This window comes from Cyclobacterium sp. L-R, from assembly GCF_056859355.1.
Genome location: NZ_JBSXOH010000092.1, coordinates 1 through 57,671 on the forward strand (window position 1 = coordinate 1; position 57,671 = coordinate 57,671).

The window sequence follows — 57,671 nt, forward strand, 5'->3', positions numbered from 1 at the left end:
GAGTGCAAAGATAAAAGGAATATTTAACTTTGCAAAAACTTATTTTAATTTATTTTTTGAGAAACTTTTTGATGCCTTTTTCTCTTCTCTTTACCCGCTTTTGGGATGACAAAGGTGCACGTTATTTTTTAAATAACCATGCATTCCGCAAAGAAAAACCACATAATATCACAAATCAACTGATAATCAACCATAAAAACTTTTTGGAACTCAATATTTAAATCCAGGAATAACTCTGTCTCGATTTTTGCCCAATTTATAATTCCTGAAAGTATAACGCATGGACAATTCATGTGCCCCTCCACTGTTCCTCCAGGCCAGCTTAGAAACAGTAAAATCAAAACTGTAACCAATCTGCAAATCATTCGGCAATGAAAACCCCATTAATGCGACAATGGCTTCATTATTCGGTAAACTACGCTTAGTAGGCAATCCCCTATACCATACACCCAATATAAGAGGTGCATAGAAAAACTCTGAGCCCACATCCAATTGATCAAACAAACCCTGTCTCTTATAATTAAAAGCAAGAGATAGGGTTCGCTCTTGTAAGGTATTGTTAATAACATCTCCAATATTATTGCTAAATAAATCAAAGGTGACTCCACCATGAATAGAATAACGTATAGGTAGCCTCTGATCCTCCAATTGAAGGAATGAAATATGGGGACGTGTCAAATGATGGGCAGACACACCTAGCCAGAACTTCTTGTCATAATAATACAATCCTGTATTGATGTCTTCATGACTCCTCTGACTCACATCTTCTACCCAATTGACACCATTCCCTACCACTACCCCTCTATCAATGTCTATTTGCGCTCCTAGTATGATGCTTTCGACATTTACATTCCTATGAACAAAACTGGCCTGAACTCCCGAGTGAAGATAACTTTCCTCCCCCAGTTTGATGCGGTAAGCATAGGTCAAACCAATTTCCATGTTCTGTATTTGAGAAAAAGAATCACGAACACCATTGGCGATGACACCTACCCCACTGTTCTTATGGTCTATGAAATGATCAAAATAAGCAGAAAAAGAATTAAAGCTTCGATCTAAACCTGGCCATTGGTTTCTGTAATTGACACCTACCCTGGTCCATTCCGTACTTCCAGTAAACGCCGGATTCAAAAATATAGGCGCCGCATAAAATTGAGAAAACTGCATGTCTTGGGCCTGAACCAATTCTGCCGCTATACTAAAAAAAGAAACAATCAAAATTATTATTTTCCTCATTATCTTATTAAAAGAAACTTACCTGACCTGGTAACCAACTCTCCTTTGTTGGTTTCAAAATCACCTCTATATACATAAGTACCCGGAGGAAGTGGTTTTCCATTGATGGTTCCATCCCATCCAGGGCCATTGATAGCCGTAGTTTGAAACACAAACTCCCCCCAAGTATTGAATATTTTAAGATCCATTGCTGCTATCCCTTTCATTTTGGGCATGAAAAAATTATCTTCTTCACGTGAAGGTGTAAAGCCCGTCGGAAACATGACCCTATAAGTTCTTCGAATAGAAATAGGTAGTTGGTAAGTTGCTGCGCAATCGGGCCCAGTCTCAACGGTTAAGGATACAATGAATTCCCCTTTTTCATTATATACATGTACAGGTGATCTTTGTGAACTAGTATTACCATCCCCAAAGTCCCAATTCCATTTCTGTGGGTTTCCTTTGGAATGATCTATGAACCTAATTTGATCCGTAGAAAGAATGCCATCCTCAGCCTCCTCCTTATTCCCCGTAGCATTTAGCACATAATCCGCCATTGCTTCCAATGCCTCCTCAGGCAACCTTAGCCTAAAAGTAAGTGGTTCAGACCAGCATTCCAGAGATTTAGGTTTAACCCTAATTAGGTATAAGCCATCATCTGTCAAGTCAAGTACTTCCTCATTGAGAAACAAGGAACCTGACTCATCTTCGAATTGATAGTCATAAAACTCAGCGTCGTAATCTGTTATGTATTCCCTTGGATCGGGAAATATCTCCGGATGACAACCAAACAGGCTGTTTGGCACTACCAAATCAGGAAATGAAGGATAGGCAATTCCAATACTTTCAGAAACCAATGGGCAGCCCTCACGAGTAATGACACTAGCATGGTAAACTCCCGGGCTGTAAACCGTTATTGACGATTCAGAAAAGTTTTGCAATCGTTCACCGTCTTTGTACCATTCGTATTGTTGGATCTCCTCGAGAGAATGAACACTTAAATTTACAGATTCTCCTGGACAGGCATCCATATTAACAAGTGGAAGGTCATTGATCATAATACTTATTGGTTCCGGTTTATCCAAAACCTTGAGCACAACGGGACTTCCTTCAGATGATTTACCATAATTATCCGTAATGGTAAAATAGGCCTGCACCTCTTCACCTGCAAAACCCGGATTGGGGATAAATGAAAACTTCGAACCATCTCCTGAATATCGGAAAACTCCCTCCTTCAAAGCAAGCCTTGTTTCATCATCGCTACAAGTCCCTGAAAGACAAGGATCCTTTTCCATCTCCTCAATTTGCTCAAGTGACTCATAAAACCTCATGCAGCTTATTCTTGAATCTTGATTGGGTAAATTGTATTGCTCTTTAGGTATTTCAAGATGGTTCTCCTGCCCTTCACAAACCAAAAATCCTTCAACAACGCTGGTTGTCGGTTTTTTCAAGTTATCTTCATCTGCCACTTCCACCAATAAGTTTCTGATTTCGTGTATATTGGTTTCTCCTCCTGTAGATGCTGCAAAACCTATTTTTAAAGTTTTAGGAGAGGGGTAGGGATAATCTTTATTGTCTATAAGTGTAATTTGCCTTGGATTGCCATCTGAACTCGTGAAAATCATTTCTACATCCAAATAAAAACCTGTTCCTCCATTCTTTGGTCGAAGCTTAATGATCACTTTACGGTAACCATTTTTATCAGGGTCTGTCACCCTCCTTGTATTTGGCCCACCAGAGCTAATTGGAACCCGTTGGTCTTCCGGTAAACCATATGCACCACCTTCATTGGTCTTCACACCAGTGATATAATGGTAACCATTGAAACCTTTCCCTGGTCCCCTTATCACTATGGCATTGGGATGCAGCTTGCTTTCTTCTTGCGGAAACCCTCCAGTTTTACCCTCGGAGTTATTCCCGAAATTACCAAAGCTGTCAAACCCTACCCCCATATAAGCATTGGTCAAACCTCCAACCTTTGCATTCATTGCATAGCCCAAAGAACCTCCAAACGCACCTGGAGAAAAAGAAGTAGTAGAACCATCGAAAAGAAAAACGGTCAATCCATCCGCTCCGGTCCCTCCATAACTAAAATATTCAAAAGATGCTTTAACGCCAAAACTAGAAGAGAAAGGAATATCTATATAAACATAACCACTCTGATCACCTACTGCATCTGTCAGCCTAAGAACACCATCGCTAATTTTAGCATGACCACCTAAAACGGTCTCTTTCCTCTCAATTGCTTGTTGGAAGGATTCACAATAGGGAAATCCCTGCTGCGAAAATAAGTCTTGAGGGAAAGTTAGGAAGATTAAAAAACAAACAAGAACCTTGTAAACAGTTGACAACAACCCCCTTTTACAGAAAAAGAACAAAGTCCTATAGCCAACACTACTCTTGTTTATATACATAAGCACTTCTTCCATGTCCTTATTCTCCTATTGCTAGTAAAAACTTTAAGCCAAAATAGGCAATAAACCTTAAAATTCGAGGAGGAATCACTTCTCCTTTAATGTTGGTAAAAACCAATTGCAAAAGCCAGGTTTGCTTTTCTCCCGACACCAGTCTTACAATTGAATCCTGAAACAGCAATAGCTAGGTTATCTTAGGTATTGATAAATTCATCATCGGTCAACCCTGAAGATTCAATGCAAATCAGAATGAAGATAGGCCCACCTCTTCAAACAACTTACTTCTTTTTTGATTACAGCTCTCAGCAGCTACCCTAATCATTAATCCCGCTTATAAGGACTCTTCTCAAGATTTTCCATCAAGGATTAGGGAGTTAAGATACTCAATTAAAAAATAAATAAAAAAGGCTTCTTCCTGATAATTAGGAAGAAGCCTCGAAATATTTTTTTTTGAAAATTAAACTATTATTTTAGAATTGTTTGCTTTCTATCCGGTCCTACAGACACCATTTTGATAGGTACCTGAAGTTCTTTTTCAAGGAAAATAACGTAAGCTTTAAGTTCTTCAGGAAAATCTTCATATTTAGTGATCCCTTCCAAACTGCAATTCCAACCTTTCATTGTTTCATAAACGGGTTGAATTCCCTCTGTAGTCCCATTGAGATACTGTTGGTCAGAAGTGTTTCCATCTCCCAATTTGTACTCAGTACAGATTTTAATGTTTTCAAATCCATTCAGCACATCTCCTTTCATCATGAAGAGCTGGGTAACTCCATTGACCATGATAGAGTATTTAAGAGCTGGAAGATCTATCCATCCACATCTTCTAGCCCTACCTGTAGTAGAACCGAATTCGTTACCATCTTTACGCATTTGCTCTCCGTCCTCATCAAAAAGCTCGGTTGGGAAAGGTCCACTGCCTACTCGTGTACAATAAGCTTTGAATATCCCGAACACTTCTCCAATGGAGGAAGGAGGTACACCCAGTCCAGTACAGGCACCAGCGGCCATAGTACTACTACTTGTAACAAACGGATAACTACCGAAATCTATATCCAAAAGAGAACCTTGCGCACCTTCAGCAAGCACCTTTTTTCCAGATTTAATGGCAGCATTCACTTCAAATTCCGTTTCGATAAGTCTTAGGGATTTGAAAAAGGTCACCGCTTCAAAGAAATCTGCCTCCAAAGTTGGCAGGTCCTGTAAACCGAAATCATAATAATCTAGTATTGTTTTATGGCGCTGTACCAAATCATGGTATTTCTCCTTAAAGTCAGGAGACAACATGTCCCCTACTCTTAAAGCAACCCTTCCAATTTTATCCTGGTAAGTAGGTCCGATTCCTTTTAAGGTGGAGCCAATCTTTTTATCTCCTTTGGATTTCTCATAAGCCGCATCCAATAATTTATGGGTAGGCAATATGATGGTGGCTTTCTTTGAAATTGCCATATTTTTACTGAAATCAATATTAAACTTTTCCAAGTTTTTGATTTCTTTCCTCAATACAACTGGGTCAAGGACTACACCATTGCCAATTATATTTTGGATGTTCTCCCTAAAGATCCCACTCGGGATTTGGTGCAAAACATGTTTGATCCCATCAAACTCTAAGGTATGACCAGCATTAGGGCCCCCTTGAAATCTGGCTACCATTTCATAGTTTGGCGCTAGATAGTCCACTACTTTTCCCTTGCCTTCGTCACCCCATTGGAGACCTAAAAGAACGTCCATTTTCATTTTATTTTTAAATAAGTATTACAGCCTTCTGTCAAAATTCGACGTGAAGATTGTCATGTTTATAAAAATTTACAACTTCCAAGCTAAATTTTATTCTACAAATAAAGCTTAAAGTTTATTTAAATTGTTTCAACACCTCTTCTAAAGTGTCAAAAACGTTAAAAATATTATTGAGTTTTGTGATAATTAGTAGCTTTTTGACATGTTCTGACGGTGATGCAAGGTAAACTTCTCCTCCGGCATTTCTCATTTTTGTAAGTACTGTTATCAAAACGCCAATTCCGCTTGAACTAATGTACCTGACCTCACTTAGATCAATAATACAATTTTTCACTCCATCCTGCAAGCCATCAGAAACCAGGCCAACCAATCGAGGGCCTGAGTCATCACCGATCAAATCTCCTTTGATCTTTAGTAGCAAAGAATTGTTTTCTATTTTCGAATGAAATTCTGCTTTCATGGATTATAATTTATTTTTAATTTTTTCCGCAGGTGGGTTAGTTTTATACTCACAATTATCATCAGTACAATTGCCATAGAGCAAAAGTGAATGATGGATGATATTGAAATTTAGAATTTCCCCAACGGTGTTTTGAATATTTTGGATACGGGGATCGCAAAACTCCTTAACTTGATGGCATTCGGTGCAAATTAGGTGGTCATGTTGCTTATACCCGTAAGACTTTTCATATTGCGCAAGGTTCTTACCGAATTGATGTTTGGTTACAAGGTCGCATTCTACCAACAAATCGAGGGTATTGTAAACAGTAGCCCTACTCACCCGGTAGTTTTTGTTTTTCATACTAATGTATAGCCCTTCTACATCGAAATGCCCGCCTCTGCTATAAATCTCCTCTAAAATCGCATACCTCTCCGGTGTCTTCCTAAGTTTTTTATTCTCCAAATAGGCGGTGAATATTTTCTTTACCTTTTCGTAAAGACTTTCAGTTGAAGCCATACTTTCATTTTTTTTACAAATATACTGTTCTTATTTAAAAATGGATGATTTAACTCTGCTAATCAAACCGAGACACTTTAAGAACGCCTTGAACCTTTGATAAATTGTCGATTAGTTTCTCAAGATGGTTGGTACTATCTACATACAATTTTATACTTCCCTCAAAAATCCCCCTATCGGAATCAACTGTAATAGAGCGCATATTCACCTTTAATTCGTTAGAGATAACCTTGGTAAGATCACTTATCAAGCCTACCCTATCTGTCCCAATAATCTTCAAACCTGCCAAAAATGCAATTTGCTGTTGGCTGGTCCATCGGGCCTTGATCACTCTGTTCCCATGATTGGACATAAGTTCAAGGGCATTGGGACAAGCTGTCCTATGGATTTTAATCCCTTCATTGACCGTAACAAAACCAAAAACCGCGTCTCCAGGGATAGGATTACAGCATTTTGCCAATACATAATCCACTACATCCATGTCTTCGCCGATCAATAACTGATCATGCTCTGGCCCCTTTAAGTTTTTAATCTCCTTGGTGAACGATTTTTCGTCTGTAAAATTTAATTGAGGTCCTTTTTTAGATTTCTTCTGCTGCTTAAAATCTTTAAAACTTTTTATTGAAGTAGCATCTATAATATCTTTGCCGACTTTATAATAAAACTCTGAAGTGGTTTTTGTTTCAAAAAAGGCCCTTAACTGTTCCACTATCTCTGAGGAAAAGTCAAGCTTCATTTGTTTCAGCTTTCTTTGAACAATTTCCTTTCCATCCATCATAAAGCCCTTTTTTTCTTCCTTAAGGGCGTCTTTTATTTTGGATTTGGCTCTAGAAGTAACGACAGATTTTAGCCAATCTTCATTGGGTCTTTGTTTATTGGAAGTTAGAATTTCAACCTGATCCCCATTTTTTAGTTTGTGACCAATTGAAACCAGTTTTTGGTTTACCTTGGCCCCTATACATTTGGCTCCAACTTCAGTATGTATTTCAAAGGCAAAATCCAGAGCAGTAGCACCAAATGGCAACACTTTCAGGTCTCCTTTTGGGGTAAATACGAAAACTTCATCATGAAATAAGTTCCCTCTGAAATCATCCATAAACTCAATAGCAGAACCATCATTGTTCTCCAACAAGGTCCGCACCTGAGTAATCCATTCATCAAGGCTTCCAGCTGCTTTTTCAGGGGCGTTTTCCTTCTCCTTGTACTTCCAATGAGCTGCATACCCCCTTTCGGCTATGTCATCCATTCGCTGAGTTCGGATTTGAACTTCCACCCATTGTCCTGTTTGGCTCATGGCAGTGGTATGCAATGATTCGTATCCGTTTGCCCTAGGAGTACTAATCCAATCTCTGAGTCTGTTTGGATTTGGTCTGTAAAAGTCTGTCACTATGGAATACACCTGCCAACAAGCCGCTTTTTCATTTTCATAAGTTGTATCGATGATTATTCTGATGGCAAACAAATCAAACACCTCCTCAAAGGGGATGTTTTGGGACTTCATTTTATTGTAAATGGAGTAAACAGACTTGGGCCTCCCTTTAATTACAAATTTAAAGCCTTGCTCTTCCAACTCTTTCTCTATGGGTGTTATAAAGGTTTTTATAAACTTATTTCGAGAAACTCTGGTATCACTGATCTTTTTTGTAATAAAATCATAAGCTTCTTTGTCCATAAACTTAAGATGCAGATCCTCGAGTTCGGACTTAATAGAATACAAGCCCAGGCGATGAGCCAATGGTGCATACAGGTATTTGGTTTCAGAACCGATCTTCAATTGCTTGTGGCGAGGCATTGAATCAAGTGTACGCATATTGTTTAGCCGGTCAGCTAATTTGATAAGGATCACTCGTACATCGTCAGAAAGCGTAAGAAGCATCTTTCTAAAGTTCTCTGCCTGTTGTGAAGAGCCATAATCGAAAACACCAGCAATTTTGGTAAGCCCATCTATAATTTGGGCAACCTTCACACCAAATTCCCTTTCTATATCTTCCAACTCCATGTCTGTATCCTCTACAACATCATGAAGCAGGGCAGCAACAATACTGGTCGTACCCAGACCTATTTCTTCAACACAAATTAGAGCAACCTCCAATGGGTGATAGATATATGGTTCTCCAGATTTGCGCCTCATTTCTTTATGGGCTTCACTAGCTACATTGAAAGCTTTTTTGATCAACTTGGCATCGCCCGATTTAAGCAATGGCTTAGCCAATCTCAAAAGTTTCCTGTAACGTTTGAGAATTTCTTTTCGCTCTTCTTCTATATCAACTTTGATCATACGATACAAGTTATAAAATATTTCCAGACTACGGAATCAAAATCTTAAGTAAAATTTTAATTTTTTTTTGGCAAAAGTATTGAAACTTTAAAATTGATTATTACCTTTGCACCACATTAAAAACAAGCCTTCAAGTAGACTTGAATGTAAAGATAGACAGGGATGATGGAAATTATTTTCCCGTTTATTACATAAGGTAATATTAGTAGACAATTTATTTATTTATTTGCGGATGTGGCGAAATTGGTAGACGCACTAGACTTAGGATCTAGCGCCGCGAGGCATGGGGGTTCGAGTCCCTCCATCCGCACACCCATTAAATCCCTCGATCTTGATAACTGCCTTTTGGTAAATCAGGATGGAGGGTTTTTGTTATAGGTAAACATTAAATTCAGATCCCTTGGAAATTACATTAGACAAACATGCTGCCAATGAAGCCTCAGTAAAGATTAAACTTGGGGAAGCAGATTATCAACAAACTGTTGATGCCAAAATAAAAGACTACGCTAAAAAAGCCAATATCAAAGGATTCAGACCTGGTAAGGCTCCTTTTACAATGGTTAAAAACCTTTATGGCACATCAGTATTGGTAGAAGAAATAAATACCATTTTGTCCAAATCCTTAAATGATTTTTTAAAAGAACAGGATTTTGAAGTATTGGGTGATCCTATACCCTCTGAAGAAGACAGTCAGAACATTGACTGGAAAAAGCAAAAAGATTTCGAATTTGGTTACAAAATTGGTTTTGTAGAAAATATTGACCTTAACCTTGACCAAAAAATAGATGCTAAGGTGTATGAAATAGCACTTTCTGATAAGGAAGTAAATGAAGCTATTGAAAACATCAAGAAGCAATACGGTAAAATGACCAATCCTGAGGTAAGTGAAGAAAATGATTTTCTTTACGGAGATCTTAAAGCGGTTGATGGTTCTTATGAAGAAAACCTATCTATCCCTTTAAGTAGCTTGGATGGCAGAACAGTTAAAAAATTCTTGGGAGTTAAAAAAGAAGACACTATTTCTTTCGACCCTTCTAAAGCAATTAAAGGAGATATTGCTGAAGCATTAAATATTAGCAAGGAAGCTGCTGAAAACCTTAAAGGTGAATTTACTTTCACTGTTCAAAACATCAATAGAACTGAGGAAGCACAATTAGATCAAGAACTATTCGATAAAGTTTTTGGTCCTGATCAGGTTTCAACTGAAGAAGAATTTCTTGAGAAGGTAAAAACCATCTTAAGTGAAAACTATCAAAAAGAAATTAAGGTGTTCAATGAAGAACAGATCAAAGATGGCCTTATTTCTAACCATAAACTTGACCTTCCTGAAGCATTCCTGAAAGAATGGTTGATCCGTGCCAATGATGGCAAGGTAAGCAATGAGGATGTGGAGAAAGAATTCCCTGCTTATGCCAAGCAATTGACATGGTCTTTGATTTCTAATAAAATATCAAAAGACAACGATATAAAAGCTGAGCACGAAGATGTCATTGAAAAGACAAAAGAAATGATTCGTGAGCAGTTGGCCTCATCCGGAATGGGCGCACAACTTGAGGACAATATGGATATGTTTTTGCAAAATTACCTTCAGGGGAATGAAGGTAAAAACTATATGCAAATGATGACTTCGGTTCAAAATGAAAAGGTCCTTGATTTTGTCAAAAGCAAGATCGATTTAAAAGAAGAAAAGATCGGAGTAGAAAAGTTTAAAGAACTACTCGAAAACTAATTCTAAAAATTTTTTGTTAATAAAAAGTCCTTATCTAAGGGCTTTTTTTATTTTTGTAACATTAACAAAGAGAAAAGTAGAAATGAATAAAGAGGAATTCAGAAAATTCGCAGTCAAAGGCCAGGGCATTAGTGGCAATACCTTTGACCAATATATCCATTCTGTGGAAAATATGACACGTGCAGTCATTGAAGAACGTCCTACTAATTTCCGGGAAATTGATGTCTTTTCCAGATTAATAATGGATAGAATTATTTTTCTAGGGACAGGAGTAGATGACCACATAGCCAATATCATCACTGCTCAATTGTTATTTTTGGAGTCTGTGGATGCCAAAAAGGACATCTTATTGTATGTCAACAGCCCAGGAGGTTCTGTATATGCAGGTTTGGGGATCTATGACACCATGCAGTACATTAACCCTGAAGTAGGAACAATCTGTACAGGACTTGCTGCTTCTATGGGAGCTGTATTGCTTGCAGGTGGGGCCGCTGGAAAACGTGCTGCTTTGCCTCACGCAAGGATCATGATACATCAGCCTTCAGGAGGAATGCAAGGTCAGTCCAAGGACATGGAAATTTCAGTAAGACAAATTCTGGAATTAAGAAAGGAGCTTTATGAAATACTTGCCGAACACAGTGGCAAAAGCATAGAGCAAATTGAAATCGACTCTGACAGAGATTATTGGATGAGAGCATCAGCAGCCAAAGAATACGGCTTGATTGATGAAGTATTGACGAAAAAAGTAAAATAAAATCTGAATGGCGCAAGTAACATGTTCATTTTGTGGAAGGAATAAGAAGGACGTAGACCTTATGGTATCCGGTATTTCTGCGCATATCTGTAACTTTTGTATAGAACAAGCTTTCCAAATACTGGGAGAAGAGGACAAGACGAAAAAGGAAGGTAAAAAACCTAAGTTCAAATTAAAAAAACCTAAAGAACTTACGGCCTACTTGGATCAATATGTAATCGGACAACAGGAGGCTAAAAAGGTTTTAACTGTAGCTGTATACAATCATTACAAAAGACTAGGACAAAAACAGGACGAGGATGATGTAAGGATTGAAAAGTCCAATATCATCATGGTAGGTGACACCGGAACAGGAAAAACTTACCTGGCTAAAACCTTAGCTAAAACACTGGAGGTTCCCTTTTGCATTGCAGATGCTACAGTATTGACTGAGGCAGGATATGTGGGAGAAGATGTAGAAAGTATTCTTACACGATTGCTACAAGCCGCTGATTATAATGTGGAAGCTGCAGAACGAGGTATAGTATACATCGATGAACTTGATAAAATAGCCAGAAAATCAGACAATCCATCTATCACTAGGGATGTTAGTGGTGAGGGCGTACAACAAGCCATGCTTAAATTGCTTGAAGGTACCATAGTGAATGTTCCACCTCAGGGAGGAAGAAAGCATCCCGACCAAAAGATGATCTCTGTAAATACAGAAAATATATTATTCATTTGTGGGGGAGCATTTGATGGGATTGCAAGACATATCGCAGGAAGGTTAAATACGCAGCCTTTGGGCTTCAGTAAAAAGACGAATGCGGATGAGATTGACCGATCCAATCTATTGCAATATGTTACCGCTCAGGATTTAAAAGCATTTGGCCTTATTCCCGAACTAATTGGTAGATTGCCAGTGCTGACTCACCTAGATCCTTTGGATAAAGCTTCTTTGAAACTAATCCTTACCGAACCAAAGAATGCATTGACTAGACAATACGTCAAACTCTTGGCAATGGAAAATGTTGACCTAACGTTTGAAGAGTCAGGCATTGATTTTATCGTGGACAAAGCGGTTGAATTCAATTTGGGTGCCAGAGGGCTAAGATCTATTTGTGAGGCCATCATCACTGATGCCATGTATGAATTCCCTTCTGAGGAAGGAAAACATACACTAGTCATAAATGAAGAATATGCTCGAACTCAATTCGAGAAATCAAAATTCAAAAAGCTCCAAGTAGCTTAATTAGATAAACTATCAAAAATAAGCCTTGCAGTTTCCTGCGAGGCTTTTTTATTGCTCAAAAGGCCTCGCAATTCTCCATAACCCTCCAATACTTTTGTGCGCTTGGGACCTTCTTCAAAAATCCCCCTAAGTTCTTCCTCTACGAACTCGGATTGGTACTCCCCCTGAATCAATTCCTTCACCACTTCCCTGTTAACGATAAGGTTAACCAGCGAGGCAAAGGAAACTTTGATTAACTGCATGCCTATGGCATAAGATATCTGGCTTGTCTTGTATACCACTACTTGAGGCACATTAAACAATGCTGTTTCAAGCGTGGCTGTTCCAGAAGTCACCACCGCCGCCTTTGCATGTAACAATATGTCATAGGTTTTATCGTACACCACCTGAATTCCTGCATCTTCGGCCATTTGATAAACATCCGCAGATAGATTACGTACACCAGCTATTACCCAATCTACATTATCGAAGCTACTTTTTAAACCTATCATGGTATGTAACATCTTATTAACCTCCTGCTTCCTACTTCCAGGAAGAAGTGCAATCAAAGGTCTGGTTCCAAGTTGGTGCTGACTCAAAAAATCCTTATCTGGTTTAAATTTATTGATTTCGTCTAATAATGGGTTACCCACATAATCTACCTCCCAGTCAAACTTCTTAAAGAATTCAGGTTCAAAAGGAAGAATGGTGTACAGCTTATCCACGTTTTTCTTTAACCGATAAGCCCGATTTTGGTTCCAGGCCCAGAATTTAGGAGAAATGTAATAATGAACTTTAATGCCTTTTTGAGTAGCAAAAGTGGCCATTTTCATATTGAAACCTGCAAAATCCACCAAAATTAAAGCATCTGGCTGAAAAGCAACCATATCTTGTTTGACGGCGCTTAAATACCTAAACACCCTCCTAAAGTGCATCAATACCTCCACAAACCCCATTAGGGCCATCTCTTTATAATGGGCAAAAAGTGTACAGCCAGCATCCTCCATATACTCCCCTCCCATTCCACGAAACTGAGCATTATCATCTTTGTCTTTCAAAGCAAGTAGAAGATTGGATGCATGCAAATCCCCTGATCTCTCTCCAGCAATAATGTAGTATTTCAATGGCAGGTAGTTTATAAAAGTTAGAAGAAATTATTCTCCGTAATATTCAACAAAATTTCTTGGTGTTTCATACAAAGTCAATTTATAGAGTCCTCCATCCTTTACAATCTTATCAACCTTAGGCTGCAGGATTTTCCAGAATTCCATGACCAAATTTTCACAACTAGCCATTTTCCCTGTCATGAAAGGGACATCTACATTTAGATTTTTATGGTCCACTTTATCAATAACCTCATTTCGAATAAGGGTACTTAATTGCTTTAAATCCACCACAAAGCCCGTATCTTCGTCTGGCCTCCCTTTGATCGTGACAATCAGTTCAAAGTTATGCCCATGCCAATTTTCATTGGAACATGGTCCAAACACAGCTTTATTTTTTTCTTCAGACCATTTCGGATTCCATAATTTATGGGCTGCATTAAAATGCTCCTTCCGACAAACGTGTACCATTTTTTCTATTAAATTAAGGCTACAAAGTTACATAAAAAAGACACAAAAATCACTGCTTTGCTATTTGGATACCCATTTCTTCTGTCCTTTGTGGCATGATCACATCCAAACAAGCTATTTTTATTTTTTGGCTTTTGGGTAAAATCTCGCCTAAACGCTAAAAAGTAACTACTATTAAAATAGACCTGAGAGGTTAATCACAAGCTTTTATTACAATAGTATTCAACTTGAGCAGCCCCAAACAATACCATCCCCTACTTAACAAGTTCTCCTCCTTTATTTTCCCTTAAATCAAAAAGAATTAAGGCTAAGAAAGATAGTAAGATAACAACCTATGGAGATCCCGCTCCCCTACAATGGGCTGAGAAAGGTTCTTTCCCGAAAAAAATGTCTCTCTCCTATTTCCGAAAAATTGTCCAAAAGCTATAAGAACTGAAATAACACTTTCACGATTCCAACTTCCACGTTTACGAAAAAGATTTTCTAAAGAGTCATATATATACGGTATTTGATTTAAAATCATTAAACCACCTGAATTTGAATCTACACAAATTAAAATATAACAAATGTTTTGACCTAAACCTATTAAGCCATGAAATGCAAAACCCTCCAATCCGAATTTCTACTTTTCCTACCCCGTAAAGCTATTCCCAACTTCACAATCGTTCCTGACATAGAAATTAAACCGGATACAATCTCAAGCTATCGGCTAAGCCTAAGTTCAATAATTCAACCCGAAATATGCAATAGACCTTCTATTACGTGATGGAATCACTTTAAAATCAGTCACTTCGTTGCTATTTTCGACTTCACCATAGCGGTGCTATGACTCAGTCTCCAAATAGCCTGATTTTATTGTGATTACACCACTCATAACGAATCCTATTACTTAATCCGGGTTCAAAGAACCAATGAGCTAGAATAATAAATGGAAAAGCACATTTGCTTTCAGGTTTAAAAGATCTTAGAACTCCCTGGCACCATGTAAGCATTTGCTTTATTTCAGAACCAAATTACACCAACTCCCTAACAAATTACTCCCCCTACAAGAACGGAGATTGGTAAGGATTGATGCAGCTATAAACCACTTCAAAAAAATCAATATGTGTAATAAAAGAACAATAATACTCAGCACGATAACCTACCTTCTCCTGACATTTACCAGTTCAGCACAGGATACATTATCATATGCTACTCAGAACCCCCTTTCCATAGGTTTACATCTAGGTTACTCTATGAACTTCTCTGGAGGCGAAGCTAAAAAAGGATTAGATAACATGATCTCAACTTTCGAAGAAACCGGCTCGGATAACTTTCTTATAAAGGGAGACTTGCCCTACCAATTAAGCCCAGTTGTGGGTTTATTTGCTAATTACAAGTGGAATAAAAAAGTCTCATTTGGTACAGGGGTAAACCTGACAAGAAGAGGGTATACCATGAATCTAGATGCTGAGGAAAAGGACCCAGAATATCAATTTGATCAATTTTCTGAATACACAGAAAAATATCAGGTCACGACAATTGAAGTCCCCCTTTCGGTATATTTCAAGCCCAATAAGCTCTTTTCATTGGGTGTGGGCATCCAGGCGGGTACTGCATTGGCCATTAGTTCAAAGGTGACATCTACCATTAATCAACGGGTAGTTATCAATGGAGAATCCAGTGATGAGTTCCCTCCACATACCAGGGAAATGGAGGACACCCTAGACGACATTGTTAGCACTGCCTACTTTGGCTATTTCGCTTCTGCAGGTATTTCCTTAAGAAAGAATACGGAGATAATGCTTTCTCTTTTAAAAAGTGGAAGTTATGCTGATACGACCTATGGTAAGCTTTCAGATACTTCTGTGGTTGTTTCATTGCGGTTTGGCCTTCTTAGCTTTTAACCGGCAATATGCAATAGTCCTACTGTTACCTGATGAAACCAATTTAATCCCGAAGACATGAAATTTCAATCAACAATACTAATCCTAGCAATATTGAGCCTGGCAATTCTGTCCTGTGCCCCTGAAGAAGAAAATGAGGCAGATACCCGAAAATTGGTCAACCAGCCCATAGACCCCAGCTCACAACCAAATGAACTTAATAAAGAATTAATCATATATGGAGATCTTGTACCAGGGAATATGCCTTCAGCATCTAACCCTGATCAAATAAAGATTACGGTATCTATCTCCTCCGCACTTATAACGAATGACAACTTCCTATTTTTACCTTTTGCCTTTGATTCGAATAACCAATTGAAGGGAATCTATATAGAGGTAGAAGGTGCTCAGGAACACTGGGATGCCCCAGTAGAGTTAGTCGATCCTTCTGATAACAGCTTTGCAGTAGCCATCGGCATTCCTAATTTTATTCAAAAAGGAGATTTTGTAGTTTCCTATAGCATCTATGATCAGAACAACAATATTAGCGAGAAAAAATCCATCAATGTGTCCATCGTGGATTCTGAAAATAGGTGTGGAAGTGGTCAATCATTCCCTAGGGTAACTGGTGAAGATGGAATAACGGTAAAAACCTATGACATGGGAGATTACCCAGGTACCGTAAATATTTCATATTATATGTACAATCAAAAAGACAGAATGGATATTCGTTATGGAGGAGAATGGGTAGCTAGTACCAGCCCTGTTTTGTTGCAAGATGGACAAGCCCCTCCTTTCAAAACCTGCAATGAAGCTTCTCCAAATGATGGTTTTGTTAGTTATGGAGGAAGTTTTTCAATTCCTTACGATCCACAGATAAGTCGACAAATAAGTATATATGTATCAGGCTGTCTTGAAGGGGGAACAGTATGGTATTTTGATGTCAACTGCCCTACTGGCAACAATCCAAATCCCCCAGGAGCAATGGTCTGTGACAATGGCCAAATTCAGGATTCATTTGACCCTGGTAGTGAAAATTACCATATCTACCCAAAAGAAGGCGAAGAGCTGAATACAATAATCTGTGACCCGAGCGTGGACCCCAATTGTAGTGTCAACGAGGTATTCGACGCCATGCTAAAACAGTCCAATTTTATTTCGCCTACTGCCGACACTTCACCTGTGGAAGATTGCAAGTTGACATGGGTAGAAATTTTAACCCCTTTCAACCCAGTGATTTCAAAAATCAACTATTTTGAAAATTCAGTTACCAACTATACCCTTGCAAATCAAAAGGATAAATTTGGAATAGAAAGATCCCACTTATTGCATCCAGGTAAAGTAACGAGGACAGTAGAATTGATTGATGGAAAAGTAGTAGTATCAACACAAGGAGAAGGCACAGGTTGGGCTGCATCCATTAATACTTTCTTCTCCAAAACGGTGTGGACAAATGTAGATAAAGATTTACAAGAATATTGGAATCAGTGATAAGCCTAACAGTCTAAAAAAAGCTCCTTTATTATTCTTTGATATCTACCACCAAAGCATAAGAAGGGGCTTCTTTAATTGTTTTTGAGATAGCGCAATTCTGATCCTTCTGAATGGTAAAAAATTATTCCTTCAACACTTTAAAGGAATGTAACTCACCACCTGTGTGTACTTGAAGCAAATAAAGCCCTGACGGGAAATTAAAATCCATTAGGTATTCAATACTTTGTTCATTTTTAATGAAAGCATCAAGCACTTTATTGCTACCTCGAACATCATACAAACTCACATTTACTTCCCCTTTATAATCGTTGTTGATAAAGAGAGAAAGCTTATTTGAAACAGGGTTAGGCCCTATGCTATATCCTGCCCGGCTATGAGGTGTCAGGTCTTCAGAACCAGAAACCACAACTACATCAGAAATCCTATTGCACTGTTCATCTATGACTGCCACTTGATAAGTACCTCCATCATCTACAATATAAGACCTGGAGTTGGCTCCTTCAATCGGTCTGCCATTTCTATACCATTGGTAATTTGCAGCCGGCAATTGAGAGCTCAGTTGGGATCCATTTACGACAATATTCGGACGATTTAGGGTATTTGATGCTACAGATATATTCCTTTGAAAGGATTTGGTTCCAGAGGGGCCGGAAGCTTCTAAGGTAACCATATAAGTTCTTGAGAAATTGAACACATAGGTTGGATTCTCAATGACCGAAGAACCAAGGCCTGCAAAATTCCAATTATAGGAATTAATATTACCCTCACTTAAGTTAATGAATTCGGTAATTCCTCCAGCGCAATTAAACCGAGCCTCAAAATTCACAAAAATTACATCTTCGCAATTGATGTTACTCCAGTTGGCAGCGTTGACCACTTTAGATTGTACATCCAAGTTAATTACTGCATCACCCAAAAGATCTACATTTTCAACGCTCAAGCCTTCAAAGCAGTATTTATTATAAACATTATGGTTGATAAATGCCTTACCAACAGACCTGATAATAGCTGATCCTCCAGGATCATTCTCATAGCCAATAAGTTCAAAAACATCTACTGTTCCTCCATCGGCTAACACCAATTCTGAATCCGCTCCCAACAGTAGGCTTTTAACTGAAAGCTGTTGAGCTAGAACACTGGTTTGTCCAGAAAGACTCATGGTTTCAAAAATACCAGATGCCTGTATGGCTAAATTCCTTCCATTATTGGTAAGTGAAATCCCTTCAAGCTTCTGAAGATCCTGGTATACCCCATTTGCCCCAGAAAAAACCAAATCCAGACTGTTACCTACACTTGCATTTTTTTCAATAATAAATTGATTATTAAACACTATGGTATTCAGCTTTCCGTTCAGTTTAGCTTCGGATGAAAGGATAAAGTCATCCATAATAATCCTGTCGGTTTGAACTTCAACTTCGGCGGCATTTATACTAAATTTATCCAAAGGAGGCATGGATAACACTTGCCAACGACCACTATTAAACTGAATATCTACCCCCGTAAAACTTACCTGTCCAAAATCAAGAATACTTTCTTTTTGCACCTCTCCTTCCAAAAGTAGGGTACCATTTTTTATTTCCATGTTTTGATTTCCAGAACGAAAACCATTTTTTACGATCAAGTTTTGTTGGTTTAAATCCAAAACTAGATTCTCTTCACCAAAAACATTCAAGCTAAACACATTGGCCGTTTCATTCAGCCGGATAGCTTGCCCGGGATTTGGAGAATCGATTACCACTCTTGTCCCTGCATCAGGAATTCTTCCAGCACTTTGCCCATTGGACTCAAGGGACCAATTTCCGGGATTTTCCCAATCCTCATTCCCTCCAATCCAATACAAAGTACTGGTTTGTCCATCAGTGACACCTGCAGAAAAAATCATACTAAAGTCTTGTTGCCCATTGACAAGGTTACCTTTGTGATTAACTTGTAAGGTGTATTTCTGCGGGCTTGGATTTTCAATCACAATCTGTTCTATATTGTCTCTAAAATTATCGCCATTTCTTGTGGCCACAGCTCCGGAGCCTTGTGCGGGATTCAATGACCAAGGGTAATATACCATTCCACTTTCATCCACAATTCTCATGTCAAGGTCATTTACCAGCATTAGATTTCCGGGATTTAGCTGCACTGGCGCAGGGGAGCCTGCTGGATCTGTCCATGCGATGGTAACCTTAATCGGATCGACGCCATTTGAAATAAATTCAATTTGATAATCCCCTTTGTCTTCCAATTGTAATTCTCTGATTACTTTTGAGCTACCATCTTCATTGATGACAATATCGGCAGCAGCCTTGGCATCTAATAAACCCCAACCATACATATAATCAGGCCCGGGATCAATCCCTGCTTCCTTTGTAGTGTGAATGGCAAGCGCCTTCAAGGTGGCTGAACGCATGTATCTGCTAGAATTTCTCTGATGATACAATTCCTGTAAAAGCATCAAGGTTCCCGTAACATTTGGGGAGGCCATAGAAGTCCCACTCAGGGTGGCATAACTGTCACCATTTCCATTGTTAGAAACAGCAGAACTAAAAACATTTACTCCCATGCCCACAAAGTCAGGTTTAATACGCCCATCATCAACTGGCCCCCAACTAGAGAAACTACTCATAAAAACATCAGAAGGGGCACTATAGTCCTGAAGTAAACTGACGGCACCCACGGTAATATTGTTTTTGGCCACTCCCTCAGGACCTATGGTATCCTCAGGCCCATCAGAGGGCTTGGAGCCATCTCCTACATCTGAACGGTCATTTCCTGCAGCCCAAACAATAGTATAATAAGGCTTGGCAAAAGTCAACTCATCTATCTGTCTTGATTTGGAAGAATAATACCCGAAACGATAATCTTCTTGACTACTTACTCCCTCATTTCCGGCCCAACTCCAATTCTGATTACTGTCTCTATACCAACCAATAAGGTTTCCATATGAATGGTTAGATACCAAGTGCCCGCCGGGATTAAGCTCAGGATCATAGCTGTTTTGGGTCATTTTAGATATATCAGCATCCCAATTGAATGCCCAACCTGTGGCCTCCGTTGCCATGCCTTTGGCATTTGCATTGTTTCCTGCAGCCAAAATGGTCCCTGTGACGTGGGTCGCATGATTACTTATTTCCTCAGTGGAGCCATCCAATTGGCTTACTCTATTCCCGAACTCATTGTGATTGGATTTAGGTCGAGTTTGATCATAAATACCTACGATCATGTCACGACCGGTGAGCCCCAAATTCAAGCTTCCTCCCTCTTGTAATGCATCAGTTTCAGTGGCTTTGGCAGCTTTCAAATTTAAAGTAGTAAAATATACCGGATGAGAGGTCTCATCTAAGTATTGGAAAGTAGCGGATTGATTATTGGCCAAATTGATCCTAAGTGGAATCCCCATGCTCGTTGAAATGCGCCTCTTTTCTTCGTTGGTAAGACTGTGCTTGCCCACACTTTCCTGTAATTTTTGAAAAACACCGGATCTAACCTTTTGCATTCCCTCATCAGAGAATACTGGATTTTGTCCATAGGACTCCCATATTAACAAAAGAAAAATGACTAAAACGATACTCTTTCTCATCCGATTTGTTTTGTTTTATCGGTCACAAGGTTTTACAAAACCTCAATTCCTTTACTGTTTTAAACAGTATTTCATCATTTTTTTCCCATCCTTCAAGCTTGCACAATAACGGGCTAAACCTAGGTAAATTCTTATGGCCAAGCCTAGGGCAAAGCGATTTGTTCTGCCCTAGAGGTCTGTTCTATTCTTCTCTTATCCTTTGCCTGTTTTTCTTACAAAGAATTTCAAATATAAATTCCATCAAAATCAATTTCCAGAAGGCGTTAAGGTGGTAATGCCACTCAGCTCGGCCACCTCATTTTCCCAACTAATCCTAATTATTCCATCGGCATTTACCGTACCGGAGCCTGTAAATACTGCTCTTTCAAAAACATTATCCGCTTGTTCTGTCATGGTTATTTTACCACACAATTCAGAAAAAACTGCAGGATTGTCATTCTCTCCGTATAATTCAGAATAAACACCTCCCGTAATGTCTGAAATCCTATAGGTAAATGGCTCTAACTCTGTAATGGTTACTTGATAATTTACTGTTCCGAAAGAACCTACTGTAACCGAAGTATAAATTCCGGCAAGTTCAGAAGGGCATGAAAGTCTAATTTCAATAGTCAATTGGTGGTAATTGGTGCTGATTTTGGTTTCTCCGGCATCAATTATGGTCAACACAAGATCCGGCAATTCATCACTTGCCAAATTTCCAGTAAGAATTTCTATAGGAACATCTACAAAACTACTATTGGCAGGTATGGTAACTTTATTTGTCTCCATATTGTAATGCACACCTTCGATTGCAGTAGAAAGGGGATCCACACCCAATTCAACTTCAATAGGGGTATTGACCTGAGCACCCACCAGGTTAATGCGAACTTTCTCTTGATCCACTTGATTGTCACTAGACTTGGTGACAATTTTCTGAATGGTATTATTGGGTAAAGAGGCCTCATCAAATTCCACTTCCATTCCCTCCCATAGGATATTGAAGCCTGAGTCTTCCATGCAAGAAATATTTCCTGCCATCAAACTTAAGAACAACACCCAACCAAACACCTTATACTGTCTATGTTTTTTCATTAGTAGCCGGGGTTTTGTTCCAGTTTTTCATTCAATGTAATTTCATCCAAGGGTATATTCGACAAAATACGGTAATCTGTATAAGGCACATCCAGAAATCCTTCAGGTTTGCTAATGTTCTTGCCGTTTCTTTTCAAATCAAACCAACGGTGTCCTTCAAGTGCAAACTCTAACCTTCTTTCCAATAAAATGCGGTTGAGCAATGCCTCACCAGATAAAAGGTTGTCAATCGCCCCCAGCCCTCGTCTGGAACGCAGTGCATTTAAATCTGCACGTGCTCCCGAAGGGTTGCTTTCATACCTTGCCTCTGCCCTAATTAAATAGAGCTCTGAGGCTCTTAAAATAGGAAGGTTTTCTAAAAAATCTCCTTTATAACCAGTCCATTTCCTACTTGCATAAACATCTCCTTCGACACCCTCCCTAGTGGTGGCCGCCCAGCAGTTTTTTCGTACATCTCCCTCTTCATAGGCTGCCATTAAATCATCTGATGCTCCAATGATAAATTGTGCAGCAGGTTCATTGTCAGCAACTAGGGAGTTCAATGAATTATTGACCCCATTTCCATCTGACCAGTCTACAATTCTTAACTCTAGTTCAAACAAGGACTCGGGGTGCGGAGCTCTAGAAAAACCTTGTACGTATTGGTCAGCGTCCAATAAACCTTCACCATTGGTAAGTAGGCCCATAATTTCCATCGCATAGGATGCAGCCTCCTCTGCTTCTGCCATTTTGCCCCAATATAAATAAAGTCGTGCGAGCAGGGTTAATGCTGCACCTGTATTGGCATAATACACCCCATCAGAACCGATTGGTGCATACCCCACCAAAGGAATGGCCGCCAAAAGGTCGCTTTCTATTTGTTCGTAAACTTCTTCTACCGTAGACCTTGAAAGGTACTCATTGGCTTCTGAGGCGACTAAAGTTGGGGTTAATCTCATTATTGGCCCCAAATTGAACCCATTTACCTCTTTACCCGGCTCGTAACCATAAACCCTGCATAGGTCAAAGTAAAAAAGTGCACGCATAAAATAGGCTTCTCCTTTAATGAAAGATTTTTCATCTTCCTCTCCAGAGACTTCTTCATCATCAATTCCCTCAATAATTAGGTTGGCATCATTTATCCCTCCAAAGACATCCAACCCCCAAATATCAATATGTTCCCGATCGCTGTTGGCCTCTTCACCTTGATACCTTCCGGTATTGGCTATTGTTTTTAAATTGTCCGCTAATATTTCAGGCGCGATCATCATTGTCTGTCCATAATAACCGAAACTGGTAGCTCTATTGTACATGGAATTGGCAACAGACTGGTAACCGGATACGTCATTTAATGCAACTTCCGGAGTAAGACTTTGCCTAGGGTTGGTAGTCAAATCAGTACAGGCAACCAAAAGAAATGCAACACCCGAATAAACTATTTTATTTATCATCCTATCTATCATCTCAATTTCAAAAGGTTAAGTTGATACCTGCCGTCATTTGTTTAGAGCTAGGATAAGTTCCATAGGTTGTCCCCAGTGAATTCACCTCCGGATCCAGGCCATTGTATTTTGTAAGTGTCCATAAATTTATTCCCTGGACAAAAACATTTAGTTCTTCAATTTTAACTTTGTTCAATAAAGTTTTCGGTAAATTATAATTTAAAGTCACTTGCTTGAGTCTTATATAGCTACCGTCAGAAATAAGTCTGGTAGAGGTCTGTTGATAGCCTGAATGACCGGGTATACGCCCTCCCTCATAAGGGATAGGCACATTGGTTATCTGTCCCGGTTCCCGCCAAAAATACAACTGATCCTTCGTTTGATTATCCTGTCCAATAGAACCAGCTTGTGCCAGGTTGTATAAATCTTGATTGAAAGCCAAATTACCATATTGATATTGGAAAAATACTTCCAGACTCACCGGCCCATATTTCAAAGTATTGGAAAGCCCTCCATAGGTCCATGGCATTGTACTGCCAAGGTACTTCATGTCATCATCTGTAACTTGGTAGGTATATTCACCATTTTCATCATAGTACATGGGAGAACCATTGGCAGGGTTTACTCCTGCATACTCATATCCATACAGGAAACCAATAGGTTTTCCGACAATCAAATCATTCCCCACTCTATCGAGGCCTTCATAGAGTTCTAATAATTCATTGGAAAATATGGAGGTATTGAACCTTGTAGACCAGCTAAATTTTCCAATTATCAAATTAGTGGTCTGTATATCAAAATCTATCCCTTGATTACGTAGTTTTCCTGCATTTCTTGTAATGCTACCAAAGCCTGAATCCAAAGGCAATCTTGTATCAAAAAGCAACTTCCGAGAATCTTTTCTCCAGGCATCCAAGGTTACAATTATTCTTCCATTAAATAAGGTAGCATCTACTCCAATATTAGTAGAGACCGATTCTTCCCATGTTAACAAGTCATTTCCCAATTGGACAAAACTTAAAGCTCCTCCACCTAGGTATTGTCCTGCGGTACTAAGCAAGGTTCTTGATTCAAAATTGCCAATACTTGAATTGCCTGTCACACCATAAGAAGTTCTTAACCTTAGGTTATCCACCCAATCGGTATTCCTCATAAAAGGCTCAGAAGAAATCCTCCAACCTGCTGAAACCGCTCCAAAAGTCCCCCATCTGGAATTACTCCCAAACCTGGAAGAACCATCTCTTCTAATGGTAAGATCAAAATTATATTTGTCGTCATAATCATATTTTGCCTGACCAAAAAATCCTGATCTTATGTATTCTGTATAAAACCCACCCACATCAAAAGGCACTGCTGCATTCTGCAAATACCTCAAGACAGGATTGGGAAATCCACGGCCTATTGCAGAATTGGTTTCTTGGGTTTCTTTTTTATACTCATATCCTAGGATTCCACTGATGGTATGTACATCAAAAATCTTTTTATTAACATTGAAATTGGCATTGGCATTCGAATTAACAATTCTTCTGTCTGCAAAATAAGAGGACCCTCCATAACTGGCAAATACCGGTATGGTAGAAGGCCTGTTGTTTTCATCCCTATTGTCTGAAAAGTCCAAACCGGCAAAGCCTGTAAATCCTAGCCATGGCAATATTTTATAGTTCATATTTAAGTTAGACACTGACTGGTAACTTGTGGCTCGCTTAAGTTCCTCATTGACACCCTGCACAATGTTGTATCCAAAAAGATGTTCGGAAGGGTATTCTGCATAGGTCCCATCCTCATTATAAATAGGCACATTAGGCCTTGCAGCATAACCTGCCACAAAGGGGCTATTGACATAATTCCCTCTATCAATCGACCCATTGGTTACCTGTTTGGCAAGAGAAAAATTTGCTCCAATGGTAAACCTTTCATTTACCTTGTGCGACAAGTTCATTCTTCCTGTACTTCTCGAATAATCTGATTGGATGATTTGCCCTTGATGATAAGTATGAGATCCTGAGAGAAAAAACTGTGTTCGTTCATCACCTCCTGATAAAGAAATATCATATACACTCATCCTGCCGTCCCTATATAACGCATCTATCCAATCAGAATTTTGTAAATCTGCATCACTTGGGCTACCAAAAATACTCTCTACTGTTCTAAAGTTGAGTCCGGCATTTATATATGCTTGACGCTTAATGGATGCAAGCTCTGAGGCATTCATAACATCATAAAACCCAATGGGCTGAACGATTCCTTCCTGGGCTGAAAACCGAACCCTGGTTTTTCCTGATTTTCCTTTTTTTGTAGTAATTAAAACTACTCCATTGGCTGCCTGGGCCCCATAAATGGCAGCAGCTGCAGCATCTTTAAATACCTCAATGGATTCAATATCACTCGGATTGATGGATGACAGTGCATTTTGACTTCCCTCTCCCGAAAGCCCTCCTGATGCAATTTGAACCCCGTCCACAATATACAGGGGCTCAGTTCCTGCATTTATAGACCCTACCCCTCTCACCTGCACAGTTAGCGTACCTCCCGGCTGGCCTGAGTCAGAAGTAACCTGCACACCGGCTATCCTACCTTGTATGGCCCTATCAAAAGATTGCATTGGTAAATCCTGAAAAATCTCTCCTTTTACTGAGGCGATTGCTCCAGTTACTTCTCTTCTCGTTTGGTCTCCATAGGAGGTGACCACCACCTCATCCAAGTAAGATATATCTGAATTCAAGGCTACATCTATATTGCTCCTGTTCCCTATTACTACCTCTTGGGGCTGCAGCCCCACAAAGCGGAATAGAAGAACTTTATCATCTTCCTTTATCTGAATTTGATAATTCCCCTCAATGTCTGAAATAGTTCCGTTAGTAGACCCTTTGACCATCACCGTGGCACCGGGGATAGGCAAACCATCTTCGAAAGTGGTCACCTTACCACGAACAGTTCTGGTTTGTGACTGCACCAAAAAATTCACGGAAAGAAGTGTTATTACAAGTAGTATGGCTTTCCTCATATAATAATGTTGAAATAAACAATCAGTCAATTTTATACAAATTCCATGATTATTCCAATAAGTTAGGTGAAGTATAAACAATGATTGAAGTAGGACTGTAGAATAATAACGATGTAAGCGAGGTTGTGTTCAATAAATATCACAGTTTTTTAAGTGCTTCTACAATATAAAAACCTCTATTCGTCGATTAAATGCTCTATTTTCTTCCGTATCATTCGACCTCAAAGGCTCTGCTGCTCCTCTACCTTCAATTTCTAGCCTTTCTGAATAAATTCCTTCCCCAAGCAAATATTTTTTCACTTCCTTTGCCCTCTTTAAACTCAGTTCTGAATTATAACTGTCCTTCCCAATATTGTCAGTATGGCCTACAATCAAAAGTTTGACTGTGGGGTGATCCAGCAAAAACTTATGTAACTTTTTTAGGGAGCTTAAAGAGGATTTCTTTAGAACTGTTTGATCAAAATCGAAAAATATATTTTCAAAAATAAAATGTTTTCCCTTAGCTATAGGTTCCAAATTAATCTGAAAACCTTGTTTATTCCTCAGACTGTCACGATCTACATTGTAAATCTTAGGCATATACCCTTGCTTTTCTACATAAAGCCCTGAATTCTCTTTGTCTGGATAAATCATCGTAAAAGTGCCATCTTTACCGTCAGACTTGAAATTGTACATTGTGCTATCCCTATCAAGGTCAATCAATGAAAGTAGCGCTTCAACAGCTTCACCGGTTTCTTCATTAATCACTTTTCCACTTGTCACAATCAATTCATGTCCTAAATCAATTTCTTCAGGAAAATCAAAACGATACAAATAGGAGCTATCTACTTTTCCAAGCTCAAAACTATTCTCCGTATAGTAAGCGAAATCTTTCTGGGCAGTAATAAACAATGCCAATTGGTCTTTTTGATCATTGATAGGGAAACCCATATTCACTGGTTTTCCAAAACCATTGCCCTCAATTACACTTTTAAAAATATCCTTGGCTCCAAAGCCAGGATGTCCATCGGAAGCAAAAAACAACATCGTATTATTAAAAAATATAAATGGGGATACCTCGTCCTTTTTTGTATTTATACTGGAACCTAGATTTTTGGCCTTTGACCATGTCCCATCCTCGAGTCTTTCAGACACCCAAAGATCAATGCCACCTTCTCCTTCTGGCCTATTGGAAGAAAAAAACAATAAACTCCCATCTGCAGAAAGCGAAGGCTGGGATTCCCAATACCTCGTATTGACTTTATTACCCATATTGGTAGGGCTTTGCCACTCTCCATTCATCCTGGCAGTTATGTACAAATCACAGTTTCCATGGGAACCAGGTGTATTACAGGAAGTGAAAATTAGTAAATTTCCATCTGCAGAAATGGTACAAGTACCTTCATTATAGGATGAATTGATCAAAGTAGAGATTGACTCTGGCTCAGACCATTCTCCTTCATCGAAATCAGAAAAAAAGATGTCTTCGTTGTATTTGGCCGTAATCCCATCTCTTTTTGTAAAAAACAGCCGTTTACCATCTGCCGTAAGTACAGGGAAATATTGAAGTCTAAATTGATTTAAAGGCCTTGGAAGCTTTTTTTTTCTTATATCAATAGGGTTCTTGATTCCCTCAGCAATAATCTCTAATTGTTGTAATTTGTTTGCATATTCATCCGATTTCAAAAAGGATTCGTCAAAATAGGCTTCATTTTCTTCAAAAATATCTAAGGCCTCTTGGAAAGCTCCTTGCGTTAAATAGATTTCCCCTTCCAACCATGCTAATTTCCCTTTAAAGAAATCATTCTTTTTAAGAGGAAGCCTTGATTGGCCCTTTTTCGTAACAGCTAATGCTTCTTCTGGCATACCCCTACTCAGCAGCACCTGCGCATGTTTCAAATACGCTTCAAAAAAATCACTGCTTCGTTCGTAGGCTGCTTTGTACTTTTCTTGGGCTTCCGGAAGCTGTTTTCTATTAAGAAACTGGTCTCCTTCCTCATAAAATCTAATGGCTCGTTTATCAACTATAGAAAACTCCTGTCCAATTGTTTGAAAACATATTCCTGCAAACGATATGACAATAAGGAGTTTCTTTAGCATGGTTTCTAAGGTATTTCCATGTATTTATGGGTCTGAAGTGAAACCCGCCAAGCTGGGTTTTCCTTCACAAAATCTATAATCAAAGGTGTCATTATTTCTGCTTTTGACCATTCAGGCTGAAGCAAAAGATGACATTTTTCATTTACCAATTTTGCATGTTTAAGTGCAAAATCAAAATCGCTTTTATTGAAAACTACTACTTTCAATTCGTTCGCATGTTCATAGACCTGCGGTAAAGGTTGTTTAAACTTTTTGGGTGACAGACATGTCCAATCGATCGTCCCACTAAAAGGATGAGCTCCTGAGGTTTCCATATTTATCTGAAAACCTTTGTCTTTCAATAAACTTGTCAAAGGGCCAAGATTATGCATCAATGGCTCTCCTCCGGTGATCACAACCAAGCGTGCTGGGTAAGATTCTGCTTCTGCTACCATTTTCGAAATGGGAACAATTGGCCATCTCTCGGCCTCCCAGGAATCTTTCACATCACACCAAACGCAACCTACATCACATCCTCCCAAACGAATAAAATAAGCAGGTTGTCCAGAAAACATTCCTTCACCTTGAATCGTATAGAAAGCTTCCATCAATGGCAGTGACAAACCATTGAGAAGCGCATTTTTTTTATCTTGCATAATTTTTGGTTAAGCGGGTAATTGAACCGCTTTGTTTAAAATAATTTTAAGCGAACCTATTGGTAAACTTCTCCTTTGGCTGCCAAAAGTGTGTTGTACAACAATGAAGCAATGGTCATAGGACCAACTCCCCCAGGTACCGGCGTGATAGCTGAAGCCTTGCTTGAAGCCTCTTCAAAGTTAACATCTCCAACCAAACGGAAACCGCTTTTCTTGCTGGCATCAGGTATGCGGTGAATTCCCACATCAATCACTACTGCGCCTTCTTTCACCATGTCTCCAGTAACGAAGCCTTCTCTACCAATGGCTACAATCAGTATATCTGCACTTTGGGCAATTTCTTTCAAATTTTTAGTCCTACTGTGGGTTATGGTAACTGTACAGTTTCCTGGGTAGGCATTTCGGGCCATTAAAATGCTCATGGGTGAACCTACAATATGGCTTCTTCCTATCACTACGCAATGCTTTCCAGAAGTCTCTATTTCATAGCGCTTCAACAACTCTACTATACCGTATGGTGTTGCTGCTATATATGCCGGCCAACCTAAGGTCATGCGCCCTACATTCGCAGGGGTAAACCCATCAACATCTTTTTCAGGCTTAATCTTGGCGGTAACTTTCTCCACTGAAATATGCCCGGGAAGTGGCAATTGAACAATCAATCCGTCAATGTCTGGATTGTCATTTATTTTCTCTACTTCTTTAAGTAGGTCTTGCTCTGAAACTGTATCATCCAAACGAACTAAAGTAGAACCAAAGCCTACCTGCTCACAAGCTTTGACCTTTGCGCCTACGTAAGTTTGGCTAGCTCCATCATTCCCAACGAGAATCGCTGCTAGGTGTGGGGCTTTTTTACCATTATTTTTTAGCAAAACTACTTCTTCTGCAATTTCCTCTTTAATGATCGCAGCGGTTTTTTTACCATCAATTCTTATCAATCCTTCTCTTTGTTGCATAGGTGTTTTTTTATCCAAAATCGCCTAAAATATCAGATAACTAAAGGTTACCCTTTATAATGATTTTTATTTTCAATTAGCTGAAAAAGAATGTGCTGAAATTTAATCCAGCTTAAGCACAGCCATAAAGGCTTCCTGAGGTACTTCAACATTACCCACCTGTCTCATTCGCTTCTTACCTTTCTTCTGCTTGTCAAGGAGCTTCCTTTTTCTAGAAATATCTCCACCATAACATTTTGCCAATACATTTTTCCTCAATGCTTTGACCGTTTCTCTTGCAATCACCTTGGTTCCTATTGCAGCTTGTATGGCAATTTCAAACATTTGTCTTGGAACCAATTCCTTTAATTTTTCACAAAGTCTCTTGCCCCATTCATATGCTTTGTCTCTATGGACAATAGCAGAAAGTGCATCCACGGGTTCACCATTAAGCATGACATCAAGTCGCACCATGTTAGATTGCTTGAAGCCAATCAATTCATAATCCAGGGAGGCATATCCTCTTGAAATCGTTTTTAACTTGTCGAAAAAGTCAAACACTATCTCTACCAAAGGCATGTCAAAGGTCAATTCCACCCTATCTGATGTCAGGTATACCTGATTTTTTATTTGCCCTCTTTTCTCCATGCAGAGCTGAATCACAGGCCCAACATAATCAGCAGCAGTAATAATGGCCGCTTTTACAAAGGGTTCTTCAATATGCTTGAAGAGATTAGGTTCAGGCATATCTGAAGGCGCATTCACCAACTTGAAACTGTCATCATTCATTAATGCCCTAAACTGTACGGAAGGAACGGTAGTGATAACCGTCATGTCAAATTCCCTTTCCAGGCGCTCCTGAATGATCTCCATATGAAGCATTCCCAAAAAGCCACACCTAAATCCAAAACCCAAGGCTGCTGAAGTTTCAGGTTCCCACACTAAAGAGGCATCATTGAGTTGTAACTTTTCCATAGAAGCCCTAAGCTCCTCGAAATCGGTTGTTTCAACCGGATAAATACCAGCGAAAACCATAGGCTTCACATTTTCAAAACCCTGAACGGTTGCGCTACATGGTCTTTTCACATGAGTGATGGTATCCCCTACTTTTACTTCTTTGGCAATTTTTATACCTGAAATCAAATACCCTACATTACCTGCTTGTAATTGCTTTTGGGGTTGTTGCTGATAACCCAGAATACCAATTTCGTCGGCTTCATATTCTCTGCCGGTATTGACAAACTTGATCTTATCGCCTTTATTAATGGTGCCATTGAATATTCGAAACAACACTTCAACACCCCTGAATGGATTGTATACGGAATCAAAAATCATGGCTTGCAAAGGAGCATCCACATCTCCTTTAGGAGGAGGAATCCTTTCTACCACAGCATTAAGAATGTCTTCTATTCCAATACCTTCTTTACCTGATGCCAATACAATATCCTCTCTGGAACATCCTATCATTTCCATTACCTCCTCGGCAACAACCTCAGGTTGTGCACCTGGCAAGTCGATTTTATTCAAAACCGGAATGATTTCCAAATCATGACCTATGGCCAGATAAAGGTTTGAGATAGTTTGAGCTTCTATTCCTTGAGAAGCATCAACGATCAGAAGTGCGCCCTCACAGGCTGCTATAGACCGAGAAACCTCATAAGAAAAATCCACATGACCTGGGGTATCTATAAGGTTCAACGTATACTCTTCTCCTTTATAGGGAAACTTCATTTGGATGGCATGCGATTTAATCGTAATCCCCCGCTCCCGTTCTAAATCCATACTATCCAATAGCTGGTCTTGCATTTCCCGCTCCGTCACAGTGTTTGTGAATTGTAAAAGTCGGTCTGCTAGTGTACTTTTGCCATGGTCAATATGGGCAATTATACAGAAATTTCTTGTGTTTTGCATGTTCATACTATGTGCAAAAGTAGTAAATAGTTAGTGTTTTAATATGTTTTACCCATATAAATTAGAAGTTTGCCAGCTGGGATTATTCAGACTAGCTACTTCTGGCGCTTTGATAAGGTTAAAATTCAAAAATAACTGAAAATAATGCTTCAAATGAAACTCTACTTTCTTCTGTTTTTTGGTTGGAAAATGATGTTTGCAGCAACAGATATAAGCCTAAACACCCCAACTAAGACTGAGGGCATTGTCTTGATCCATCCTAACCGACGTCTTGTCTGGGATGATTTCAAAAAAGTTGACATTATAAGCAATAGGTCAACCATAAATGCCATAACCCAAAGCACCTGCGAAATAGATATCTTGAAGATTAACGAAAACAAAGAGCATGTTACTTTGGACATTGCCGTAAAGATCAACCTTCACAAAGAACTAAGTCAGGTTAAAAATGATTTTTTTAACACAAGAGATGAGCAAACAAAAAAAAGGGTTCTTCATCATGAGAATGGGCATTTTTTAATCGCTCAAATTATAGGGCATAGAATACTTAATGCTGTAAACAAATTTAAATTTGAAAAAAAGAACCACAGAAGTCAACTAAACAATATTATCAGAGAAAATTTCAAAGACTGGAAACGACTGGATTCACAATATGACGCCCAATCCACCAAACCGCACAAACCCGAAATGCAGGCAAGATGGGATAGTTTTTTTGAATCAGAACTTAAATCCCTAAAACAAGAATTATAAAAACAATACTATGAAATCAATTGCTGACAAAAAGAAAAAAGAGAATATAATAGAATATGTATTGTACATGTATAGAATGGAGGACCTTTTAAGGGCCTATCAATTTGAAATGGAAGATGTAAATGCCTACGTTTTGGGACATAAAAACATAGACAAAAAGGTCAAAGAAGAAACCCAAGTCTGGCTTTCAAACATGGGTAATCAAATGGAGGAACAAGGCATCAAAGAAAAGGGACACCTGGAAGATGTGCAGGAAATAGTAGGTCAATTGGCTAAAATTCATTGGCAACTACTAAAAGAAGATCCTGATTACATTGCCATTTATCGCAAAACCCAAGCCCATTTGTTGAAATTAATAGCTGATACAAAAGAGGATATTCCTGAGCATGAAATTCAAGTCTTTATAAATACGCTATATGGTATTTTGTTGAATAAATTAAATGGAAGAAAAATACCGCTGGAAATCATGGATGCAGCTGCTAGTTTTGGGGATGTCCTAGCTTGTATAAACATTGCTTATATGAAGGACTTCTTGACAACTGATAAGTAAGCAGAGAACAATTATTCCATAAATTCATAAACACTGTGATAGGTCCCCTGTTCTTGAACAAAATCCAGAAAGGACTGGTAAAAACCATTGTTACCTATGGTGGCACTGTCTCCAAGTACAATTAATTTTCTTTTGGCTCTAGTTAAGGCAACGTTCATTCTTCGGGTATCTGCCAAAAAACCGATTTCACCTTGTGGGTTGGATCTGGTGAGGCTAATAAGCATAATATCACGCTCCTGCCCTTGAAACCCATCTACGGTGCTAATAGTCAAATTTTGTTCCATTTGTTTTAAAAACAACCATTCCGATTCTGTGGCTAACATCTCCTTTAACATTCTAACCTGTGCACTATACGGAGCGATAAGTCCTACGTTCCAAGGTTGGCCCTCTCTGTTTTTTGCGCCTACTTTTTTAATAAGTTCTTTTAAAAGTCCGAGTGCCATCTTAGCTTCATCCTTATTGCTAACACTAAGTGTCTCCTTATCCTTAAACTCCATAAACCCACTACCGGCAGTGTCTATAAATGCCATTGAGGGTTCATTCTCTATTAAATAATGAGTTTTAGTATTAGGCGCTGCTTGTAGCTGATTATTATAAAAGGCGGCATTAGAAAAACCCATAATTGCCTCAGCCATTCTGTATTGCAGAGACAGCAACTGAGCCGCTTCGGGTTGATTGGAAATGACTTTCTCAAACAGGGTATTCTGCAGTCCTTTGGCCGCTTCTCTGGATTTTATGGTAGGAGGTAGTTGAAAGTGATCCCCTGCCAAAACAACCTTTTGGGCTTTCATAATCGGGATCCAGGTAGCAGGTTCCATACCCTGAGCTGCTTCATCTAAGAAAACAACCTGAAAAAACGTTCCTTTGAGTAGGATAGATGCTGCCCCCACAAGAGTACATGCCACTACCTGACAAGAAGAAAGGATTGACTGGGTCATGTAATCATAAAGCTGCCTAGCTTCAGCCTGACAACGACCTGCTTCATTATAATTTCTTTTACGATCTTCCCTTTCTGCATGACCAAAACTCCGCTTAAACTTATTGGCCTTGCGACGGAATTCATCTGCAGCTTTTTTTAATTTTTTGTATTCTTTATAAGAGGGGTGGGCCATTACACGTGCATCCAGTGTTCGCTGAATAATATTTTCGTCTACCCTTGCCGGGTGTCCTAATCTAAGAACATCCACCCCGGCCTCATCCATTCTCTCCACCAATAAATCAACCGCAGCATTACTTGGTGCACAAACCATAACCTGATCAAACTGTTGTGTAGCCAGAACAATTGCCTGGATAAGCGTAGTTGTTTTGCCAGTACCTGGCGGTCCATGAACAATGGCCAGGTCCTTTGCATTATTAATCAGTTCCAAAGCTTTGTTTTGCCCTTCATTCAACAGTGGATTGTTTTGGTTTCCTTGTTCTTCAATTTTTGGTTTTTCATATCCCAAAAGCACCTCTTTCAGATAAGCAATTCTGTTGTTTCCTGATGCCACCAATGTGTCCATGGTGTTCATCATTACTTTGTATGAAGTGTCATCAAACATCAAATTAACGCCTATTCTGCCCTCACTTACCCAATCAGGCAAGGTTTCCGTATTCAAGCTTAAGGCCATCACATTACCTTTCACATTATTCACTACTCCATTTAAATAAGTAGATTGGATGTCATTTTCTTGGGCATTAGAAAATAAACTTATGGATTTACCTGAATGAAATCCATGATTAGAAGTAGTTTCATTTACAGAAATCTCTATGACCAGTTGATCTGAAAATGCCCATTTTACCTTATTCAAATGCACTGGATACCAACAAACTCCAGCTAGAATTTTGTCCTTTATGGATTTCCTGAAAGTCAAACTTCTGAATTGGGCAAGATCTTCCACCCATTCCATTTGTAAAAGATTCTTAGTATATAATAATTCTTCAGTTATATTTGTCATTTATTATTTCTTGTTTGAATACTCAAGATTAAGGAAATCATTCCTAAAATTAATTAAATAGTCCTTCTTTAATCGCATGAATTTCTTAGCACATGCTTATTTATCTTTTGATCAGCCCAAAGTATTAGTCGGTAATTTTATCGGCGATTTTGTTAGAGGCAATTTAAACGTGCAATTTGAAAGAGATATTATCACCGGAATAATGCTACACAGGGAGATCGATAGCTACACAGACAAACATCCCTTGGTTAAAGAAGCACAAAAACTTTTAAAACCAAAATTTGCAAGGTATTCTTCTGTAATCACAGACATGTATTTCGATTACTTCTTAGCTAAAAACTGGGAGCAATACAGTCCGGTAAAATTGGAAGATTATACAAAGTCTGTGTATAAATTATTGGAATCTGAACGAGCAATCCTTCCGAGCAAATTTCTTTTGCCATTTAAATACATGCAGGAAGAAAACTGGCTTATGGCCTATGGCACCATGGCGGGCATTCAGCGTTCTTTTACCGGAATGGCTTACCGCACTACCTTTGATTCCAAAATGGAATTAGCACCAAAATTTCTTCAGGAAAACCATGCAGTAATTGAATCCTATTTTGAACGTTTTTTCGAGGATTTGATTCAATTTTCAAAGAATAAACTGAAACAATTACACAAGAGAAATGGTTAGTTGTAAACCTAAAAAAAGTACCTACCTGTCTTTGGGCATAGTCGTACTGTTATTATTTATGGGCTTAAGTTATCTTCTATATGATTTTAACCACAGTCGTGAATTCCCTTTTCTTTTCTACTTAATCGGCTGTAGTATAATAACCGTTGTGTTATTGCTGATCTTGGTAAAGATGATGGCTGGCTATAAATTTTTAGCTGCAGGGAATGAAAAAATTGAAATTTGGCTCCCACTTAAAGGTCAACGAAAGAAATACAAGCTGGAAGACCTTTTGGCCTGGCAAGAAGAGGAAGTCCTAGCAAATAAGAAAGTTTTTAAACAGCTTATTTTAGTTTTTTCGGACAAATATTCTTTTGCAATTAGCAATCACGAACATCTTGGCTATGATGACTTAAGGAGATACCTAGGAAAGAAAGCAAGTAAAAAAAGAGTAAAAAACTAAATGATAAGGGTTAGGTTTTCATTTAAACATACCCTTATAAGGTATAATTAGCTCCAAGCACTTCTCAGAAGAATCGGAAAAACCTTTCAATATCCCCAATTTACTTCCTTGTGTTTTTGGTATTGAAAAACCTCTGGATCAAACCCGAAATATGCAATAGACATACTATTACGTACTGAAATCGCTTTAAAATCAGCCACTTCGTTGCTGTTTTCAATTTCACCATAGCGGTGCTATGCTAAAATATCCAAACAGCCTTATTTTCTTGCGATTGCAACACTTCCCGTAAACACGGGACAGGCTTCACCCCTGACCATTGTCAGGGCGGAGAAATCCTATTAAATAATCCGGGTTAAAAATATCAGTGTGACCAATCAAAACTATCGATCTCTTCCAGACTTGCTTTAAGAAGTTGAATGCTTGCTTGCACATCTTTTTTATTTGCCATCTCAATTACTTGATGCAAATGTCTGGTCGGTATGGAAATAGCACCAGCAATAGCTCCTTTTTTACCCATCCTTTGTACACCAGCAGTATCCGTTCCTCCGGCAGTTAATATTTCAGTTTGAAATGCTATATTGTTTTTAGTGGCTGTTGCTTTCATAAATGACACCATTCGGTAATCACAAATGGCAGAAGCATCCATAATTTTTATAGCAGTACCTTTCCCAAGTTCTGTGATTTTCTCATGAGCGGCTGCTCCCGGCAAATCAAAAGCAATGGTAGTATCCAGGGCTATTCCAAAATCAGGATCAATATGGTGTGCAGAGACCTGGGCTCCTCTAATCCCTACTTCTTCTTGCACTGTAAAGGTGGCGTATACATCATAGGCAGGAGTTTTTAATTCCTTTAAGGTTTCTAAAAGTATAAAAACCGCAATTCTATTGTCAATTGATTTACAGTTGACGCAGTCTCCCATTTCTACCAACTCCCTTTCACGAGTAATTGGATCACCTACCTGAATCCACTTCTCAACTTCTTCCTTTCCCATGCCCAAGTCAATGAAATAATCAGCTATTTTAGGAAGCTTGTTTTTTTCATCTGCTGTCATCACATGAATGGGTTTGGTTCCCATCACTCCCATGACATCTTTATTTTTGCCATGAACAATGACACGTTGGGCGGTTAAGGTCTTTGGATCAAATCCTCCTAAAGTATGAAACCTTAAAAAGCCATTTTCATCAATATGGGTAACAATAAACCCTATTTCATCCATATGAGCGGCAACCATCACTCGTTTATTTTCCGGATTTCTAAGCCCTCTTTTTATGGCAATTACATTCCCGATATTGTCTACAGATATTTCATCTACCAACCCTTTGGCCTTATCTACGATAAAATCTCTTATTTTTTTTTCGAAACCTGGCGCCCCTGGCAATTCACAAATTTCTTTTAATAAAGCAACATCAATCATTCTTTTCTCTGGTTAATAAGCTCTTGTTTCTTTGCCTTCCATATAATTCACAAAAGCTTTTTTTACTACACGAATTCCTCCATCAGTTGGAAAATCTCCCGTAAAATACCAATCTCCGGTATGTGCAGGGCAGGATAAATGTAAATTTTGGACAGTCTGATAGATTACGTGTACTTCAGCCTCTATGCTTTCCGAGGTGACGATGGAAGCAATTTTATCAGAAATCTCCTGATCAGTGAAAGGCTCATAAATCTCTTTTACAAAGTTCTCCTTACCAGTGGGTTCCTCCACGCACTTCTTGTAGACTCTGTCTAAAAGATTGTCCATTCCTCCATTGTCATTAATTAAAGAGACAGCGGCTCTGAATGCTATAAAGTCTTTCATCCGCGACATATCTATCCCATAACAATCCGGGAATCGAATCTGAGGAGCAGAAGAAACAATAATTATACGCTTAGGTTTTAGTTTATCTAAGGTGGTAAGCACACTTTTTTCAATGGTAGTACCTCTTACAATACTGTCATCAATAAGCACTATGGTATCTACTCCTGAACGAATCACCTCATAGGTGGTATCATAAACATTGGACACCATTACATCTCTGTCTGAATCATTGGTGATAAAGGTCCTTAATTTTACATCTTTGGAAACCAATTTCTCTACTCGAGGCCTAAAATTAAGCAACTCCTCTAAATCATCAAGATGAGGTTTCCCTTCAATTAAAATTTCCTTACGCTTGGCACTTAAGTAATCTTCCAACCCCTCAATCATTCCATAATAAGCTGTTTCAGCTGTATTAGGGATATAAGAAAATACGGTGTTCTTAAGGTCAAAATCAATGGACTTCAGTATTTGAGGGACCAAAGCCCTTCCGAGATTTTTTCTCTCCTTGTAAATATCAGGGTCAGTACCCCTGGAAAAATAAATTCTTTCAAAACTACAAGATTTTTTCTCCTTTGGAGGAATGATTTCGTATTCCCCATAAGAGCCATCCTTGTTAAAAATCAAAGCATTACCGGGCTGAATCTCTTTTATTTGCTTGTAATCAATATCGAATGCTGTTTTAATAGGTGGTTTTTCAGAGGCCACTACTACTATCTCATCATCTGCGTAATAGTAAGCTGGTCGTATGCCTATTGGATCTCTCACAACAAAGCCTGCCCCATTCCCAATTAATCCGGCCATTGCATAGCCTCCATCAAAATCTCTGCAACTTCTTCTTAAAATCCTGGCTACATCAAGCTCTTGCTCTATTACTTCAGTGACTTCTTCGTTTGAAAAATTCTCTTTATACTTATCGAAAATTCTTTGGTTTTCTTCGTCGAGAAAGTGGCCAATTTTCTCCATTACGGTTACTGTATCCGTCTTCTCCTTTGGATGTTGACCTAAATTGACCAGAATATCAAACAATTCCTCCACATTGGTCATGTTGAAATTGCCAGCCATCACCAAGTTCCTACTCCGCCAATTGTTCTGTTTTAAAAATGGATGACAAGTTTCGATGCTGTTTTGCCCATGCGTGCCATACCTAAGGTGACCAAGCCAGACCTCACCAGAAAAAGCAGTGTTCTCTTTTATCCAGTCAGCATTCATCAAATCCTCTTCAGTACCTAACTTCTTAGACTTTTTATATTTTTTATTGATCTTTTGGAAAATCTTAGTAACAGCCTCAGATTCTACTGACCTATATCTGCTAATATATCTTGTACCTGGAGGGGTATTGATTTTAATATTTGCCAACCCAGCACCATCTTGACCTCGGTTGATCTGTTTTTGCATCAATACATATAATCTGTTGGCAGCATAAAACGGCGTATTATATTTATCAATATAATATTGTAATGGTTTTCTAAGCCGAATCATGGCAATCCCACATTCGTGTTTGATCTTATCACTCATAACATTCTAAAGGAGTAAAATACGTCCCAAAGTTACGTCTTTTTTTAAGAATTAGTTCCCCCAATCAACCAAACTTAAAAGTAAGAACAAATCACTAAAAAAGATAAATTTCGAAAATAACCTATTCCCACAAAGGATATTTCTGAAGTTTAATCTGTTTACCAAAGAAAAGCTTGGTCGTTTCTTCAAAAGAAACCGTGTAATCAGAGACTAAAAATTTATCTTTCTCGGTGGTTTTTTTCTCAGCCAAAAGTCCATTAAACTTTAGTAGGTCGGCCACTGATCTGGCCACCGTTTCTGAAGCATCAATAAGTTCAATCTTTCCATTAAAAAATTCTAGAATTTGATTTTTTATCAAAGGATAATGGGTACAACCCAACACCAAAGTCTGGATTTCTTTTAATTCTGGCTGCCCCAAATAAGAGGCAATAATGTCCTTACTAATATTTTGCAAGTGAAAGCCCTCTTCAATCATGGGAGCTAGTAAGGGGGTGGCTAAGGATTTCATCTGTATGCCTACACCTAAATTATTGACTTTTTGCAAATAGACTCCTGAAGTCACCGTCTGCTTAGTGCCTATCAATCCCACCGTTTCTCCATTATGGTGCTTGCCTAGAAAATTAACTACTGGGTCAATCACATTTACAACAAGCGCCTTGGAAGCCACATAGGCTTTCACTAGATCAAATGCAGCCGCAGAAGCAGAATTACAAGCGATTAGAATCAGCTTGCATTTTTCTTTGATCAAGACATCTGCAATTTTTACCGAATAAGCCTGGATCGCTGCCGTACTTTTATCCCCATAAGGCAAATGAGCGGTATCACCGAAATAAACAATTTGCTCATTTGGTAGTAATTTCTTCACCTCCCTGGCTACTGTTAACCCTCCTATTCCACTGTCAAAAATCCCAATGGGAGATTGTGCGTCGATGGCCATATGTACTAAAAATTTAAAATAAATCCCTGGGTTCACGCACCCAGGGAAATGCAAGCGAAGGATTAACTATAATTAAAATTAAAACCCAGAATATGCAATAATGAATGCATTCCATATGCTGAGCATAACAAAGTTACTAAAGTTTTTTGATGTTACAAAAGTCATTTTTCTCATCAAAATGGGTACTATTTACCCATATTTCCGAAGGTACCCTTTAGTTTAACTTCCTTGATCAGGGTTGGCACAATTAATGCTTTTCTTGACCTATAACCATTCTATCATGAAACGTCAAATTATTATTGGGCTGGGTGTAATCATTCTATTTATCCTTATTATGATTAACCCTCTGGTCAAACCCCAGAGAACCAGCCAACAGATGTTAGAAGTTAATAAAGACAACTATCTGTTCCAATCATCCGTATATGATACGAGAGGCTCCATTTCGGACACCGTCAATATTTCTATTGCTGATTTACCTAAGAGTATTCAACATGTTATTCAAACGGACAGCCTTATTAACAATCTGGAAATAAGAACAGTAAAAAAAATATCTAAAAATAATAACGACTTCTATGACGTTTGTTTTAAGGATACAGACTATTTCAACATAATGGTCCTATATGACAAAAACGGACTAATAGTCTCCCAACTTTGAAAAAAATAACAGCTAAGCCAACGTTTACTAAAAAGCACTGATTGTGAAATCGGTGCTTTTACTTTATATTTAAACTTTAATGGGTATTATTTTATATGGCGAAAATTCTTTTAATTGAGGATGACCTTACCTACTCTAAAATCATAAGTAAGTTTTTAGAGAAGAATGGATACGAGGTGATCAGTAGTGCAAAAGTAGCTGACGGACTTAGTTATTATGAAAAGCATCAAGTTGATTTAATCATCACAGACTACAGATTACCTGATGGGACAGGTATGGAAGTTTTGGATAAAGTATTGTATGATCATCCTGAATTGCCTGTAATTTTGATTACAAATTATTCAGACATTAGAACAGCCGTAAAATCCATGAAAATGGGGGCTTTTGAATACATTACCAAACCAATCCACCCTGACGAACTTCTACTTACTGTGCAGCAGGCTTTAAAAAACGAAAAAAGTCCAAGGCCTGCTCAACAAGCTAGTAAATCCCTTCCTAAAGGGGATAAGCTTTCCGAATTGGATTACCAAATCGGGAAAAGTAAAGAAGCCCTGCAAATCGAAGAACACATCGGACTGGTGGCCCCTACTGACCTAAGTATTATAGTACTAGGCGAAAGCGGTACAGGTAAAGAATACATTTCTAAACGAATTCATCAAAAGTCAAAAAGAGCCAATGGGCCCTTTGTTGCTGTAGATTGTGGCGCATTATCCAAAGACCTTGCTGGCAGTGAACTCTTTGGTCATGTAAAAGGTGCCTTTACCGGTGCCATAGACCATAAAACAGGTCATTTCGAAAATGCCAATGGCGGAACAATATTTCTGGACGAAATAGGAAATTTAAGCTATGAGATTCAAATCAAGCTTCTGAGAGCTATTCAAGAGCGCAAAATCAGAAAAATAGGTGCCAATAAGGACATTTCAGTAGATGTACGAATCATCACTGCTACCAATGAAGATCTTCAAGACTTGGCCAAGCAAGGTTTATTTAGAGAAGACCTTTTTCACAGATTAAATGAATTCAGTATTCGTGCTCAACCTTTAAGAGAAAGGTTAGAAGACCTGATGTTTTTTTCTAAATTATTCATGGAAAAAAGCAATATAAACCTAGATAGGAATGTCGAGGGCTTTAGTTCTGAAGTAGAAAAAATATTCAGAGAATACCATTGGCCGGGAAATCTCCGTGAGCTTAGAAACATCATAAGAAGAGCGGTTTTGCTAACTGGTGATGGCCTTATTCAAACAAAGGTAATCCCATCGGAGCTACTGGATTTTGAGCCCTTTCAGCCCATCGACATCAATTCAGCTAAGGACCTGAAAAGTTCATTTGAAGACCAAGAGAAGGCCCTTATAATTAAAACGCTCGAAGAAATGCGCTTTAATAAGTCCAAAACGGCCAAAGTTTTGAACATGGACCGAAAAACTCTTTACAACAAACTTGAAAAGTATGGATTGGACTAATCGGCCATAACATATCCAAACTGAGTTGCCAGATTCTCCAAAAGAGTGTTGATTTTTTCTGTCAACTCCCATACTTTTTCCTGAACATTACTGGTATTGCCCCTTTTCAAGTCATTTTCAATTGCTATTGCAAGGTTTCTATATTTAAATTTCAACTGCCCCAGTCGACTTGATAGTTGGTGAGCAATGGCTTGAACTTTTTTGTAATCCTTTTTGTCACAGGCTTTGTTTATCCTAATTAAATCTAATCCTGTTTGGGTATAAAACCCTTCAATCACCTCTTTAAACAATGTTTCATCTCCCATGCAGAAACGTCTTATGTCCTCTAGGTCATAATCTCCCCTATCAGTACTTCCTTCAGTAGGTTCAACATAAGGGCTTAACTTAGCCGGCTCAATATCCAATACTTCTACTTGAGCGGGTTTGACAAACTCGAGGATCTTCTTTACTAGATCGGTCTCATTAAAAGGTTTTAATAGCAAGCCATCGAAACCTTCTTTCATCATACTCTCCCTATCTTGGGTAAAAACATTGGCTGTCATGGCCAGTATGGGTACTTCTTTGTATTTTTTCCTACTCCTTATTTCATTAAAAACCTGATATCCATCCACTTCAGGCATTTGAATATCCAAAAGAATCAGGTCAAAATCATCCTCTTCAAATTCCTTCATAAATTCCACCCCTCCTATATAAGAAATCACCTCTGCCCCTAAAGAATTGAGCAATAGGGTGGCAAACTTTAAACCCATTTCATCATCATCCACAAGAAGTACTTTTAATCCTTCCATTCTTTCAGGCACGGTTGTCAGCATAGGGCTTTCTTCCTTTTTATCCAGCAATGTGGTAGGAATTGAAAGGGATACTTTTGTCCCTACTCCAGGTGTGCTCTCCACACCTATTTGTCCTCCTTGAAGGTCTACAAGCTTTTTCACAATAGCCAATCCTAGCCCGGTACCTCCATATTTTCTTGATATGGTTCCGTCGCCTTGGTTAAACTCTTTAAAAAGATTGGATTGTAGTTTTTCATCCATCCCCATACCTGTATCCTCCACATCAACCAAAAGGTTGCTCATTTCATCTACAGACACTTTCACAGAAACTTTCCCTTCCTCTGTAAACTTTACTGCATTGGACAATAAATTATTCATTATCTGATTAATCCTCAGGTCATCTCCAAGCAAAAATTTGTTTTTAGGAAGCAAGACTGAAAATTCAAGTGAAAGACCATTGTCCAATGCCTTCTGTTTGAAAAAAGAATGAATGTCTTTAAAAAATGATTCTGGATCTATAATCCTTTTTTCAAGTTTAATTTTCCCAGCTTCAAGCTTAGAAAAATCAAGAATGTCATTGACTATTCCTATTAAAGTACCCGAAGCAAATTGGATCATTCTCACATACTCCGTTTGTTCTTCCTTCAAGTTGCTCTTGAGCAGTGCCTCATTGTACCCTTGAATCACATGGAGTGGATTTCTGATTTCATGGCTCATGCTAGCCAAAAAGTCCTGTTTCGTTTTTGCAAGGTTATCAGAACGCCTTTTAGCTTCGGCAAGTTTCTCCTGATAAACTTCTGATTTCTTTATTTCTCTTACGATACTAAAAATAAAACCTGATGAACCCACCACTCCAACGGCTATTATAATGCCCAATAATATGGAGAGCTTATAGGTTAATTCATAAGCAGAATCGTTTTCTGCATTTGATTTTAATAGCGATTCGTTTTGGAGTGAGGTGACTATTCCCTGAATATTCATTATCAGGGTTCTGTTTTTTTCATTTAGCTCTTGTTCCAGTTCACTGAGTCTGGATCGAAGGTATTGCTCTTCATTATTGATATCCGACACCATCTGTCTAACGGTATAAATAATAGAGTCTGAGCTTATCGGAACATCGTCATCCACTGGATTTATACGGTTGAGATTCTGTCTTAAAGTACCCCTGATTTTATCCATGTCCTCCTTCCCGTCTCCAGCCAAGGTTCCTGCAGCAACTACGTCTTTACTTCTGCCGGCAGGTGTTTTTTCAGAGGAAGCGCCTTGATCCCTACGAGCTGAAGGATCTATACCAATTCTTATTTTTCCTAAATTCTGTAATCTGCTTAACTCTTCTTTTCGCTTTATTTTCCTTTCGATATTATAAAGTGCTTCATTGCTGAAATTCCTATTGTAGAGACTCTTCTTCACATCCTCCAGACCTTTATAAACCACCATTAATTCATTGACACTGTAGCTGATACCTCTTACCTTTTTCAATTCTGAAGAGTCGGTAACAATTGCTTCCAGCTTTTTTATTTCATTTTGAATCTGGTTATAATAATCAAAGTTATGAGCAGTGTCTTCTTCTACAAAGACACTTCTGGATTTATCAAGTTGATAAATATCTGCCAAAAGCTGATTAAGGTTTCTTAATTTCTCATTGGGGACAGACAAAGACTCTACCGATTTCAATAATTTTGTAACACTAAAGTAAGTAACAGCTCCTACACCCACAATCAGGCAAATACTTAGAAAGAAACCGAGAATTACCATTATCCTTGCATTGAATCTCATAATCAGGGTTTGTTTTTAAAAGAATTCATAGCATCAAACTAATTGTTATGATTAAAATATTTAAACCAAAGCAGGCAATAACTATTCCCAATACCTCAAGGAATCACTTTAAGGCCATTCCATCACATACTTTCACCAAGTTCCCTATTGAGAACTAGACAGAAGCCTACAATCAGCTTTATATTATTCTGATCACTGTACTTCCTGAAACAGGTTAGTGAATACTACTGATTTATTTGGCTTCAAATACAAATTAAGCCTTTAAACCTTTGAAAATGAAGGCCTTTTTAAAAAATCTCAATAAATAGTGGTATAAAAAACAAAAAAAGAGATACCAAACCTCAAATGCATCACTCCTCTTCAATAGGCAGACCTTGACTCAATCCTTCAAAAACATGGTAAATAGCATAATAAGTAACAGGAATAGTGATCACTAAGCCTACACCAAAAGCCAATGCCCCAATTAAATTCATCAGAGCTAAGGCCAATCCGAATACGAAAAATTTGCCCCACTTTTTATGAATGATTTTTCTACTGTATTCCAACGATTGCCAGAAATCCAACCCAGAAAACAAAGTAATCAAAACACCAAACATATAGGCTACCATCAGGTAAATCCCTGGTAAGATCAGAGCAAAAACCCCCAATACGGTAATAACTTGCCCCACTATCCAAACCAAAACTACTGGTAGGTAATACCTGAACCCCTTGAAAAAATCGGGGTAAATAACTGTTTCATTTAGGCTGACTTTATTTGCCACTAAATAGAAGCCTGCAAAAAGTGGCCCTGCCAGAAAAAATGAGAATACAAAGATATAATCTTCCGCATAGTACATAAACAAGAACTGGAGCGAAAGAATTAAAAGGGTAAAAGAGATGGAATATATAGTCACCTTGCGATAGGTTTCCCATCCTTCTTTTAGCGCTTCTACAATGTCAAAATCAAAATTTCCTTCAACGATCCGATCTAAATGTTTTTTGTCCATATTGATTTATCTATGCTGTATGCCTTATTTATTATTACTTGGTGATAGCAGCCAAAATATCATGTTTGGTAATGATATGAACGCGGTGCTTTTCGTCCCTTACCAAAACCGCCTTTTCTCTTTCTACCATAGATGAGAGAACATCCAATGTACTATCTAGGGCTACAAATTTCATAGAATCTTCCATCACCTCTTCTACTTTTGCGTCTTTTAGTGCTGGATTTTCAATTATTTTCAACAAAAGCTTATTGTCTGTAAGACTGCCTATCACTTGCCCCTCCTCCATTACAGGAATCTGAGAAACACTCTTGTCATTCATAATTGAAATCGCATCCTTGATTTTATCATTCTTATTTACAACCACCAATTGATATCCTTCCGTTCTTAAATTCACAATATCTCTAGCAGTTCCAAAGGCTTTGTCTTCCAAAAACCCATGATTTCTCATCCAATCATCATTGTAAACTTTACCTAAATAACGGGTACCGTGATCAGGTAGCAAAATCACCATTACATCACCTTTCTTAAGGTTCTCTTTAGCATATTCAAGTGCCCCATGAACAGCTGAACCGCAAGACCAACCCACGAACAAACCTTCTTCTCTGGCAAGTCGGCGTGTCATCACGGCAGCATCCTTGTCCGTGACCTTTATAAAATGATCAATAACAGAAAAGTTTACATTTTTTGGCAAGATATCTTCTCCTATTCCTTCAGTCAGGTAAGGATAAACCTCATTTTCGTCAAACTCTCCAGTCTCTTTGTATTTTTTAAAAACTGATCCATAGGTATCTATACCTACTGAAACCACTTTCTCTGATTGCTCTTTTAAGTATTTGGCCGTGCCGGACATAGAACCTCCCGTACCTACTCCTGCAGCAAAATGTGTTATCTTTCCTTCAGTATCCCTCCACACTTCAGGGCCGGTAGTTTCATAGTGAGCTTTCCAATTGGACTGGTTGTCGTACTGGTTGGGATAGAAGGAATTGGGTATGTCCTCATTTAATTTCTTTGCCACCGCATAATAAGACCTTGGGTCCTCTGGAGACACATTGGTAGGACAAACGATAACTTCTGCTCCTACTGCTCTTAAAATATCAATCTTTTCCTTTGACTGTTTGTCAGCCATGGTAAAGATGCACTTGTATCCTTTGGCAATTGCCGCAAGGGCAAGTCCCATCCCGGTATTCCCACTTGTTCCTTCAATAATGGTTCCTCCAGGTTTTATAAGCCCTTCATTTTCGGCATCCTCCAACATTTTCACAGCCATTCTATCCTTCATGGAATTGCCTGGATTGAAGTATTCTACTTTCACTAATACTTCTCCTTCTATACCTTTATTTAGTTTATTCAACCTGACTAAAGGGGTATTTCCTATCGTTTCAATAATTGAATTGTATATCATGGATTAATTTTTAATGAAATATAATACAAAAGGACATTTGAGTGTAAAATAGCCCTAAAGCAAACTTCTCAATGGAATGCTAAAATCAACATTTGAATGAATTGCACTAACGTACTCCTGCAAGCAAATACAATACCGCCATTCTGATGGCCACACCATTTTCTACTTGTTGTAGTATGATGGCATGTTCAGAATCTGCCACATCAGAGTTTAGTTCTACCCCTCTATTGATTGGTCCCGGATGCATCACTACTATTTCTTTATCTAAACGGTTTAGAAGCTGCTTGTTGATCCCATAGTATAAAGAATACTCTCTTAAAGAAGGGAAATATTTTATTTGTTGACGTTCTAGCTGTATCCTTAACACATTGGCCACATCGCACCATTGCAATGCTTTAAACACATCATGCTCCACTTTCACCCCTAAATCGGCAATGTATTTGGGCAGTAATGTGATAGGACCGCAGACCATCACCTCTGCCCCCAATTTCTGTAGACAGAAAATATTGGATAGCGCAACCCTGGAGTGTAAGATGTCACCTATAATTGCCACTTTTTTCCCAGCTACATCACCAAGTTTTTCACGGATGGAAAAAGCATCAAGTAAAGCCTGTGTAGGGTGTTCATGGGTTCCATCTCCTGCATTGACGATATTGGCTTTGATGTGCTTGGACAAAAAATGAGGCGCTCCTGGACTGGAGTGCCTCATCACGACCATATCAACCTTCATGGCCAATATATTATTTACAGTGTCTATCAGTGTTTCCCCTTTTTTTACGGAGCTACTGGCTGATGCGAAATTCACAACATCTGCGGAAAGTCTTTTTTCTGCTAACTCAAAGGACAGTTTTGTCCTGGTAGAATTTTCAAAGAAAACATTGGCGATTGTTATGTCTCTTAGGGAAGGCACCTTTTTGATTGGCCTATTCAAAATGTCTTTGAAATTATCTGCTGTATCAAAAATCAATTGAATATCTGCCGGACTCAGGTCTTTAATTCCCAATAAATGTCTGGTACTAAGCTGCTCCATTGGTATTAATTACTTTCTTTTTCAGTGATCCAAATGGCGTCCTTTTCAAATCCTCTAGATTGCCACTCTACACTTACATATTGGCTTTCCAGTGTATTGACCTGCCTGCCGCAGTAATCGGGTTGGATAGGGAAATCTCTGGTGAATTTTCTATCGATCAACACCATTAATTCCACCTTTTGGGGTCTCCCAAAGGCTATCATCGCATCCATAGCTGCTCGGACAGATCTACCTTTGTAAAGAACATCATCTACCAAAACCACCTTTTTATTTTCAATTAAAAAATCAATTTTAGTTTCATTTGCCCTTAAGGGAAGATCTCTTCTCCGGAAGTCATCTCTATGAAAGGTGGCATCAAGATATCCATATTCCAAAGAAATATTTTGGATTTCCTTCATGCGCTGAATGATTTTATCCAGCACCAAAGCACCTCTTGGTTGAAGCCCTAAAAGGACCGTATTATCAAAATCATCATGGTTTTCTATCAATTGATGACAAAACCTGCTGATGGTTAGCGATATCTGGGTCTGGTCAAGAACAAGTCTTTTTTGCATGATTAAAATTTGAGGCAAATATATAAATTATTTATTGGGGCTTAATGGCTCTATATAAAATCATCCACTTTTATTTTGGTGAAAAAATTCACCTCTCGACTTTTTCCCCTTCCATCTTCACCCTGATACCTTATCCTTTGTTTACCACTAAGTAGGTAATAATTGTCATACCACCAAATGAGCTGTAGGCTACTTTCCCTGGTTTCAGAAATTCTTTCATTTTCATTTATAAGCTCTATTGGGAAGGGCTCGTTTTCCATTACCACTTCACCTTTATTGATTTGACTCAACATCAACTCCTTCTCATCAAGGTACATGTAAAACAAGCTGTTTCCATCAAAAACCACCTCTCCAAACTTCATGGGCTCAGCCCGGTTTGCATTTTCTAAACTAAGTGAATTGTCCCATACAATATCGCCCTCTTCATCCAATAAAATAAATTGAGCAGCAAGGAACTTGTACTCGTCCAAAGTTTGTGAACTTCGAAAGCGAGGATCTAACCACAAAGGGTTATACATTCCCCCATAGCCCCCCATCATTGGATTCAATCTATAAAAGTTGCTTGCATACATCCCATCTCTGGGTACATACTTGGAAGAGGAGGAAATAAAATGGTCATTGTATACAAGGTAATAACCATCTAAGGCCTGAATCTCACGGGTGACTAGCACATTTCTAATTGGGGTGTTTTTGCCTTTATCAAGCCTTTTCTTTATTCGTTTCCACCTATTATCACGTGCTTTCTCCGGTAGATAATTGTAAAAATTTCCAAAATCAGACACATTGTAGAACCTGTTTGTATATTCTCCGAATTCATTAATTTTAGTAAAGTACAAACCTTGATAGGCTTCTTTTTTCTTCAATCCATAGGGCCCAATCAAAGCTTGCTTGTAATTGGTAGAGGAAGTCAAAAGACCTTCAACAATCTCCATGGAGGGATTTCCTAAATCCTCAATCTTAACCTCCCTTAGCTTGTTGCCATTGGTGTCATAGGTCAAAATTGAAACAATTTTATTTTTGTAGGAATCCCTTCTACTCATCACCACATCAAAGATATTCAACTCAGGATCTTTTCTCATTTGTAAAATCCTCGCATCCTTTTCAAAAAGTCCAGGTACAGTAATCACTTCTTTGGAGACAATATCAAATATCTGAATTACGGGACGGTAATCGTATTTCCCCATAAAAACCGCCTTCCGATTAAACACCAGAAAATCCTGAAGCTCCATTTCAAGAATACTGGAAAGCTCGATCTCTGCCAGTTTTCTATTCTCAAGGTTTATTTCAAATATCGCTTTCTCCTCGTTGTACTGAGATCCTTTATCAAATAACACATACAACAAATCACGATCCAAGTCAAACCCTACCAAGGAATACAAATCTTCCAATTTCTTTTCCAGAGGCCCATCCCCTTTCAACTGATAATCAGTAGTGAAATATTGAAAAACATCCTTTCTAGCAAAAGGCGTTTCAGGCTTCATTCTAAAGCCTACCAAACCTCCTTCTCTAGGCAATACAAAAAAATCTTCATCTGACCAATGGGTCTCCACCTCAAACCTTTGCGTGAACTGAACTTGTGCAAGAGCCCCTCCCACCGATATCAGGTAGCCAATTGTAAATAATAGGATTTGTTTTAACATTCCTTAAGGGTTTTGCTGTAGTATACAATACCAACTTTACCTAACATTTAATTGTTCAGATTCAATAAGTGCTGTTCCCATTTTCAATGGGAATTGTTTATGCCAGTTATCATTAGTTGGTATATTCTTCTATCCGGCACTTGTGTACCAATCGCTATTGGAAGAAATAGAACACAAATAAACCGACTGGAATTAAAGTAAGTCAATTTATCAATAGGATTGATTTACACCATAAGATAAGACATATGATTTTATTTTGAAACAATTATTTAGGACATTTGTCGGGTACTCAACAGATCTCAAAACACCTTGGATAACAAACAAATTGTCAAGACCCTCAAATTAACCTTGCAATTGATGGAATTGCATGAAGAGAATGCATTTAAAATCAGGGGATATCAATCTGCCATCAATAGTATAGAACGAGAAGGAAAGCCTCTTGCCAACCTTAACTTGGACGAACTACAGAAATTCCCCTCTATTGGTAAAGGGATTGCAGAGGCCATCCTCGCTATTCAAGAGGCAGGTAGCCATGAGCTTTTGGATAAACTTTTGGAAGAAACTCCAAATGGGATTTTGGAAATATTAGAAATAAAAGGACTTGGCCCCAAAAAGATCAAAACACTTTGGAAGGAATTAAACATTACTTCCACCCATGAATTAATGGAAGCCTGCCAATCAGGCCAAGTGGCAAAAATAAAAGGCTTTGGACAAAAGACCCAAGACAGTATCATACAAGCGCTTGAATACAAAGCCTCAAATCAGGGGAAATGGCTATATGCAGATATTGAACAACCAGCAAAAGAATTACTTGATCGATTGCGCGAAGCCTTGTGCCAAGATACTGTAGCAGTAGTAGGTGATTTTGAGATGGAGGCTGAGATTATTGATTGCATTACTTTTTTAATAGGCTCAGACAAACCTAGTTATTCTCTTGAAGCAATTAACAAGGTTGACGGGTTGATTCAGTACACGGAAAACTTAAGTCCTTACCGATGGGAAGGCAGAATGGAAAACCCTGACATCAAGGTTCTAATAACCCTGGCTGCTAAAAAAGATTTCATTAAACAAAAATTACTCAAATCATCTTCAAAGGTTCATCTTCTTTACCCCACAGAAAATGGCCTGCCTCTTGGAGAATTGTTTTATAAAGGTGCTTTTAAAACTGAAGAGGAAGCCTATAAAGAGGCCGGTTTACCATTTATACCAGCACCTCTAAGAGAAGGTACAGGCGAATTGGACTGGGTAAAAACTCATTCCTTGGATGAATTATTGACATTGGAAGATCTTAAGGGACCCTTGCACAACCATTCCACTTACAGTGACGGCAAACATAGCCTAAAAGAAATGTCAGAATTTTGCAAATCGGAAGGTTTTGAGTATTTCGGGATAGCCGATCATAGCCGATCTGCTTTTTATGCTAATGGCTTGGATGAGGACCGTATCCACCAGCAGCATAAGGAAATAGATGAACTCAATGAATCTTTAAAGCCATTTCGTGTTTTTAAAGGTATAGAAAGTGACATCCTCACTGATGGTAGCCTAGATTATTCTGATGAAGTTCTGGCCACTTTTGATTATGTAGTTGCATCTGTTCATTCTGGATTAAGCATGGACATCAACAAAGCAACTGCACGCTTGCTCAAAGCCATTGAAAACCCATATACGACAATTTTAGGGCATCCTACTGGACGCCTTCTTCTAAGAAGAGAAGGTTATCCCATCGATCACCGTGCTGTAATTGATGCTTGTGCAGTTCATGATGTGGTTATAGAAATCAATGCCAACCCATGGAGATTGGACCTTGATTGGAGATGGGTAAGGTACGCAATGGATCAAGGTGTCATCCTGTCCATAAATCCTGATGCCCACGAAAAAGCTGGTGTCGCTCACATGAAATTCGGCGTAATTGCCGGACGCAAAGGCGGCCTGACAAAAGCCATGACCCTCAATACCAAAAGCGGTGATGAATTAGCTACTTATTTTGAAAATAGAAAAAAGAAAAAGCAATGAATACAAAGCAAAAAGGACCTGAGGATCTGCTAAAGCAATCTTTTCAGTCAGGCATGATAGGTATCATTTTTGCATTGGTCCCATTGGTTATTAAAGCACTGTTTAATCCCGACATGCCTTATATGGGCTTGTTCACCGGGGTAGGTATAGGCTTACAGTTACTGGGATTAAGTCTGGCTGTATTGGTTCTACGTAGGAAGAAAATAAGTGACCCACAAAAGGATAAAGCAAAAAAAATGACTTTAATCCTAGCTGTATCCCTACTCTTTTTTATGCTGGCCTAACCATGAAAAATTCAACTACAGTAATTTTACTTGTTTTTGGTTTGCTATTCTTAGGCTGTGAGTCAAAACCCCAATGGAACAAGTGGCAGGCAGGTGACATCTTATTCCAAAATGGAGATTGTGGAGATTTTTGTGATGCCATTAAAAAAGTTACTTCCGGATACAATGGCCATTCCTTTTCACACAATGGGATTCTAATAGAGGAAAATGGTAATTGGAGGGTATTGGAAGCGGTGAATCAAGGTGTACAAATCACAGCCCTGGAAGATTTCTTAAATCGCTATACAACTGAAGAAGGAAACCCAAAGGTGCACGTCGGAAGGCTTAAGCCGTCTTACCAAGACCTGATTCCAGATGCCATTGCCTTTGGAAAAACCCTAAAAGGAAAACCTTACGACCAAGCCTTTAATTTAGAAAATGACGCCTATTATTGTTCAGAGCTTATCCATTTCTCTTTTATGAACGCCAATGGTGGCTTGCCTATTTTCGACACTCCTCCGATGACATTTAAAGATCCAGATATTGGTAAGACTTTTCCTGTCTGGGAAAAATATTATGAAAGGTTAGGCTTAGAGATTCCAGAAGGAAAGCCGGGGCTAAACCCTGGAGGCATGAGCCTTTCTCCTTTACTGGATATAATCTATAATTTTGAAAAGCCATAAGTTAAAGAAAAAATTATTGATACAATGAGGGCAAAATAGTACCTTGTCTAAATAATCGCACATTCAAATAAGCCCCAAATGAACAGAAGATCTTCCGTAAAGAAAATAATGGCTGTAGCAGGAACAGGTATATTAACTCCTCAACTAGGCTTTTTAAAAAATCTATTGCCGGACTCAAAGAAAGCAGCAGCTCCATCACCTTTTTACCTATTCACAAAAGCCCTTCAATGGCTTCCTTTGGAGCAGGTGCCTGAAACGGTCAAATCTTTAGGCTTTGACGGAATTGATTTACCTGTAAGGAAAAATGGTTTTTTTAATACGGATGAAATAAAGCAAAAACTGCCCATAATAGTCAATAAGAGTGAAACTTTAGGCTTAAAACGGCCGGTACTGACCACTGAAATGAACCTCAATCAGATGGCCGAAATGGATGAATTCCTCAGGACCATTTCCGGCGAAGGAATCACCGATTACCGCATGGGCTACCTTCCATTTACCACCAAAAATATCATTAAGGAATTAAAATCTCTCAATGCTTCCATGAAACAATTGGCGGAATTGCACGAGAAACATGGGGTAACTGGCCATTATCAAAACCATGCCGGAAGGCGTATTGGAGGTTCTGTTTGGGAAATTTACCATTTATTGAAAGACATCAACCCTGATCATATTGGGGTGCAGTTTGATTTGCGTCATGCCTCTGTAGAGGGCTATCAATCTTATGAAAATGTTTTCCACATGATCAGTGATCAAATAAGAAGTTTTGATTTAAAGGATTATGTCTGGGGGAAGGTTGATGACAAAGGTGACAGGCCTATTAATGTTCCCTATGGAGAAGGAAATGTGAAATTCGAACTTTTACAAGAGCATCCGGGATTTATGGGCAGTCTTCCTAAAATCCTACATTGTGAGTACGACTTAGGAGGAGCAGAGCATGGCCACAAGCACCCAACCATGAGTAAAGAGGCCATACTTTCTGCCATCGCTAAAGATGTAAAAGTTTATAAAACAGCAAAATACAAATAAAGCCTAGGCCAAGGCCTTGTTGATCAAAGCCAATGCTCGTTCTGAGTGGTTTAAAGACAAGGCTTTTTCATGGCCTTTTGGAGACATCTTTTTCCAGGTTTTCTGTAAGATGTCAATGAGTTTTTCTTCCTCATTTTCGTGCTTCGCAATGAAGTCATCAAAATAGTATTTTAAAAACACCAGACATACCACATCCTCCAGCGCCTGCGTCTCAGGGTCTGATTTCAATCTGCGTTTATTAATTAAATCATCAATTTTTTGTAAATAGGAAGCGTCATAACCGCTGCTTTCCAAGATTTCCCTGGCAAGATTGGCATGAAACCCCTTGAGGTTGGTTCTCCATAGCAAATAGCCTTTTCGGTCCATAGGATAGGAATCCCTTGGAATTTCCCAACGCCGAATATGCTGACTTCTCGCAGCTAGCTTTAATACTTCATTTGCTTCCGGGTAAGTTTCTTCCATCATGTCGGCCATCCGCTTCCCATACAACAGCTCTTTGGGCACTTTATCCCCTTTTACTTCTTCCAGGTTCGGATCTTCCGCGTTGGCGGCATCAATTTTTGCTACTGCTGCACCATAGTCACCGGTTTTAACATTTCTCATAACGCTTTCTTTTACCAATAAGCTGTTTACTTTATAAAGTTTAAACCCGGTCTATACCACAGGAATCGTAATAAGCAGGGAAACCCTCAAGAAAATCTCCAAATAACGATTTATTTTGAATCGGTTTTGCCATGTATTCAAATAGACTATTGTATTGTTCGGATTTATCCCAAAAATAGTTGAAATATCATCCTCATCAAATAGCTAGCAGCGGTAAAAGACACCCGATTTCAGGTTTTATCGCTTTCATAAGGGGGACATAATGGTTAATTGTTAATGGGATAATTATTAATGGTTAATTGTTAATTCAATAATTGTTAATGGGGTAATGGTTAATGAGCTAATTGATAATTAACCATTAAAAATAAACGCTTGATTTGGAGAAAGCATTGAAAAGCCACATAAAGGCGATTGCTTCTATTGGGTACAAACAAAAATTGTAGTTGTGAATTGAATTGCGTAAAAACAAGAATTCATGTGGATGTTCAATAAATTTGATTAATTTTGCCCCAATTTAGCCAATAGTAAACTATTTCAAAAATCATCAAGCATGCCAAAAGACAGTAGCATCAAACATGTACTTATAATCGGAAGCGGCCCTATTGTAATCGGGCAGGCTTGTGAATTTGATTATGCAGGATCTCAAGCCTCCCGATCATTGAGGGAGGAAGGAATTAAAGTTACCCTTATCAATTCCAATCCTGCAACCATTATGACCGATCCGGTGACTGCAGACAATGTATACCTTTTGCCACTTGAGAAAAAATCGATCATTAAAATTTTACAAGAGCATCCGGACATTGACTGTGTACTCCCCACCATGGGTGGTCAAACGGCTCTAAATCTGGCAATTGATTGTGACAATGCTGGTATCTGGGAAAAATTCGGCACCAAAATGATAGGTGTTGATATCGACGCTATTGAAACTGCCGAAAACAGGGAGAAATTTAAAGCTTTAATGGAAGAATTAGGTGTTGACGTATGTATAGGTCGTACAGCTACCTCCTTTTTGCAAGGCAAGGAAATTGCTCAAGAAATCGGCTTTCCATTAGTTATCAGGCCTTCTTATACTTTAGGTGGTACTGGAGGTGGATTTGTAGACGGTCCTGATAATTTTGAAAAGGCATTAAGTGCTGGACTTCAAGCTTCACCTACCCATGAAGTACTTATAGAACAAAGTATTCTTGGATGGAAAGAATATGAATTAGAGGTATTGAGAGACAGTATAGGTAATATGGTAGTGATATGTTCTATAGAGAACTTTGACCCTATGGGAGTGCACACAGGAGATTCTATCACTGTAGCTCCAGCCATGACATTACCTGACCCAGTATTCCAACGAATGAGAAATTTGGCCATTCGAATGATGAATGGTATTGGGAATTTCGCAGGAGGTTGTAATGTTCAGTTTTCTGTAAGTCCCGATAATCAAACCATCATAGGTATTGAAATTAACCCTAGGGTATCTAGATCATCGGCCCTTGCATCAAAGGCTACAGGATACCCTATAGCGAAAGTAGCAGCTAAGCTTGCTGTGGGTTACAATCTTGATGAATTAAAAAATTCAATCACAGGAAGTACCTCTGCCTTTTTTGAACCTGCGATAGATTATGTGATCGTGAAAATTCCTCGTTGGAATTTTGACAAATTCAAAGGTTCTGATAGAAAACTAGGACTTTCCATGAAAGCTGTAGGTGAAGTGATGGGCATTGGAAGAAACTTCCAGGAAGCCCTTCAAAAAGCCTGTCAATCTCTGGAAATCAAGAGAAATGGCCTAGGAGCAGATGGAAAAGAGCTCAAAAATCAGGATGAAATATTATATAGTTTAGCTAATCCAAGCTGGAACAGGCTTTTCCATATCTATGATGCTTTCAAGTTGGGCATTTCATTCAGAACAATTCAAGACCTGACGAAAATTGACAAATGGTTTTTGAAGCAGATTGAAGAGTTGGTTCACCTAGACAATACTCTTGCCAAGGAAACACTACAAAGCATCAGCTTTGATCTGATGAAAACAGCCAAACACAAAGGGTATGCCGACAGGCAAATTGCCCACCTATTGGGTTGTATGGAAAGTGAAGTCTTTAATAAAAGACGGGATGAAATGAACATTAAACGGGTTTTCAAACTCGTTGACACCTGTGCTGCTGAATTTGAAGCACAAACTCCTTATTTCTATTCCTCTTTCGGAGAAGAAAATGAATCAAAGGTTTCTGACAGAAAGAAAATTGTAGTACTAGGGTCTGGCCCAAACAGGGTTGGTCAGGGAATAGAGTTTGATTATTCTTGTGTACATGGAGTACTTGCAGCCAAGGAATGTGGTTATGAAACCATCATGATCAACTGTAACCCTGAA

The 57,671-nt window shown here is 38.7% G+C and carries 43 protein-coding genes and 1 tRNA gene (1 of these 44 running past the window's edge); 17 read left to right on the forward strand and 27 right to left on the reverse strand.

What is annotated here, in order from left to right; genetic code table 11:
- Positions 1-210: 210 nt before the first annotated feature.
- The 6 genes from AC13EX_RS19475 to AC13EX_RS19500 all read right to left on the reverse strand — a co-directional run bounded on the left by AC13EX_RS19475 (position 211) and on the right by AC13EX_RS19500 (position 8,602).
- Positions 211-1,236: a PorP/SprF family type IX secretion system membrane protein gene (locus AC13EX_RS19475; RefSeq protein WP_482893976.1), complete on the reverse strand. Its 1,026-nt coding sequence runs from the start codon at positions 1,234-1,236 to the stop codon at positions 211-213.
- On the reverse strand, positions 1,236-3,644 hold the full coding sequence (locus AC13EX_RS19480; protein WP_482893977.1) for a PKD domain-containing protein: 2,409 nt from the start codon (positions 3,642-3,644) through the stop codon (positions 1,236-1,238). Before AC13EX_RS19480 ends, AC13EX_RS19475 begins: the two co-directional genes overlap by 1 nt.
- 450 nt (positions 3,645-4,094) lie before the next feature.
- Positions 4,095-5,366, reverse strand: coding sequence for an adenylosuccinate synthase (locus AC13EX_RS19485; RefSeq protein WP_482893978.1), 1,272 nt, complete (start codon positions 5,364-5,366; stop codon positions 4,095-4,097).
- Between the two features lie 115 nt (positions 5,367-5,481).
- Positions 5,482-5,826: an STAS domain-containing protein gene (locus AC13EX_RS19490; protein WP_048642450.1), complete on the reverse strand. Its 345-nt coding sequence runs from the start codon at positions 5,824-5,826 to the stop codon at positions 5,482-5,484.
- 3 nt (positions 5,827-5,829) lie between these two features.
- Positions 5,830-6,324: a Fur family transcriptional regulator gene (locus AC13EX_RS19495; protein WP_048642449.1), complete on the reverse strand. Its 495-nt coding sequence runs from the start codon at positions 6,322-6,324 to the stop codon at positions 5,830-5,832.
- A 58-nt stretch (positions 6,325-6,382) separates the two neighbouring features.
- A complete protein-coding gene (locus AC13EX_RS19500) occupies positions 6,383-8,602 on the reverse strand; it encodes a RelA/SpoT family protein (protein WP_482893979.1) in 2,220 nt (739 codons plus the stop codon).
- A 228-nt stretch (positions 8,603-8,830) separates the two neighbouring features.
- On the opposite strand from AC13EX_RS19500, the gene AC13EX_RS19505 reads away from it, so the two are divergent.
- From AC13EX_RS19505 to clpX, 4 genes are all read left to right on the forward strand, one after another.
- Positions 8,831-8,912 (forward strand) — tRNA-Leu (locus AC13EX_RS19505).
- A 90-nt stretch (positions 8,913-9,002) separates the two neighbouring features.
- Positions 9,003-10,331, forward strand: coding sequence for a trigger factor (gene tig, locus AC13EX_RS19510; protein WP_048642447.1), 1,329 nt, complete (start codon positions 9,003-9,005; stop codon positions 10,329-10,331).
- A gap of 82 nt (positions 10,332-10,413) precedes the next feature.
- Positions 10,414-11,085, forward strand: a complete 672-nt coding sequence (locus AC13EX_RS19515) for a ClpP family protease (RefSeq protein ID WP_048642446.1) — start codon at positions 10,414-10,416, stop codon at positions 11,083-11,085.
- 7 nt (positions 11,086-11,092) lie between these two features.
- Positions 11,093-12,316: an ATP-dependent Clp protease ATP-binding subunit ClpX gene (gene clpX, locus AC13EX_RS19520; RefSeq protein WP_048642445.1), complete on the forward strand. Its 1,224-nt coding sequence runs from the start codon at positions 11,093-11,095 to the stop codon at positions 12,314-12,316.
- Here the strand turns inward: clpX and lpxB are convergent.
- Positions 12,313-13,419, reverse strand: coding sequence for a lipid-A-disaccharide synthase (gene lpxB, locus AC13EX_RS19525; RefSeq protein WP_048642444.1), 1,107 nt, complete (start codon positions 13,417-13,419; stop codon positions 12,313-12,315). The two genes, clpX and lpxB, sit on opposite strands and share 4 nt — an antisense overlap.
- A 30-nt stretch (positions 13,420-13,449) precedes the next feature.
- A complete protein-coding gene (locus AC13EX_RS19530) occupies positions 13,450-13,869 on the reverse strand; it encodes a 6-pyruvoyl trahydropterin synthase family protein (RefSeq protein ID WP_048642443.1) in 420 nt (139 codons plus the stop codon).
- A 1,103-nt stretch (positions 13,870-14,972) separates the two neighbouring features.
- Here AC13EX_RS19530 and AC13EX_RS19535 point away from each other — a divergent pair.
- Together AC13EX_RS19535 and AC13EX_RS19540 are read left to right on the forward strand one after the other, a co-directional pair.
- Positions 14,973-15,755, forward strand: coding sequence for an outer membrane beta-barrel protein (locus AC13EX_RS19535; RefSeq protein WP_084011780.1), 783 nt, complete (start codon positions 14,973-14,975; stop codon positions 15,753-15,755).
- A gap of 57 nt (positions 15,756-15,812) precedes the next feature.
- A complete protein-coding gene (locus tag AC13EX_RS19540) occupies positions 15,813-17,225 on the forward strand; it encodes a hypothetical protein (protein ID WP_482893980.1) in 1,413 nt (470 codons plus the stop codon).
- Between the two features lie 124 nt (positions 17,226-17,349).
- Here AC13EX_RS19540 and AC13EX_RS19545 read toward each other — a convergent pair whose 3' ends face one another.
- The 8 genes from AC13EX_RS19545 to lepA all read right to left on the reverse strand — a co-directional run bounded on the left by AC13EX_RS19545 (position 17,350) and on the right by lepA (position 31,858).
- On the reverse strand, positions 17,350-20,796 hold the full coding sequence (locus tag AC13EX_RS19545; RefSeq protein WP_482893981.1) for a S8 family serine peptidase: 3,447 nt from the start codon (positions 20,794-20,796) through the stop codon (positions 17,350-17,352).
- 246 nt (positions 20,797-21,042) lie between these two features.
- On the reverse strand, positions 21,043-21,867 hold the full coding sequence (locus AC13EX_RS19550) for a DUF4843 domain-containing protein (RefSeq protein WP_048642439.1): 825 nt from the start codon (positions 21,865-21,867) through the stop codon (positions 21,043-21,045).
- Complete coding sequence (locus AC13EX_RS19555) at positions 21,867-23,297, reverse strand: RagB/SusD family nutrient uptake outer membrane protein (protein WP_240477799.1); 1,431 nt, start codon at positions 23,295-23,297, stop codon at positions 21,867-21,869. Before AC13EX_RS19555 ends, AC13EX_RS19550 begins: the two co-directional genes overlap by 1 nt.
- Before the next feature lie 19 nt (positions 23,298-23,316).
- Positions 23,317-26,292: a SusC/RagA family TonB-linked outer membrane protein gene (locus AC13EX_RS19560; RefSeq protein WP_482893982.1), complete on the reverse strand. Its 2,976-nt coding sequence runs from the start codon at positions 26,290-26,292 to the stop codon at positions 23,317-23,319.
- A 159-nt stretch (positions 26,293-26,451) separates the two neighbouring features.
- The gene (locus AC13EX_RS19565) at positions 26,452-28,371 is read right to left on the reverse strand and encodes an OmpA family protein (protein ID WP_482893983.1); all 1,920 of its coding nucleotides are present in this window, start codon (positions 28,369-28,371) and stop codon (positions 26,452-26,454) included.
- Positions 28,372-28,376: 5 nt separating this feature from the next.
- Positions 28,377-29,006 (reverse strand): 7-carboxy-7-deazaguanine synthase QueE, encoded by a 630-nt coding sequence (locus tag AC13EX_RS19570; protein ID WP_482893984.1) that lies wholly within the window; start codon positions 29,004-29,006, stop codon positions 28,377-28,379.
- Positions 29,007-29,062: 56 nt separating this feature from the next.
- Complete coding sequence (locus AC13EX_RS19575; RefSeq protein ID WP_482893985.1) at positions 29,063-29,962, reverse strand: bifunctional 5,10-methylenetetrahydrofolate dehydrogenase/5,10-methenyltetrahydrofolate cyclohydrolase; 900 nt, start codon at positions 29,960-29,962, stop codon at positions 29,063-29,065.
- Positions 29,963-30,064: 102 nt separating this feature from the next.
- Entirely contained in the window at positions 30,065-31,858 is a 1,794-nt protein-coding gene (gene lepA, locus AC13EX_RS19580) for a translation elongation factor 4 (RefSeq protein ID WP_482893986.1), read from the reverse strand.
- A 147-nt stretch (positions 31,859-32,005) separates the two neighbouring features.
- On the opposite strand from lepA, the gene AC13EX_RS19585 reads away from it, so the two are divergent.
- The gene (locus AC13EX_RS19585) at positions 32,006-32,599 is read left to right on the forward strand and encodes a DUF922 domain-containing protein (RefSeq protein ID WP_482893987.1); all 594 of its coding nucleotides are present in this window, start codon (positions 32,006-32,008) and stop codon (positions 32,597-32,599) included.
- A gap of 10 nt (positions 32,600-32,609) precedes the next feature.
- Positions 32,610-33,149, forward strand: coding sequence for a DUF4924 family protein (locus AC13EX_RS19590; RefSeq protein WP_482893988.1), 540 nt, complete (start codon positions 32,610-32,612; stop codon positions 33,147-33,149).
- Between the two features lie 11 nt (positions 33,150-33,160).
- Here the strand turns inward: AC13EX_RS19590 and AC13EX_RS19595 are convergent, their stop codons facing one another.
- Positions 33,161-35,086 (reverse strand): AAA domain-containing protein, encoded by a 1,926-nt coding sequence (locus AC13EX_RS19595; RefSeq protein WP_482893989.1) that lies wholly within the window; start codon positions 35,084-35,086, stop codon positions 33,161-33,163.
- Between the two features lie 76 nt (positions 35,087-35,162).
- On the opposite strand from AC13EX_RS19595, the gene AC13EX_RS19600 reads away from it, so the two are divergent.
- The gene (locus AC13EX_RS19600; protein ID WP_482893990.1) at positions 35,163-35,762 is read left to right on the forward strand and encodes an acyl carrier protein phosphodiesterase; all 600 of its coding nucleotides are present in this window, start codon (positions 35,163-35,165) and stop codon (positions 35,760-35,762) included.
- Complete coding sequence (locus AC13EX_RS19605) at positions 35,755-36,204, forward strand: hypothetical protein (RefSeq protein ID WP_482893991.1); 450 nt, start codon at positions 35,755-35,757, stop codon at positions 36,202-36,204. The genes AC13EX_RS19600 and AC13EX_RS19605 overlap by 8 nt, the downstream gene beginning before the upstream one ends.
- 361 nt (positions 36,205-36,565) lie before the next feature.
- Here the strand turns inward: AC13EX_RS19605 and AC13EX_RS19610 are convergent, their stop codons facing one another.
- The 3 genes from AC13EX_RS19610 to murI all read right to left on the reverse strand — a co-directional run bounded on the left by AC13EX_RS19610 (position 36,566) and on the right by murI (position 40,454).
- On the reverse strand, positions 36,566-37,618 hold the full coding sequence (locus tag AC13EX_RS19610) for a M42 family metallopeptidase (protein ID WP_482893992.1): 1,053 nt from the start codon (positions 37,616-37,618) through the stop codon (positions 36,566-36,568).
- 12 nt (positions 37,619-37,630) lie between these two features.
- On the reverse strand, positions 37,631-39,517 hold the full coding sequence (locus tag AC13EX_RS19615) for an amidophosphoribosyltransferase (RefSeq protein WP_048642426.1): 1,887 nt from the start codon (positions 39,515-39,517) through the stop codon (positions 37,631-37,633).
- A gap of 121 nt (positions 39,518-39,638) precedes the next feature.
- Positions 39,639-40,454 carry a glutamate racemase gene (gene murI, locus AC13EX_RS19620; protein ID WP_482893993.1) on the reverse strand — a complete coding sequence of 272 codons (816 nt, stop codon included), beginning with the start codon at positions 40,452-40,454 and terminating at the stop codon, positions 39,639-39,641.
- 280 nt (positions 40,455-40,734) lie between these two features.
- Between murI and AC13EX_RS19625 the strand changes: the two genes are divergently transcribed.
- Both AC13EX_RS19625 and AC13EX_RS19630 read left to right on the forward strand, forming a co-directional pair.
- Positions 40,735-41,109, forward strand: coding sequence for a hypothetical protein (locus AC13EX_RS19625; RefSeq protein ID WP_482893994.1), 375 nt, complete (start codon positions 40,735-40,737; stop codon positions 41,107-41,109).
- A gap of 95 nt (positions 41,110-41,204) precedes the next feature.
- On the forward strand, positions 41,205-42,569 hold the full coding sequence (locus tag AC13EX_RS19630) for a sigma-54-dependent transcriptional regulator (protein WP_339717328.1): 1,365 nt from the start codon (positions 41,205-41,207) through the stop codon (positions 42,567-42,569).
- Here the strand turns inward: AC13EX_RS19630 and AC13EX_RS19635 are convergent.
- The 6 genes from AC13EX_RS19635 to AC13EX_RS19660 form a co-directional block, all read right to left on the reverse strand.
- Positions 42,566-45,115, reverse strand: a complete 2,550-nt coding sequence (locus tag AC13EX_RS19635; protein WP_482893995.1) for an ATP-binding protein — start codon at positions 45,113-45,115, stop codon at positions 42,566-42,568. The genes AC13EX_RS19630 and AC13EX_RS19635 overlap by 4 nt on opposite strands.
- 350 nt (positions 45,116-45,465) lie before the next feature.
- Positions 45,466-46,101 carry a DUF2189 domain-containing protein gene (locus AC13EX_RS19640; RefSeq protein ID WP_048642422.1) on the reverse strand — a complete coding sequence of 212 codons (636 nt, stop codon included), beginning with the start codon at positions 46,099-46,101 and terminating at the stop codon, positions 45,466-45,468.
- A gap of 34 nt (positions 46,102-46,135) precedes the next feature.
- Positions 46,136-47,503: a cystathionine beta-synthase gene (locus AC13EX_RS19645; protein ID WP_482893996.1), complete on the reverse strand. Its 1,368-nt coding sequence runs from the start codon at positions 47,501-47,503 to the stop codon at positions 46,136-46,138.
- A 106-nt stretch (positions 47,504-47,609) separates the two neighbouring features.
- Positions 47,610-48,533, reverse strand: coding sequence for an aspartate carbamoyltransferase catalytic subunit (locus AC13EX_RS19650; protein WP_048642420.1), 924 nt, complete (start codon positions 48,531-48,533; stop codon positions 47,610-47,612).
- 5 nt (positions 48,534-48,538) lie between these two features.
- Complete coding sequence (gene pyrR / locus AC13EX_RS19655; protein ID WP_048642419.1) at positions 48,539-49,087, reverse strand: bifunctional pyr operon transcriptional regulator/uracil phosphoribosyltransferase PyrR; 549 nt, start codon at positions 49,085-49,087, stop codon at positions 48,539-48,541.
- A 50-nt stretch (positions 49,088-49,137) separates the two neighbouring features.
- A complete protein-coding gene (locus AC13EX_RS19660; RefSeq protein ID WP_482893997.1) occupies positions 49,138-50,727 on the reverse strand; it encodes a transcriptional regulator in 1,590 nt (529 codons plus the stop codon).
- Between the two features lie 357 nt (positions 50,728-51,084).
- On the opposite strand from AC13EX_RS19660, the gene AC13EX_RS19665 reads away from it, so the two are divergent.
- From AC13EX_RS19665 to AC13EX_RS19680, 4 genes are all read left to right on the forward strand, one after another.
- The gene (locus AC13EX_RS19665) at positions 51,085-52,740 is read left to right on the forward strand and encodes a DNA polymerase/3'-5' exonuclease PolX (protein ID WP_339717320.1); all 1,656 of its coding nucleotides are present in this window, start codon (positions 51,085-51,087) and stop codon (positions 52,738-52,740) included.
- On the forward strand, positions 52,737-53,024 hold the full coding sequence (locus AC13EX_RS19670) for a hypothetical protein (protein ID WP_339717318.1): 288 nt from the start codon (positions 52,737-52,739) through the stop codon (positions 53,022-53,024). Before AC13EX_RS19665 ends, AC13EX_RS19670 begins: the two co-directional genes overlap by 4 nt.
- Before the next feature lie 2 nt (positions 53,025-53,026).
- Entirely contained in the window at positions 53,027-53,686 is a 660-nt protein-coding gene (locus tag AC13EX_RS19675) for a YiiX/YebB-like N1pC/P60 family cysteine hydrolase (RefSeq protein WP_482893998.1), read from the forward strand.
- A 78-nt stretch (positions 53,687-53,764) separates the two neighbouring features.
- Positions 53,765-54,712 carry a sugar phosphate isomerase/epimerase family protein gene (locus AC13EX_RS19680; RefSeq protein WP_482893999.1) on the forward strand — a complete coding sequence of 316 codons (948 nt, stop codon included), beginning with the start codon at positions 53,765-53,767 and terminating at the stop codon, positions 54,710-54,712.
- A gap of 3 nt (positions 54,713-54,715) precedes the next feature.
- On the opposite strand, the gene AC13EX_RS19685 is transcribed toward AC13EX_RS19680, so the two are convergent.
- Positions 54,716-55,315 carry a DUF4202 domain-containing protein gene (locus tag AC13EX_RS19685; RefSeq protein WP_482894000.1) on the reverse strand — a complete coding sequence of 200 codons (600 nt, stop codon included), beginning with the start codon at positions 55,313-55,315 and terminating at the stop codon, positions 54,716-54,718.
- A 550-nt stretch (positions 55,316-55,865) separates the two neighbouring features.
- Here AC13EX_RS19685 and carB point away from each other — a divergent pair.
- Positions 55,866-57,671 carry the 5' portion of a carbamoyl-phosphate synthase large subunit gene (carB, locus tag AC13EX_RS19690; protein ID WP_482894001.1) on the forward strand. Its footprint extends 1,014 nt past the window's final position, so 1,806 of the gene's 2,820 nt are visible here — the first part of the coding sequence; it begins with the start codon at positions 55,866-55,868; its stop codon lies beyond the right edge, outside the window.

Excerpts from the sequence above, each read along its gene's own strand:
- AC13EX_RS19475 (WP_482893976.1), bottom strand. The coding sequence starts at position 1,236 with ATGAGGAAAATAATAATTTTGATTGTTTCTTTTTTTAGTATAGCGGCA.
- AC13EX_RS19480 (WP_482893977.1), bottom strand. The coding sequence starts at position 3,644 with ATGGAAGAAGTGCTTATGTATATAAACAAGAGTAGTGTTGGCTATAGG.
- AC13EX_RS19485 (WP_482893978.1), bottom strand. The coding sequence starts at position 5,366 with ATGAAAATGGACGTTCTTTTAGGTCTCCAATGGGGTGACGAAGGCAAG.
- AC13EX_RS19490 (WP_048642450.1), bottom strand. The coding sequence starts at position 5,826 with ATGAAAGCAGAATTTCATTCGAAAATAGAAAACAATTCTTTGCTACTA.
- AC13EX_RS19495 (WP_048642449.1), bottom strand. The coding sequence starts at position 6,324 with ATGGCTTCAACTGAAAGTCTTTACGAAAAGGTAAAGAAAATATTCACC.
- AC13EX_RS19500 (WP_482893979.1), bottom strand. The coding sequence starts at position 8,602 with ATGATCAAAGTTGATATAGAAGAAGAGCGAAAAGAAATTCTCAAACGT.
- AC13EX_RS19515 (WP_048642446.1), top strand. The coding sequence starts at position 10,414 with ATGAATAAAGAGGAATTCAGAAAATTCGCAGTCAAAGGCCAGGGCATT.
- clpX (WP_048642445.1), top strand. The coding sequence starts at position 11,093 with ATGGCGCAAGTAACATGTTCATTTTGTGGAAGGAATAAGAAGGACGTA.
- AC13EX_RS19530 (WP_048642443.1), bottom strand. The coding sequence starts at position 13,869 with ATGGTACACGTTTGTCGGAAGGAGCATTTTAATGCAGCCCATAAATTA.
- AC13EX_RS19535 (WP_084011780.1), top strand. The coding sequence starts at position 14,973 with ATGTGTAATAAAAGAACAATAATACTCAGCACGATAACCTACCTTCTC.
- AC13EX_RS19540 (WP_482893980.1), top strand. The coding sequence starts at position 15,813 with ATGAAATTTCAATCAACAATACTAATCCTAGCAATATTGAGCCTGGCA.
- AC13EX_RS19545 (WP_482893981.1), bottom strand. The coding sequence starts at position 20,796 with ATGAGAAAGAGTATCGTTTTAGTCATTTTTCTTTTGTTAATATGGGAG.
- AC13EX_RS19550 (WP_048642439.1), bottom strand. The coding sequence starts at position 21,867 with ATGAAAAAACATAGACAGTATAAGGTGTTTGGTTGGGTGTTGTTCTTA.
- AC13EX_RS19555 (WP_240477799.1), bottom strand. The coding sequence starts at position 23,297 with ATGATAAATAAAATAGTTTATTCGGGTGTTGCATTTCTTTTGGTTGCC.
- AC13EX_RS19560 (WP_482893982.1), bottom strand. The coding sequence starts at position 26,292 with ATGAGGAAAGCCATACTACTTGTAATAACACTTCTTTCCGTGAATTTT.
- AC13EX_RS19565 (WP_482893983.1), bottom strand. The coding sequence starts at position 28,371 with ATGCTAAAGAAACTCCTTATTGTCATATCGTTTGCAGGAATATGTTTT.
- AC13EX_RS19570 (WP_482893984.1), bottom strand. The coding sequence starts at position 29,006 with ATGCAAGATAAAAAAAATGCGCTTCTCAATGGTTTGTCACTGCCATTG.
- AC13EX_RS19575 (WP_482893985.1), bottom strand. The coding sequence starts at position 29,962 with ATGCAACAAAGAGAAGGATTGATAAGAATTGATGGTAAAAAAACCGCT.
- lepA (WP_482893986.1), bottom strand. The coding sequence starts at position 31,858 with ATGAACATGCAAAACACAAGAAATTTCTGTATAATTGCCCATATTGAC.
- AC13EX_RS19585 (WP_482893987.1), top strand. The coding sequence starts at position 32,006 with ATGAAACTCTACTTTCTTCTGTTTTTTGGTTGGAAAATGATGTTTGCA.
- AC13EX_RS19590 (WP_482893988.1), top strand. The coding sequence starts at position 32,610 with ATGAAATCAATTGCTGACAAAAAGAAAAAAGAGAATATAATAGAATAT.
- AC13EX_RS19595 (WP_482893989.1), bottom strand. The coding sequence starts at position 35,086 with ATGACAAATATAACTGAAGAATTATTATATACTAAGAATCTTTTACAA.
- AC13EX_RS19600 (WP_482893990.1), top strand. The coding sequence starts at position 35,163 with ATGAATTTCTTAGCACATGCTTATTTATCTTTTGATCAGCCCAAAGTA.
- AC13EX_RS19605 (WP_482893991.1), top strand. The coding sequence starts at position 35,755 with ATGGTTAGTTGTAAACCTAAAAAAAGTACCTACCTGTCTTTGGGCATA.
- AC13EX_RS19610 (WP_482893992.1), bottom strand. The coding sequence starts at position 37,618 with ATGATTGATGTTGCTTTATTAAAAGAAATTTGTGAATTGCCAGGGGCG.
- AC13EX_RS19615 (WP_048642426.1), bottom strand. The coding sequence starts at position 39,517 with ATGAGTGATAAGATCAAACACGAATGTGGGATTGCCATGATTCGGCTT.
- murI (WP_482893993.1), bottom strand. The coding sequence starts at position 40,454 with ATGGCCATCGACGCACAATCTCCCATTGGGATTTTTGACAGTGGAATA.
- AC13EX_RS19625 (WP_482893994.1), top strand. The coding sequence starts at position 40,735 with ATGAAACGTCAAATTATTATTGGGCTGGGTGTAATCATTCTATTTATC.
- AC13EX_RS19630 (WP_339717328.1), top strand. The coding sequence starts at position 41,205 with ATGGCGAAAATTCTTTTAATTGAGGATGACCTTACCTACTCTAAAATC.
- AC13EX_RS19635 (WP_482893995.1), bottom strand. The coding sequence starts at position 45,115 with ATGAGATTCAATGCAAGGATAATGGTAATTCTCGGTTTCTTTCTAAGT.
- AC13EX_RS19640 (WP_048642422.1), bottom strand. The coding sequence starts at position 46,101 with ATGGACAAAAAACATTTAGATCGGATCGTTGAAGGAAATTTTGATTTT.
- AC13EX_RS19645 (WP_482893996.1), bottom strand. The coding sequence starts at position 47,503 with ATGATATACAATTCAATTATTGAAACGATAGGAAATACCCCTTTAGTC.
- AC13EX_RS19650 (WP_048642420.1), bottom strand. The coding sequence starts at position 48,533 with ATGGAGCAGCTTAGTACCAGACATTTATTGGGAATTAAAGACCTGAGT.
- pyrR (WP_048642419.1), bottom strand. The coding sequence starts at position 49,087 with ATGCAAAAAAGACTTGTTCTTGACCAGACCCAGATATCGCTAACCATC.
- AC13EX_RS19660 (WP_482893997.1), bottom strand. The coding sequence starts at position 50,727 with ATGTTAAAACAAATCCTATTATTTACAATTGGCTACCTGATATCGGTG.
- AC13EX_RS19665 (WP_339717320.1), top strand. The coding sequence starts at position 51,085 with ATGGAATTGCATGAAGAGAATGCATTTAAAATCAGGGGATATCAATCT.
- AC13EX_RS19670 (WP_339717318.1), top strand. The coding sequence starts at position 52,737 with ATGAATACAAAGCAAAAAGGACCTGAGGATCTGCTAAAGCAATCTTTT.
- AC13EX_RS19675 (WP_482893998.1), top strand. The coding sequence starts at position 53,027 with ATGAAAAATTCAACTACAGTAATTTTACTTGTTTTTGGTTTGCTATTC.
- AC13EX_RS19680 (WP_482893999.1), top strand. The coding sequence starts at position 53,765 with ATGAACAGAAGATCTTCCGTAAAGAAAATAATGGCTGTAGCAGGAACA.
- AC13EX_RS19685 (WP_482894000.1), bottom strand. The coding sequence starts at position 55,315 with ATGAGAAATGTTAAAACCGGTGACTATGGTGCAGCAGTAGCAAAAATT.